This window comes from Escherichia sp. MR, from assembly GCF_005280595.1.
Lineage (GTDB): Bacteria > Pseudomonadota > Gammaproteobacteria > Enterobacterales > Enterobacteriaceae > Escherichia > Escherichia ruysiae.
Map to the genome: position 1 here is coordinate 1 of NZ_SZVK01000028.1, position 52,527 is coordinate 52,527.

At 50.8% G+C, this 52,527-nt stretch carries 60 protein-coding genes and 6 pseudogenes; 5 read left to right on the forward strand and 61 right to left on the reverse strand.

The features are described 5' to 3' along the window. From FC814_RS13200 to FC814_RS13235, 9 genes and pseudogenes are all read right to left on the reverse strand, one after another. Positions 1-272 (reverse strand): annotated as a pseudogene (locus FC814_RS13200) (hypothetical protein); the annotation flags it as partial. A gap of 50 nt (positions 273-322) precedes the next feature. Then, the gene (locus FC814_RS13205) at positions 323-790 is read right to left on the reverse strand and encodes a DUF1380 family protein (protein ID WP_015056466.1); all 468 of its coding nucleotides are present in this window, start codon (positions 788-790) and stop codon (positions 323-325) included. Next, positions 771-992, reverse strand: coding sequence for a hypothetical protein (locus FC814_RS13210; protein WP_001104879.1), 222 nt, complete (start codon positions 990-992; stop codon positions 771-773). Before FC814_RS13210 ends, FC814_RS13205 begins: the two co-directional genes overlap by 20 nt. Further along, positions 993-1,676 carry a DNA methylase gene (locus FC814_RS13215; protein WP_053285756.1) on the reverse strand — a complete coding sequence of 228 codons (684 nt, stop codon included), beginning with the start codon at positions 1,674-1,676 and terminating at the stop codon, positions 993-995. A gap of 75 nt (positions 1,677-1,751) precedes the next feature. Continuing rightward, positions 1,752-2,062, reverse strand: a pseudogene (locus tag FC814_RS22855) (hypothetical protein). Next, positions 2,059-2,961: a DUF1281 domain-containing protein gene (locus FC814_RS13220; RefSeq protein ID WP_104208671.1), complete on the reverse strand. Its 903-nt coding sequence runs from the start codon at positions 2,959-2,961 to the stop codon at positions 2,059-2,061. The pseudogene FC814_RS22855 and the gene FC814_RS13220 overlap by 4 nt, the downstream one beginning before the upstream one ends. 109 nt (positions 2,962-3,070) lie before the next feature. Continuing rightward, positions 3,071-3,382, reverse strand: a complete 312-nt coding sequence (locus FC814_RS23155; RefSeq protein WP_077888996.1) for a hypothetical protein — start codon at positions 3,380-3,382, stop codon at positions 3,071-3,073. Positions 3,383-3,385: 3 nt separating this feature from the next. Beyond that, positions 3,386-3,808: a plasmid partitioning/stability family protein gene (locus FC814_RS13230; RefSeq protein WP_000774832.1), complete on the reverse strand. Its 423-nt coding sequence runs from the start codon at positions 3,806-3,808 to the stop codon at positions 3,386-3,388. Between the two features lie 2 nt (positions 3,809-3,810). Beyond that, positions 3,811-4,791 carry a plasmid segregation protein ParM gene (locus FC814_RS13235; protein ID WP_001218107.1) on the reverse strand — a complete coding sequence of 327 codons (981 nt, stop codon included), beginning with the start codon at positions 4,789-4,791 and terminating at the stop codon, positions 3,811-3,813. Between the two features lie 337 nt (positions 4,792-5,128). On the opposite strand from FC814_RS13235, the gene FC814_RS13240 reads away from it, so the two are divergent. Further along, positions 5,129-5,464 carry a hypothetical protein gene (locus FC814_RS13240; protein ID WP_001340323.1) on the forward strand — a complete coding sequence of 112 codons (336 nt, stop codon included), beginning with the start codon at positions 5,129-5,131 and terminating at the stop codon, positions 5,462-5,464. Between the two features lie 367 nt (positions 5,465-5,831). Here FC814_RS13240 and istA read toward each other — a convergent pair. From istA to FC814_RS13255, 3 genes and pseudogenes are all read right to left on the reverse strand, one after another. Then, positions 5,832-6,269: pseudogene (istA, locus tag FC814_RS13245) on the reverse strand (IS21-like element IS100 family transposase); the annotation flags it as partial. A gap of 102 nt (positions 6,270-6,371) precedes the next feature. Further along, positions 6,372-7,007, reverse strand: coding sequence for an MAE_28990/MAE_18760 family HEPN-like nuclease (locus FC814_RS13250; RefSeq protein WP_034169387.1), 636 nt, complete (start codon positions 7,005-7,007; stop codon positions 6,372-6,374). Between the two features lie 3 nt (positions 7,008-7,010). Continuing rightward, positions 7,011-8,072: a DUF262 domain-containing protein gene (locus FC814_RS13255; protein WP_034169386.1), complete on the reverse strand. Its 1,062-nt coding sequence runs from the start codon at positions 8,070-8,072 to the stop codon at positions 7,011-7,013. Positions 8,073-8,359: 287 nt separating this feature from the next. On the opposite strand from FC814_RS13255, the gene FC814_RS13265 reads away from it, so the two are divergent. Together FC814_RS13265 and FC814_RS13270 are read left to right on the forward strand one after the other, a co-directional pair. Continuing rightward, positions 8,360-8,596, forward strand: coding sequence for a hypothetical protein (locus FC814_RS13265; protein WP_034169385.1), 237 nt, complete (start codon positions 8,360-8,362; stop codon positions 8,594-8,596). Positions 8,597-8,612: 16 nt separating this feature from the next. Continuing rightward, positions 8,613-8,768, forward strand: a pseudogene (locus FC814_RS13270) (IS91 family transposase); the annotation flags it as partial. A 338-nt stretch (positions 8,769-9,106) separates the two neighbouring features. Here FC814_RS13270 and FC814_RS23160 read toward each other — a convergent pair. From FC814_RS23160 to traM, 45 genes are all read right to left on the reverse strand, one after another. Further along, complete coding sequence (locus FC814_RS23160; protein ID WP_231235770.1) at positions 9,107-9,685, reverse strand: hypothetical protein; 579 nt, start codon at positions 9,683-9,685, stop codon at positions 9,107-9,109. 322 nt (positions 9,686-10,007) lie between these two features. Beyond that, on the reverse strand, positions 10,008-10,286 hold the full coding sequence (gene yacB / locus FC814_RS13280; RefSeq protein WP_001384452.1) for a type II toxin-antitoxin system toxin YacB: 279 nt from the start codon (positions 10,284-10,286) through the stop codon (positions 10,008-10,010). Next, on the reverse strand, positions 10,286-10,555 hold the full coding sequence (gene yacA / locus FC814_RS13285; protein ID WP_021559054.1) for a type II toxin-antitoxin system antitoxin YacA: 270 nt from the start codon (positions 10,553-10,555) through the stop codon (positions 10,286-10,288). The genes yacB and yacA overlap by 1 nt, the downstream gene beginning before the upstream one ends. Before the next feature lie 54 nt (positions 10,556-10,609). Then, positions 10,610-10,768, reverse strand: a complete 159-nt coding sequence (locus FC814_RS22860) for a hypothetical protein (RefSeq protein WP_072649723.1) — start codon at positions 10,766-10,768, stop codon at positions 10,610-10,612. Between the two features lie 700 nt (positions 10,769-11,468). Next, a complete protein-coding gene (gene repA, locus FC814_RS13295; protein ID WP_000131006.1) occupies positions 11,469-12,326 on the reverse strand; it encodes an incFII family plasmid replication initiator RepA in 858 nt (285 codons plus the stop codon). Continuing rightward, positions 12,319-12,393 (reverse strand): RepA leader peptide Tap, encoded by a 75-nt coding sequence (gene tap / locus FC814_RS23515; RefSeq protein WP_001365705.1) that lies wholly within the window; start codon positions 12,391-12,393, stop codon positions 12,319-12,321. The genes repA and tap overlap by 8 nt, the downstream gene beginning before the upstream one ends. 238 nt (positions 12,394-12,631) lie before the next feature. Beyond that, positions 12,632-12,886 (reverse strand): replication regulatory protein RepA, encoded by a 255-nt coding sequence (locus FC814_RS13310; protein WP_000083830.1) that lies wholly within the window; start codon positions 12,884-12,886, stop codon positions 12,632-12,634. Between the two features lie 659 nt (positions 12,887-13,545). Further along, on the reverse strand, positions 13,546-14,145 hold the full coding sequence (locus tag FC814_RS13320; RefSeq protein WP_000256072.1) for a PIN domain-containing protein: 600 nt from the start codon (positions 14,143-14,145) through the stop codon (positions 13,546-13,548). A 384-nt stretch (positions 14,146-14,529) separates the two neighbouring features. Then, on the reverse strand, positions 14,530-14,730 hold the full coding sequence (locus FC814_RS13325) for a hypothetical protein (RefSeq protein WP_130563236.1): 201 nt from the start codon (positions 14,728-14,730) through the stop codon (positions 14,530-14,532). A 130-nt stretch (positions 14,731-14,860) separates the two neighbouring features. Continuing rightward, on the reverse strand, positions 14,861-15,421 hold the full coding sequence (locus FC814_RS13330; RefSeq protein ID WP_000139345.1) for a fertility inhibition protein FinO: 561 nt from the start codon (positions 15,419-15,421) through the stop codon (positions 14,861-14,863). A gap of 54 nt (positions 15,422-15,475) precedes the next feature. Then, positions 15,476-16,222 carry a conjugal transfer pilus acetylase TraX gene (traX, locus tag FC814_RS13335; protein WP_000205718.1) on the reverse strand — a complete coding sequence of 249 codons (747 nt, stop codon included), beginning with the start codon at positions 16,220-16,222 and terminating at the stop codon, positions 15,476-15,478. A gap of 19 nt (positions 16,223-16,241) precedes the next feature. Next, positions 16,242-21,512: a conjugative transfer relaxase/helicase TraI gene (gene traI, locus FC814_RS13340; RefSeq protein ID WP_137326047.1), complete on the reverse strand. Its 5,271-nt coding sequence runs from the start codon at positions 21,510-21,512 to the stop codon at positions 16,242-16,244. Then, positions 21,512-23,692, reverse strand: a complete 2,181-nt coding sequence (gene traD / locus FC814_RS13345; protein ID WP_024236211.1) for a type IV conjugative transfer system coupling protein TraD — start codon at positions 23,690-23,692, stop codon at positions 21,512-21,514. The genes traI and traD overlap by 1 nt, the downstream gene beginning before the upstream one ends. A gap of 50 nt (positions 23,693-23,742) precedes the next feature. Beyond that, entirely contained in the window at positions 23,743-24,480 is a 738-nt protein-coding gene (locus FC814_RS13350) for a hypothetical protein (RefSeq protein ID WP_000199911.1), read from the reverse strand. Positions 24,481-24,682: 202 nt separating this feature from the next. After that, positions 24,683-25,414, reverse strand: a complete 732-nt coding sequence (traT, locus tag FC814_RS13355; RefSeq protein WP_000850424.1) for a conjugal transfer complement resistance protein TraT — start codon at positions 25,412-25,414, stop codon at positions 24,683-24,685. A gap of 13 nt (positions 25,415-25,427) precedes the next feature. Next, positions 25,428-25,937, reverse strand: a complete 510-nt coding sequence (gene traS, locus FC814_RS13360; RefSeq protein ID WP_000628099.1) for a conjugal transfer entry exclusion protein TraS — start codon at positions 25,935-25,937, stop codon at positions 25,428-25,430. Then, positions 25,934-28,759 (reverse strand): conjugal transfer mating-pair stabilization protein TraG, encoded by a 2,826-nt coding sequence (traG, locus tag FC814_RS13365; RefSeq protein ID WP_130563231.1) that lies wholly within the window; start codon positions 28,757-28,759, stop codon positions 25,934-25,936. Before traG ends, traS begins: the two co-directional genes overlap by 4 nt. Next, positions 28,756-30,129, reverse strand: coding sequence for a conjugal transfer pilus assembly protein TraH (gene traH, locus FC814_RS13370; protein ID WP_156841533.1), 1,374 nt, complete (start codon positions 30,127-30,129; stop codon positions 28,756-28,758). The genes traG and traH overlap by 4 nt, the downstream gene beginning before the upstream one ends. Further along, the gene (gene trbJ / locus FC814_RS13375; RefSeq protein WP_001443292.1) at positions 30,129-30,491 is read right to left on the reverse strand and encodes a P-type conjugative transfer protein TrbJ; all 363 of its coding nucleotides are present in this window, start codon (positions 30,489-30,491) and stop codon (positions 30,129-30,131) included. Before trbJ ends, traH begins: the two co-directional genes overlap by 1 nt. Continuing rightward, the gene (trbB, locus tag FC814_RS13380) at positions 30,421-30,966 is read right to left on the reverse strand and encodes a type-F conjugative transfer system pilin assembly thiol-disulfide isomerase TrbB (RefSeq protein WP_105078375.1); all 546 of its coding nucleotides are present in this window, start codon (positions 30,964-30,966) and stop codon (positions 30,421-30,423) included. Before trbB ends, trbJ begins: the two co-directional genes overlap by 71 nt. Next, positions 30,953-31,237: a type-F conjugative transfer system pilin chaperone TraQ gene (gene traQ, locus FC814_RS13385; protein ID WP_000624108.1), complete on the reverse strand. Its 285-nt coding sequence runs from the start codon at positions 31,235-31,237 to the stop codon at positions 30,953-30,955. The genes trbB and traQ overlap by 14 nt, the downstream gene beginning before the upstream one ends. Positions 31,238-31,355: 118 nt before the next feature. Beyond that, the gene (gene trbA / locus FC814_RS13390; protein ID WP_001287893.1) at positions 31,356-31,703 is read right to left on the reverse strand and encodes a conjugal transfer protein TrbA; all 348 of its coding nucleotides are present in this window, start codon (positions 31,701-31,703) and stop codon (positions 31,356-31,358) included. 15 nt (positions 31,704-31,718) lie between these two features. Further along, positions 31,719-32,462: a type-F conjugative transfer system pilin assembly protein TraF gene (gene traF / locus FC814_RS13395; RefSeq protein WP_001030376.1), complete on the reverse strand. Its 744-nt coding sequence runs from the start codon at positions 32,460-32,462 to the stop codon at positions 31,719-31,721. After that, positions 32,455-32,715: a conjugal transfer protein TrbE gene (locus FC814_RS13400; RefSeq protein ID WP_000864323.1), complete on the reverse strand. Its 261-nt coding sequence runs from the start codon at positions 32,713-32,715 to the stop codon at positions 32,455-32,457. The genes traF and FC814_RS13400 overlap by 8 nt, the downstream gene beginning before the upstream one ends. A gap of 26 nt (positions 32,716-32,741) precedes the next feature. Next, a complete protein-coding gene (traN, locus tag FC814_RS13405) occupies positions 32,742-34,550 on the reverse strand; it encodes a type-F conjugative transfer system mating-pair stabilization protein TraN (RefSeq protein ID WP_137326048.1) in 1,809 nt (602 codons plus the stop codon). Next, positions 34,547-35,185 (reverse strand): type-F conjugative transfer system pilin assembly protein TrbC, encoded by a 639-nt coding sequence (gene trbC / locus FC814_RS13410; RefSeq protein WP_001104248.1) that lies wholly within the window; start codon positions 35,183-35,185, stop codon positions 34,547-34,549. The genes traN and trbC overlap by 4 nt, the downstream gene beginning before the upstream one ends. Positions 35,186-35,212: 27 nt before the next feature. After that, the gene (locus FC814_RS13415; protein WP_000069427.1) at positions 35,213-35,665 is read right to left on the reverse strand and encodes a hypothetical protein; all 453 of its coding nucleotides are present in this window, start codon (positions 35,663-35,665) and stop codon (positions 35,213-35,215) included. Positions 35,666-35,694: 29 nt separating this feature from the next. After that, a complete protein-coding gene (locus FC814_RS13420) occupies positions 35,695-36,156 on the reverse strand; it encodes a hypothetical protein (RefSeq protein WP_000277845.1) in 462 nt (153 codons plus the stop codon). Positions 36,157-36,181: 25 nt separating this feature from the next. Continuing rightward, complete coding sequence (traU, locus tag FC814_RS13425) at positions 36,182-37,174, reverse strand: conjugal transfer pilus assembly protein TraU (protein ID WP_000830183.1); 993 nt, start codon at positions 37,172-37,174, stop codon at positions 36,182-36,184. Then, a complete protein-coding gene (traW, locus tag FC814_RS13430; RefSeq protein ID WP_001203720.1) occupies positions 37,171-37,803 on the reverse strand; it encodes a type-F conjugative transfer system protein TraW in 633 nt (210 codons plus the stop codon). Before traW ends, traU begins: the two co-directional genes overlap by 4 nt. After that, positions 37,800-38,186, reverse strand: coding sequence for a type-F conjugative transfer system protein TrbI (gene trbI, locus FC814_RS13435; protein WP_000214096.1), 387 nt, complete (start codon positions 38,184-38,186; stop codon positions 37,800-37,802). Before trbI ends, traW begins: the two co-directional genes overlap by 4 nt. Next, positions 38,183-40,810: a type IV secretion system protein TraC gene (gene traC / locus FC814_RS13440; protein ID WP_001064243.1), complete on the reverse strand. Its 2,628-nt coding sequence runs from the start codon at positions 40,808-40,810 to the stop codon at positions 38,183-38,185. Before traC ends, trbI begins: the two co-directional genes overlap by 4 nt. Positions 40,811-40,969: 159 nt before the next feature. Then, positions 40,970-41,191, reverse strand: a complete 222-nt coding sequence (traR, locus tag FC814_RS13445; RefSeq protein ID WP_001278689.1) for a conjugal transfer protein TraR — start codon at positions 41,189-41,191, stop codon at positions 40,970-40,972. Between the two features lie 134 nt (positions 41,192-41,325). Continuing rightward, entirely contained in the window at positions 41,326-41,841 is a 516-nt protein-coding gene (gene traV / locus FC814_RS13450; RefSeq protein WP_000809906.1) for a type IV conjugative transfer system lipoprotein TraV, read from the reverse strand. Then, positions 41,838-42,089 (reverse strand): conjugal transfer protein TrbG, encoded by a 252-nt coding sequence (gene trbG, locus FC814_RS13455; protein ID WP_001038341.1) that lies wholly within the window; start codon positions 42,087-42,089, stop codon positions 41,838-41,840. The genes traV and trbG overlap by 4 nt, the downstream gene beginning before the upstream one ends. 11 nt (positions 42,090-42,100) lie before the next feature. After that, positions 42,101-42,298 carry a conjugal transfer protein TrbD gene (locus FC814_RS13460; protein ID WP_001324648.1) on the reverse strand — a complete coding sequence of 66 codons (198 nt, stop codon included), beginning with the start codon at positions 42,296-42,298 and terminating at the stop codon, positions 42,101-42,103. After that, a complete protein-coding gene (gene traP / locus FC814_RS13465; protein ID WP_063078161.1) occupies positions 42,295-42,867 on the reverse strand; it encodes a conjugal transfer pilus-stabilizing protein TraP in 573 nt (190 codons plus the stop codon). Before traP ends, FC814_RS13460 begins: the two co-directional genes overlap by 4 nt. Beyond that, complete coding sequence (gene traB, locus FC814_RS13470) at positions 42,857-44,284, reverse strand: F-type conjugal transfer pilus assembly protein TraB (protein ID WP_000146685.1); 1,428 nt, start codon at positions 44,282-44,284, stop codon at positions 42,857-42,859. Before traB ends, traP begins: the two co-directional genes overlap by 11 nt. Next, complete coding sequence (gene traK, locus FC814_RS13475; RefSeq protein ID WP_001230787.1) at positions 44,284-45,012, reverse strand: type-F conjugative transfer system secretin TraK; 729 nt, start codon at positions 45,010-45,012, stop codon at positions 44,284-44,286. Before traK ends, traB begins: the two co-directional genes overlap by 1 nt. Beyond that, complete coding sequence (traE, locus tag FC814_RS13480; RefSeq protein WP_000399792.1) at positions 44,999-45,565, reverse strand: type IV conjugative transfer system protein TraE; 567 nt, start codon at positions 45,563-45,565, stop codon at positions 44,999-45,001. Before traE ends, traK begins: the two co-directional genes overlap by 14 nt. A gap of 21 nt (positions 45,566-45,586) precedes the next feature. After that, on the reverse strand, positions 45,587-45,898 hold the full coding sequence (gene traL / locus FC814_RS13485; protein WP_000012106.1) for a type IV conjugative transfer system protein TraL: 312 nt from the start codon (positions 45,896-45,898) through the stop codon (positions 45,587-45,589). 4 nt (positions 45,899-45,902) lie between these two features. Continuing rightward, complete coding sequence (gene traA / locus FC814_RS13490) at positions 45,903-46,265, reverse strand: type IV conjugative transfer system pilin TraA (RefSeq protein ID WP_000340273.1); 363 nt, start codon at positions 46,263-46,265, stop codon at positions 45,903-45,905. A 33-nt stretch (positions 46,266-46,298) separates the two neighbouring features. After that, the gene (gene traY / locus FC814_RS13495) at positions 46,299-46,526 is read right to left on the reverse strand and encodes a conjugal transfer relaxosome protein TraY (protein ID WP_001254386.1); all 228 of its coding nucleotides are present in this window, start codon (positions 46,524-46,526) and stop codon (positions 46,299-46,301) included. A gap of 93 nt (positions 46,527-46,619) precedes the next feature. Further along, a complete protein-coding gene (locus FC814_RS13500; RefSeq protein ID WP_015059009.1) occupies positions 46,620-47,306 on the reverse strand; it encodes a PAS domain-containing protein in 687 nt (228 codons plus the stop codon). A gap of 190 nt (positions 47,307-47,496) precedes the next feature. Beyond that, on the reverse strand, positions 47,497-47,880 hold the full coding sequence (gene traM / locus FC814_RS13505) for a conjugal transfer relaxosome DNA-binding protein TraM (RefSeq protein ID WP_000124981.1): 384 nt from the start codon (positions 47,878-47,880) through the stop codon (positions 47,497-47,499). Between the two features lie 321 nt (positions 47,881-48,201). Here traM and FC814_RS13510 point away from each other — a divergent pair, with 321 nt between their 5' ends. Next, complete coding sequence (locus tag FC814_RS13510; RefSeq protein ID WP_072205450.1) at positions 48,202-48,804, forward strand: transglycosylase SLT domain-containing protein; 603 nt, start codon at positions 48,202-48,204, stop codon at positions 48,802-48,804. Between the two features lie 296 nt (positions 48,805-49,100). Here FC814_RS13510 and FC814_RS13515 read toward each other — a convergent pair whose 3' ends face one another. After that, positions 49,101-49,922: a DUF932 domain-containing protein gene (locus tag FC814_RS13515; RefSeq protein WP_001234441.1), complete on the reverse strand. Its 822-nt coding sequence runs from the start codon at positions 49,920-49,922 to the stop codon at positions 49,101-49,103. Positions 49,923-50,031: 109 nt separating this feature from the next. Beyond that, entirely contained in the window at positions 50,032-50,328 is a 297-nt protein-coding gene (locus FC814_RS13520) for a hypothetical protein (protein ID WP_001272251.1), read from the reverse strand. A 296-nt stretch (positions 50,329-50,624) separates the two neighbouring features. On the opposite strand from FC814_RS13520, the pseudogene FC814_RS23175 reads away from it, so the two are divergent. Then, a pseudogene (locus FC814_RS23175) lies at positions 50,625-50,798 on the forward strand (hypothetical protein); the annotation flags it as partial. Between the two features lie 309 nt (positions 50,799-51,107). Here FC814_RS23175 and FC814_RS13535 read toward each other — a convergent pair. Together FC814_RS13535 and FC814_RS13545 are read right to left on the reverse strand one after the other, a co-directional pair. Beyond that, positions 51,108-51,608 carry an antirestriction protein ArdA gene (locus tag FC814_RS13535; RefSeq protein WP_021545156.1) on the reverse strand — a complete coding sequence of 167 codons (501 nt, stop codon included), beginning with the start codon at positions 51,606-51,608 and terminating at the stop codon, positions 51,108-51,110. A gap of 462 nt (positions 51,609-52,070) precedes the next feature. Next, positions 52,071-52,451 (reverse strand): annotated as a pseudogene (locus FC814_RS13545) (hypothetical protein); the annotation flags it as partial. Positions 52,452-52,527: the final 76 nt, after the last annotated feature.

Sequence of the window (52,527 nt, forward strand, 5' to 3'; positions counted from 1 at the left end):
GACTGCCACTGACTGCCGGACAGTACCAGTTCCGCCCCGGTTCCGGTCAGTCTCTGAATGGCGGAGGCCAGGAGCGGCGGCAGTACGCCGCCGTGACGGTTGATAAGTAACGTCGCCAGCCGGGGCGCATCCAGCCGCACGTAAATGCTGATCCAGCCCGGATAGTTCGGATTTCGCTGGTCAACATCCGTCTCTTCCGGCCAGCCCTGCGCCAGCAGCAGGTTACGGGCGTGACGACAAATCAGTGCGTTCAGCGTGCTGTTTTCGTTCATGATTAAGCGTTCTCCCTGTATCGCCGCCCGCAGGGCAGGCGGCGATAACATCAGTTGTTTTCGTGTGTGTTGTTTTTCAGCAGGGTGCGGGCCTGATTAACCACCGCCTGACGGCGGGTAACGCATTCCGGGACGGCGAGGCCGTTATCACGGGCGGCCCACTCACGTTTCCACAGTGCCTGTTCAGCGGTCTGAATCAGGGACGCCAGCAGTTCAGCAGGGACGGTCACCTGGCGGTTTTCGCTCACGTTGCTGATAATCTCCATCACCGCGGCGGAAGAAATACCGGATTCAGTCCGCTGGTCTTCCGGGATGTCCTCCATGCGCGCCAGGACGGTCCTGATTTCATGATCGGTCAGAGAAATTTCCATACCGTCAGCCAGTGCCTGAATCTCTTCCGGAGACCAGATAACCAGCATCAGTGGCGTGTCTCCCGGATACTTTGCTGCCAGCTCCCGGCACAGCGTTTCGCATGTTCCGTACATTCTCGTCTCCTTCTCAGTCTTTAAAGCACGCATCCAGTTCCAGAATTTCGGTATATGCCTCCATCAGGAGGCGGTTTGCGCGAAACAGCGTCTGACGCACCAGACGTTCCGGCAGGGTGTCGGCATTAAAGCTGTACCGCTGCTCCATCTCATTCATGGTTGTACGCAGGTCGCACATGGCATTGGCCACCTCCGCCACCTCGGCGCGCAGTTTTTCGTGTCCGGCATAGTTCATTTACGCAGCCTCCGGTTCAAACCAGTCATCATTCGCGGCCCCCTGCTGCATGGCCCGTTGCACGGCGGCCAGTCGTTGCTGTCCGGCACGGTGATACTGTTCAAGCAGCTCGATACCGATATACCGGCGTCCGGACTGAAGGGCGGCGACGCAGGTTGAGCCGCTGCCTGCAAACGGGTCCAGCACAATCGCGTTCGGATGTGTGAAGCTCTCAATCAGTGGTTGCAGGCTGGTAACAGGCTTTTCCGTCGGGTGATGGCGGTTGCCTGAATATTTCCAGCCCAGCACGTCCGGCAGCGGGTTTTGTGGCAGACGTGGACGGCCTTTTGCCAGGATATAGGCGCATTCGTGGCGATAGCCCACATATGCGGCCTTCGATGTGTAGTTTTTGGTGAAGACGAGATGCCCTACAACGCTGAATCCGGCGCGTTTCCAGGCTGCCATAAAGCGGTCAATACGGTTCCAGCCATAGAAGCTCACCATCAGCGCGTCTTTTTTCAGCACGCGGTACATCTCATTACAGGCCGGTTGCAGCCATTCGTCGGTTTTATCGCCAGCAATGGTGCGCCCGGAACGGTCACGGAAACCGACGAGATACGGCGGGTCGGTGAGGATGAAATCGACAGCATTGTCCGGAAACGTGGCCATAACTCGCACGCAGTCACCCAGGATAAAACGGGACATAGAAGCCTCCTTCTCTTACAGAGGGCACCGGGAGGGCACCCCTGTGGTGCCCGTTCCCCGCTGCCTGTGGGCTGTTCACCGCGTCCGGTAACGGGTCAGGCCGACCGTGGAATACCGCAGCCGTCGTCTGTTTGACGGCAAGGCTATGCCGCGAAAGCGGCTTGAAGGGCGTTCATCAGAAAGGGCGACGGGCTGGCGTACACTGTCACTGACGCCAGCCGGGAGCGGTAAAAGCGTCCGTCCCGTGCCCGCCGGACGCGGGACACTGACCACAGGCAGCGTTTATGCCGCGCCGCGTCAGCCGGCGCAGTAAAAAGAGGAGCACGGCGACATCCTTTGTCGGAAAAGAAACGGGCGGTTGCCCGCCCGTCTCCGTCAGAATTCATCCACCGTAATGCGCCACCTTGTCGACAATCCACGCAGGTCCGGTGACTTCCGGCAGCTCATCGTCATCTGTCGGGGAAGACCATTCCAGTTCCCCCCACAGGACATCAACAAGCTCTCCACGCTCATATCGCTGCCAGCCACAGAAATTGCAGCCCTGCTCGGTATACCAGTGCTCCAGTGTGCAACTGAAACGGCGGCTTAATTCTGCAATAACGTCGCTTTCCGGCTGACACCACGGCGTGTCGAAATCAACCTGAATGAAGTTGTCTCCCTGACTGCGGATATTCAGGTCATACCCACAAGGCCACTTCACGCCATACCGTTCGGTATACCAGTGATACGCAGAAGGAACACCATTCAGAACACCACCGTTAAAGCCATTCACTTCAACATCCAGGCGGGTGGGCAGAACCGTCAGCAGGTCAAACGGCATGGTTTTTTCCGGCAGTACATTGTCACACAGACGGTTCCACCACACCGATACATCCTCGTTACTCCAGAAGCCACACCAGTCACCTCTTTTGGCGGTGAAATGCACGGTGATGGTTTCCCTGACCTCATCCGGTAATCCTTCCCAGCGACGCTGGCCAGTACCACTCTGCAGCCAGAGTTCATGCAGCATCAGGCAGTTTTGTTCATCCAGTAGCACACCGTTCTGCAGGTGTGTCAGCCAGCGGGTGAACGCGATATTCTCCGGCGATACAACACCACATCCGGCAGCCGTCACTCCGGGGCACGGTTCAAACTGCACATCTTCAGTGGTCTGCAGAAGTCCGGCACTTCCGGCCAGAAACAGCTGAATACCTTCATTTGTGGCGCGGCGATAAAACGGTGTGACTGCACCGCTGGCCAGTCGTTTAATCTCAGCAATCTGTGCCGGTTCACCAGAAAAATGCATACGATTTGAGCACCAGTTTGGCATGGGAATTCTCCTCTCACTTCTGCTTCAGCAGAGAGCACCGGGAGGGCGCCCCTGTGGCGCCCGTTCCCCGCGGCCTGTGGGCTGTTCACCGCGTCCGGTAACGGGTCAGGCCGACCGTGGAATACCGCAGCCGTCGTCTGTTTGACGGCGAGGATATGCCGCGAAAGCGGCTTGAAGGGCGTTCATCAGAAAAGGGCGACGGGCTGGCGTACACTGCCACCGACGCCAGCCGGGAGCGGTAAAAGCGCCCGTCCCGTGCCCGGCCGGACGCGGGATACTGACCACAGGCAGCGTTCCTGCCGCGCCGCGTCAGCCGGCGCAGTAAAAAGAGGAGCCCGGCGACATCCTTTGTCGGAAAAGAAAAAAGGACGCAACAGCGTCCTTTAACAGAGTTCAGTTCTTATTCATCATCCGGAAACAAGTTCTTAATGTTGTTTCTTGTTTCCAGGAGATTCTGATCGACTGGAGCAGATATTTCTTGCGTAGCAGAATCAACCGCAGGCAGGATCGCTTTTGCATTATTACCAGCAGACTGCAGAAATGCCTCCAGCAAACGAACGACTTCACCATTTTCCTGTTGTGGTAGCGTACTACTGATAATTCGTTGAATATCCTGCATAGACGTGCTGTCTGTCAGGAATTCAGCTATCAGGAACGGCAATCGTTCATCCTGCTTCATCAATGCAGCACCACACAACATCATGGCCCGCATTGCCCGACCACGTTCTTTCTGAGGCAATTTTTCAAGAAACCTGTCGGCCACCCGATCAGCTGCATTTCGTTCCGGATAAATATAAAAAGAGCACTTACGATTATCAGCCATACTCATCCCTTCATTGCCATCATTCCCAACACCAGATCGAACTGAGGATTGTCACTGACAAAGAAACGGTTATCACCCACTCCTGTCGCTTTTTTTACTGCCCCAGCCACAAGGCTGGCACCACCGCCAACAACCATAACATGAGTAAAACCAGCAAAGCGTCCTACTGAATCCGCCACACGATGCTGCAGTTTTTTTTCCCGGTCACGTAATACTGTCAGGATCCGCTCACGCTGTTCTGCATTCGGGATATAACGGGTCAGGAATTCATTGTCATCCCGGCCCTGGATTAGACGATCTGCAAAATAAGAACTGGTTCGTGTACTCACATTCACATCCATCGCATGCTTAACTGCTTCAGTAATGATGGAGACGCCAGTCTTGGGGTCACAATAGGTTTTTGTGAAACCTGACATTTTGCTGCGCACATGTGCAATATCAAGGGTCGTTCCACCGATATCAACAATCAACAGCGACTCCAGATCATTCAGATCTTTCAGCACGTCAAAACCGGCAGGCACGGACTCAGGCAAGACACTGACTTTACGAATGGTAAAGTTTTCACGCCCCTGAACTGTTACAGTTCGCCGGACATTATTTTTCTTACGTTCGATATTAGCCAGATTTGGCTGATCGTTCTCATCCAGATACTCACCTAAAGGTAAAGTCACAACAATATCAACAGGTTGTGGAGCAATACCTGACTGCATCAACGCATGATGAATAGCAACCACATTAACGTCGCTGTACTGATAACGCGTTTCTGTGGTGCGCACTGCATCCGGACTCAATTGATCAAAGCTGTATTTTTCTCCATCAATCTCATAGTTTGCGGAAGCGGGTACAGTGGCATCAGTCAGTCCCTGCAGCGTCATAGACCATTCCGGCTTAAAACTATTCGGACTAATTAACGTTTTCACTGCACCGTCTTCAACCCAGGCCAGTTTGATGTTGGTAGAGCCGTCGTCTACAAAGATACGCATCTAGAACCTCACATAAATAAAATGGATTTTTTTAGAAAAATACGAGATCAAAAACGATTATCACCTAAAACAACGTATCGGTAAAGACCTGATATCGGCCACAAATGGAAAAATAAAGAAAAACACAGACAAAAACCGACTCCAACAGCACAAAAGAGAACAAACAAGAACAAATAAAGATAAACACTGATGAAATCCAGAAAAAACTCAAAGCTTCATATACAATGTCAGTAATTCATCCTCTGACGCCACCACTACCTCCAGCCAAAATGAGCGGGTAAGATATCCGGAGCCTTATAGTCAGGAGGCTTCTACAGGAAAGCTGATGAGGAAGAGAATGCGAACGATCACCACACGTGAACAGTTATTAGTGAACGGAAAAGTCAGGGAACGGATTGCCACACATATCGTGACAGGCGCTCACGGGTATGAAACGCTTTGCACAAGTGGTTATAACTTACAATACAATAAGGAACGGGTACTGATTGAAAACTGCGAAAAGGTGGCTGATGGAGAACTGCCTGTCACCTGCCACACCTGTTTCTCTATATGGCAGGATGTACACCGGTTCAAACCTGGTGACTTTGACACAGAATCAGGAAAGGGAAATTTCACTGATACGGAGCTCACGAAAATCACAATTGGACAAGAAAAAACGCCGAATGCGTGTTGATGTCCTTTAAGGGGTCAGTTTGGATATGGGAAAATTTTGTACGTTAAGCGCATTATTTAACCAATAGAGATGCGTAACGGATTGATTTTGCGTCAACGGCTATCGCTTTTAAATTATCGCCATTGCGGTATTGCATTCAGGTTATCCGATTGAGTTCAAATCGGGGTTTGAGGGCCAACCGTACGAAAATGTACGGTAAGAGGAAAATTATCGTCTAAAAATCGATTAGTAGACAATGCCGTCCGTTAAGTGCCAATTTTCGATTAAAAAGACACCGTTTTGATGGCGTTTTTCTATGTCCATTATGTCTTGATATATCATACAGTTACTTCACTAACGTACGTTTTCGTTCCATTGGACTTCAGACCCCGAGAACAGCAACGAACACGTGAAGCGGTGAGCGACCATTACGCATAGTGCCCCAGTCAACCTGCATCTGTCGTCCGGGTTCAGTTTCGAACCGAACGGCAGGCTCCTGCTCCTGAGGAACCGAGAGAGAACGAATGAACGCCCTGAGAATGGTCATTCCGCCACGATATCCCTGGTCTCTGATCTCGCGAGCGATTACCGTTGCCGGGATTTTGTAAGGATGAGCATCGGCGATGCGTTGACGAATATAATCCCGGTATTCATCCAGGAGTGAAGCAACAGCAGGTCGCGGTGTATATTTTGGCGGCTCAGATTTTGCCTGCAAATAACGTTTAACGGTATTGCGGGAGATCCCCAGTTCTCTGGCAATCGCCCGGCTACTCATTCCCTGCTTGTGCAGGATTTTAATTTCCATAACTGTCTCAAAAGTGACCATAAGCTCTCCTGAATCAGGAGAGCAGATTACCCCCTGGATCTGATTTCAGGCGTTGGGTGTGGATCACTATTGCACCGTTCGTGACATTTAGTCTCACATGAGTTAGTTAGAAGGATCTAGGTATCTATGGTTCATAAGAAAATCTTCTGTTTGCAACATACACTCATTCAATAAGCATTCAACTGAAGTAACTGTTTTTTTCAATCCTTCGAGCTTCACATTTTTCCCGGCATCGCTAAGGCTGCACTCACCATGAGCTATTTTATTTCTCTTGTTTTTCACTTCAAGTATTAGTGTGGAATTAATATTATACTTAAATATGATCCCATACTTTTTAAATATCTCACGAATAGCTTTTACGTCTAAGTTACCAGAGAAAACGTTTTTCTTATTTTGGTATTGACTGAAAGATGGAAGTTTTAAATTAAAATCAGCTATGTTTTTAATAGCAAAGTTACGTTTTTTTTCACTTACTGCTGGCAAATAATATTCAATGATCATGTTCTTTATGTTTGGCGTTACTTTTTTATATTCACATACAGACACCTCCTCATGAATTCGTTCAAGTATTGAGTAAATGACAGCTTCAATATTATTGTATAACGCTATATACAAGCTTGCTTTTAATATCAATATAATATCTACATTGCCATTAGCTTTAGATAGTTTATCTATGTGTTCATATAAACGGTTTACATCACTAAACCGCTCTGTAAAGTCAGCCTTCACCGCATTCATGGATTACACCGCCATTTCTAATAATTTATCCCTGACGAATTCAATTCGCTTTCTTAAAATGTCATTAGAATGTGTTCTATATTGCCCAGTAACAGCCTTATGGAACTCTTTGTTAGACAAAAGAATAGATGAATCAACTTTTTCCGTTAACTGAAGGTTTGGTTTTTCCTCTAGCGCCAAGTGAGTACCAACGGATATAGCCTCAAAAAATATTCTAGAAACTTCTTGAGAGTTTCTTTTTGAAAAACCATTTTTAAAATTATTCACGACAAAAGAGACCATACGATTAAAATCTTTCTCTTTTTTCGCTTTCTCTTGCTCATCAAATGCATTTGTTTTTGATGACATATAATCATCTAGTGCATTAGTAACGCTACGAGAAAAAGCCGAGAACTTAGGGTATGAATCGACCAAGGCAAAAAATCTAAGAATTAACTCTTCATGTTCCTGGCGTTTGGCTACTGTTTTTGCTAACGGAATGGCCCTTATGAACTCATCATTTTTAGCACATGTTTTATAAATGAAATCAGTGAAAGCTCCTCGGTAAACACCTTTCCTTGTTTCCATATTTCTAAGAATATCACTACCTTTGTTGATTCGTTCAAAAAGATCATTCTTTACTTCATCATTCGCGGACTCGGAAAGAACAAAGACAGCAATTGTTGTATTTTTAAATTTTCTTTTCCTTGATATATCAAAATCTTCAAACGTCATTCCATTTAATTTGGTGACTTTATCAAGGTTACATAACTTAAGGTTTTCATTCAAGAAAGCGTTAAGCGTTCTAATCCTCTGGGAACCATCCACAATTTCCAGCCTTCCATTGCTATTCTCAGCAACAAAAATTGGTGGGACTGGTAATCCAAGAACTATTGACTCAATCAACTTTGATTGACGTGACTCACTCCACACAAAATCTCTTTGATATTCAGGAACATAAATCTCATTATCTTCCTTATCGATACCTGTGGAATACTTATTCACCAATAATTCAATAGTGTAATCTTTACTGTCATAGGCTACAGTTTTCTTTAGCTCAATAATTTGGTTCTCTAAATCATTCATAACAACTCTTTTTCCCTCTAAAATACATAGCTCGGCTAATACCTAATTCAAGCCATAGTTCTCCAATAGAAGGCCACCTCTTTACTTTTGTCCCTCAGATTCGTTGAAGAGTCAACTGAACACAGGCTTTAAACGCGACACTTATCGGAGTGACATATTACCCTACTTTTAGCAATACCTATAACTTCTTTCTGGGGTTCTTCGCCGGAACCACGGCAGCCTGGCGGCTGCAAATCGGGGTGTGGCAGAATATGAACCTTCAGAGTAACCATCCAGAATGAGTCCCCATGTCACACAACCTGGAACACCAGAAAGTCCACACCAGAATGGTGAAAGAGGTTCTGAAAGCCGTCGCCAGAGCCAATAATCACCCTTATCAGTCCGTATTTGCAGACTTTATCACCGGTCATCCCTCCTGCACGGTCTGTTTCTGGAAAACCTTTCACAAAATGTACCCGGATTCACCATACGAATACGTCACGTTCTGCCATACCTGCCGTCGTTTTGATTTATACGAAACATAAGCGGAGATGAAGGCGGATGACCCGAAGTGGTGGTGATTTTCAGCCCCGACCGCTGAAACGCCTGTTCACAGCCAACCAGTGCTGGACGTCCTTCCTAGATGCGGGCGGTCTGCGCGATATCGAGGTTGAGGCTGTCACCAAAATGTTGGCCTGCGGCACGCGGATACTGGGGGCGGTTTGGGAAACGGAAATTATTGTACGTTAGGAGCATTTTTTAATCGATACTGATAAGAAACTGATTGATTTATCGTAATAAGCTATCGCCTTTAAGTTATTGCTTTTCTCTTATCGCATTTAGGTTATCTCATTTCCCTAAAGGTCTGCCAAAGACCGTATAGCGTTGGAGTACACCCTATCGCGATAGGTAAATCTGTTCAAAAAACAGACTTACCGTACAATAATTCACTATATCCAAACTGACCCCTATGAGATCACTCTTTATATCTCGCATCAGAATGTCCCCTATTGCTATAGGTAAGCCTGTATCAATTCAGGCTTACCGTCCTACTGTCAGATTTCTTCTGATTCTTCCTCGAACCAATCACGCTCAGTATCGGATACTACGCTAATGACTTCAAAATCCTCATTGATAAAATTCCATTTTTCACTGCGCCATGACAACCGAACTTTGGCCTCAACTTCGAATTCCGTACCGGAGTAAACATGGTCTGGTAGCTGGTCGCCCTGGTAAAGGAATGCAACTTCCAAATGCAAAATACCCTTTGTATCATCGTAAAATGCATCTGTAATCTCTAGGTCTTCAATGGTAAAACCATCTGCATTGGTAGTTGCGATCAAGTCTGATAACTCTTCCTCTACAGCTATTTCAAGAGAAGGGTAGGGACCGTCGGTACAACTGCCGTATAAGTTATAAATGACATCTTTGAAATCAGAATCACCAAAAGCAGCTATCAACAAGCGAGATTCCAACGGTGTTTTTTTTGCAACCTGAATAAGTTCATGGTAACTCGAAAAATTCGAATTTTGAGCAATAAGCTCTAACGCTTGGACTTGCGTGAGTGCAGTATTAGAGCGCACCATTTTTTTTGCTTTGGTTTTGATAATGTTAATACAAGAATATTTTGACATGGCTGTTCTCCAAATTTCAGACGCTTTTAGAACCGATAGCCTGCTAACCGGACTCTGAGCGTCACAAATGTGGCGAGCCAAGTATGATGTAGGTAAAACCTAATAAAGATGGGCTATTGCTTTGCGAGACAGGCGCCAGGTGACCATCACCACCTAGCGTTATAGTGGCAAGATCAGCTGATTAAGTCAAATTGAGAAACAACACTCAGCCTGGTTAGAAAACTGGCTTACCGTACAATAATTTCCGTTCTCCAGACTGCCCCCTATCAGTGCTCGCCCCAATGTTTCTTCGTCATGATTCACAACTGATTCCATACAGCCTCTATGGCCACTTCTGTGCAGTATGCAATACGCGCAGGATATACACTTTTCCCCACTGGCTGTCGACCTCATAAACCAGAACAAAATGCGGGTGAATAACCAGTTCCCGGGTACCTTCCACACGACCGTTGCGGCCTTTATACGGCTGCCCGGCCAGGCTGCTGGCTGAATAACCAATCCGTTCGTCCAGTTCAATGGCGGCCATCAGGTTCTGCTCCGCAATGTACTCACGAATGCGCTTCCTGTCCTGGCTGGCCAGCATGGTCCAGAATATCTCCATCATTTACCGGCGACCTTCCTGCTCATTTCATCCCGCCATGCAGCGGCAGAAGATTCGACCATGTCATGGGGAAGCACATCGCCGCGCTCGAGTTGCTGACGTCCTGCCGCAACCTGGTCACGGAACCAGGTATTATGCTGCCGTTCAACAGTCTGGCGCATAAAATCCCGGATTAACTGAGAGGCATTACGGTCCATGCTTTTTGCAGCGGCCATAAAAGCATCCTTCAGTTCAGCGTCGATTCTTAAACTCATATTAATCTGTGCCATTTATCACCTCGTCATTACTACGTATATACACAGTATATAATGATTCAGATATTGTCACCAGGATATGCCGCGCCAGCGGCATGGAAGGCGGCACGCTGTGGTTACATGTGATACCGGAGTAAAACCGCCGAAGCCCGGCGTAAGCCGGTACTGATTGATAGATTTCACCTTACCCATCCCCAGCCCTGCCAGACCATACCTGCTTTCAGCCATGAGAGAGCTTCTGTGCGCGGTCGGAGTGGTCCCGACGAGGGTTTACCCGAAGTCGGGGCGTATCTCCGCGTTAGCGGGCCGTGAGGGCCGCTTACGAGCGTGTACTGAGAACTTCCAGCGAGAAGACTGACAGCGATGAGAATGTAGTTACAACATTCATAATTAAAAGCGATGTTGTTCCCGCCCTTTGGGCGGGGGCGGCCTCGCTTTTCAGTTATGAGGGAGGGGCACTGTGGTTTCGGTTCTGCGTTGGACCGGGGTTTTTCCGGGGTCTGTTTTTGCATGTTGTAACTAAATTGGCTCCGGTCGGGGCCCGCCGCTTGCGGTGGGAGGTGCATATCTGTCTGTCCACAGGACAGACACTGAATAGGTTTTCTTTTTAAATGAATGTAATTAGGTAGTTTAAAGGAGATATAAACTGGTGTTTAAAAGATACATTGCACCCTGTAAGGCTGTCGGCTGGCGCTTTATAGCATGAACGGTTGTAACCTTATGGGGAAGTCCCTTGCAGTTAAATGTGGATAAGCAAAATTCCCCGTCGCTGAGGCGCATTTTGTATTAAAAACAGGGGGAACCGGATGCTCCAGAAGGTGGATGGTGAGGTTGTTTTTTGTATGTGGTGCTGATTTTTTGTGCACTGACGGGCTTCAGGCGTGCGAATGCCTCCGGCGCGGGCCGGATTATTCTGAGGAGGTCACTTTCAGGGAGAAGCTGTGGCCAGCCGGCTGTAATTACGGTTACGTGACAGAATCATGCGCTCTTTCACACGACGCTCCACTTCGCGTTTTACCGCCTCACGATTGGCAGTGAATCGCCCTTCCGCGATTTCGCGCGTCAGCTGCCGTTTCACCAGGGTGACAATATCCTGACGTTCCCTGTCCGCATCACGACGCGCACGGGCACGTTTTATTCCACGGGACTTAAGCTCTGTCTGGTAACTGCGGAAACGCTCACGCACAAAACGCCAGGCTTTCGCTATCAGCTCATCCATACCCAGGGTATCCAGCCCCTGCTTTTTGCGCTGTCTGTTTTCCCATTCAACACGACTGCGGCGCGCAGCTGCCACTGCATCCTCAGACACATCAAGGGCAGCAAACAGAGCCGGTGTGAACGTGATGTCGGTCGGAATGTAGCACCCGATAAGCGGGTCATATTCCGTCTGGTAGGTAATCAGTCCCAGCTCTGACAGGAACGTCAGGGCCCGGGTGGCACGGGTGATGGAGAGTTTTCCTGCACCGGACTCTGTCGCCAGTCCACACTCAATGGCCAGTGTGGTGATGGAACACTGGACGCGGTTGGCCAGCGGGTCATAGTGGAAACACAGCCCCTGCAGCAGCGCATCAATAGCCCGTCGACGCAGCACCGGTGGCATGCGCCGACGCAGACCACGGGAACGGGCATGCGCCACATGAATGGCGAAATCAAAACGGGAGGTGAAGCCCACCGCCTTTTCCATCAGTTTTTCGCAGAACTTCAGCGTTCCGGCACCTTTACGGGGTGTAAACACCGGATTCGGGTTCTTTACCTGGCGGTAATACGTTTGTTGAAGATCAGTCACACCATCCTGCACTTACAATGCGCAGAAGGAGTGAGCACAGAAAGAAGTCTTGAACTTTTCCGGGCATATAACTATACTCCCCGCATAGCTGAATTGTTGGCTATACGGTTTTTAGATGGCCCCGGTAATCTTTCTGTACTCGCCAAAGTTAGAGAAGATTATCGGGGTTTTCGCTTTTCTGGCTCCTGTACATCCACATCAGAACCAGTTCCTTGCCACCTTACGGCGTGGCCAGCCACAAAATTCCTTAAACGATCAGTAATCTAGCACTAATCTTCTGAACACTCAAGAATGTAAGCCCATCATCACATGCATCGTTTTTGCGCTTCACTTTTTATCAGTGCGGTCAGAACTTCAGCCTGAGTCAGGCCATCTTCATGACACATTTGCATGAGCATGGCCTTATACTTTGGTTCAAGAAATACTTTTACTTCCTTGAACGAAGCTCTTTTACGGGCCACTGATAATCTTTGTTTCTCTGCATCAGAAAGCGGATTCCCCTTTCTGTATGCTCGTTTTGCGCCAGATGAGGAAGTCACTGCATTTTCTGTCTGCGACATCTCGCCTCCTCAATACTTAAACAGGGATCGTTTCGCAGAGGATACTACAGTTTTTTGAAATCAGCGACTTGAGAATTGTGACGAAGATCTGTGTTGGCGCACAAATCAACGGGGATTACTGTCGTTTAATGTGATTTAAACTGTGAAATAGTATGGTTTTCAGTTATAGAAACGCCGGGAGCGGGGAAAACTTGCTTTTTCCCGTTTCCGGGGTTGGACAACTGAGCAACGCGAAGGCGTCAGTGTCCGGAGTTCTGCCACATATCAGTAACTCCCGTACCACCACTCATCCTCGCTTTTTTCCAGAATAATGGTGATACTCCTGACGTCATCCGGCAGTATTTCCCTGCAGAATCTGGCCGGAAGCGTAAACGTGCCCGAAGACAGCCTTACCCCTTCTTCATATGAGTCCGTCAGTTTCAGTCTGATTTTCCGGATTTCTGAATCAAGTTCAGCAATAATAAATTCCTGCTTCCCCCGAACGGCAACCGTCACATAACACCCGGCAGAGCCTGAATCTGTTCGCCTTATCGATAACCGGGTCTTACTTTTATATCTGTGCGGAGCTCTCTGTCTTGTCATGGAAATAAATGCCATTATTGATTTTCGACCTTTCTGTTTTTATGAAATTAATATCATTTAATTTTCCGCCATCAATATTACCAGATAATTTTATTCCCCTGAATTTTCATTACCCCGCGACGGACCAGTTCATCCCGGATACCTCTGGTCAGGACATCACGCCATTCACCGCGCATCTGTGATTTTAAATAATTATTAAATGTCTCTTCTGTTACCGGCATATTACGAACCTCCCGCGCTGCCTGTTGAATTTTGTTTGCCCACCGGATAACGATATCCATGTCGGGTGCAGCCATCTTTACTGATGACGCCTTATCCGGGGAGACGCGACGGCAGCGAATCCCGCGCGCCTGCAGTGTCCGGACAATACCGTCATATCCCTTGTCAGCGGAAACAATATGGTATTCCTTCTCCGGCCCGTAATGGCATACACACTGCCCCAGCTCCAGCACCAGATGAAAATCAACATTGTTCCTGGAGACTTCGCTGACATGCCGGAGTGTGACTTTTACTGCTTCAGGGAAAGCGTTTACTGGCAGTGCCACATTATTCTGTTTCGCGCCGGCAAATATAATTAACTCTGTATATATATTTAAGGCAATTTCTGTCAGATTACTGCAGTTCTCGTAATCAATAAACGCAATCACCTGTTGTTTCTCTGATTTTCCGGTCACTATTTTCTTTTCCCGATTAACAGACTTCACAACCAGATAAAAGAGTCATAAATAACACTTAACATCGCCTGATATTAACAGCCGGGCAACGTGATGTTATTATTTTGCTCTCCTTACTGAATGCATTTGTCCCTGACAGGACAACGTTGACCGTCACATGGCGGTCTTTTTTTATTCACCTGACGCTTTCCTGTCGCAAAAACATCCCCACGGGTATTAACCATGTAATTACTGTGTGTTATCTTTCTTTCCCGCAACCTCCCGGCATTAACCGGTGGTAGCTTCACAGGGTTGATGTACAGAGCATTCATTCAATGCCAGTGATACGTCATGAATGATTTTTGGCCTCCCTTGCTCAGGGGAGGTCTTTTTTTTGCCGTTTTTTCATTATCCCCGCCGCTGGCAGCGTTCAGCTCTCTGTCGGGCAAACTGCTGCCAGTCTGTCCGGGGCGCAACACCGGCAGCCCGTCGCCATGCTTCTGCCGCTTCCATCCAGCGTCCACTGACCTCCAGAATAACGGCCCGGCTTCCGGCACGCTGCCAGCGCCAGACCTGACCGTTCCGTGAACTGTTTCTGAATCCATTCATTTTTGTTTCCCCCCTTTAACCCGTCAGCATTATGGTGTTAAATAATTCAGTGGACCGATTTCCTTTCGGGCATGGAAGTTATTTCCTTTAAGCCTTATTTCCCTGCCTCCTCTCTCTGACGGAGGCTTTTTTATTTCTCATCGAGCACGGCCTGAAGTTCTGCCTTTATCCGGTTCTGGCGGCGGATTTTATCCAGACGCTCTGCCGCATACACTTCCTCCTCCTGAGAAATATGCTCCGTTACATACCCTTCCGTGTCATACCGACAGGCACCGGCTTTCATGGCACACAGATAGCTTTCTGAACGGGTGATGGCCTTCAGCGCCCTGCGCAGTTTTTTATGCGAGAGCGGGATATTCCGCTGCGCCACGTCTTCCAGTAACACGTCCCGGATACCGCAGGCCAGAAGCCGGGGCGTGTCACCGTCAAACAATCCCGGCCACCAGGGTTTCAGGGTATTCACGGCCTCATCCAGCGTGGGCAGGTTCAGATAAATGGACAGCGCCTGTCTGGCCTGCGCTTTTTTTGCCGCCAGCTCTGCTTCCCGGGCTGCTTTCTCGGCCAGCTTCTGCTTTTTCACCTTCCACTTTGGTGGCGTGGTGACATTGATGATGGTTTTCCGGCTGCGGACAGGCGTCTCCCCTTCCGTTTTCCGCTTCAGTGTCAGTACCGGTCGCTTCTGCTCTGTCATGCTGTGTTCTGCCTCTGACGAATCATCCTCTTGCGGCCAAAGATACCACACCCGTCACAGCGCCAGAACGCCCAGCACAGCCAGATGACAGGCGTAGAATACCGGGAAAAAATCCCCGGGCCAGAAACGGGGTAATGATTTTCCTGCACACGACACCAGACCAACGGTCAGCACCGTCATCACAAGACCGGCCACCGCCGCTGCATCACTGGTGGCAAGGTTAAGCGCCGGAATAACAGCCAGCAGGCAGGCGACCAGCGCCAGACGTTCCGCTCTGTCTTCCGCCCGGTACAGCCGGTGGCTGACTGCCAGCATCAGCAGCCCGGCAATGCCGTAACTGGTGCCGGACAAAGGCCCCCACAGGGCCATCAGAAGAATGGCCGCTGCTGTACGCCACCCACTGCGCGTTTCACACCACGTCAGCACCTGTGCCGCCACTGCAAAGGCAAACAGGATATTCCCCTCATACCAGGGAAAGCCGGCCAGATAATATGCGAACTGGGCAATAATTCCCCATCCCCACAGCCGGTTAATGGCCGGTTGCCGGATATGCGCATGACGGGACAGATTCAGCCCCCACACCAGGGCAAACAGCGGAAAGGCTCCTCGCCCGGCCAGAAACATCCATTCCTGCTTCAGCTGGAATATCAGATTGATGTGGTCCAGTACCATCAGCACCAGTGCCACCGTTTTGATGATATCCCGCTGTCCGGGTGACCAGACCAGAAATGACTGCAACCAGGTATCGGTCCGTGCAGCCAGTGAATCGTTACGTGTCGTGTTCGTGTTATCCGTTGTCATCAGTGTTTGTCTTCCTGTATCAGTCTCCGCCCAGGGTTTTCTCTTTCTGCAGGTCACGAACCATATCCCGCTCCATCTGCTGCAGACGCTCCTGCAGCAGATTTTCCCGGGCAACCTCCCGGACCGCTTCCCGTTCCCGTTGTGATTCACGCAGCACACTCTCCGGCAGTGCGGTTTCCCGTTCAGAACTGGCAGTCCGGTCACGTTCCTGCCCGGCAATATCCCTGACAGCCAGCTCTGTTTTGCCGTCCGGCAGGTCAGGTTTGTTCTCTGCCATTTTACGGACAATTTCATCTGCGCGACGTTCCGTTTCACGGCGGATGGCCTCTTCAGCCTGCCGCTGTGCCAGCACCTCTGCCGTGACCGGTTCGCCATTTCCGGCCCCCGGCTGGACGCTGCTGTCCGGGATATCCCCCCACACGCGACCACCGGTGATGGCACCGGGATTCCACGGACGACCTTCACCGGCAATTCTTACCACCACACCGCTGTCGGGATTATCACGGGCAATCCGGACACCATCCTGCATATTATCAGCCAGCAGGCTCTCTCCGTTACGGCTGCCCTGCAGGGCCACGAACTGCGCATCCCCGCGGCCTTTCACCCGTCCTTCACCGCTGAATCCCCGCAGCCCGTTTCCGTCATCCGTGGTCAGTGGGTTCAGCCAGATACCGGCGGACCTGCCGTTACGGTCAAACGCCGGCAGTGCCACATACGGCTGCGGATATTTACGTCCCGGTGCAATAAACCGTGCAGGGCTGTCTCCCCCGGCCAGCCCCGCCTGACGGAGAACGGCACGGCCTGCCGCCACGTCCCGCAGTTCCCGTGCCGTACTGAACAGCCGCTGCGCATTCATGACCTCCCGGTCCGGTTTCGGCTCAAACACATCGTGGGCTGTTCCTTTCTGTACGGCATTGTTAATGGCATCCGTCCAGCCCTGACGGTTATCGGTGTACACCTGCACATGCTGCTTCATACGCGACAGGGCCACGTAGGCTGACTCAAAGCCTGCCATCAGTTTCCGGTTACCTTCCGTGCCTTCAAGCGCAATGGCAAAGGTTTCACTTGTCCCCTGCGCACCGTGGGCGGTGATGGCATAGGCCAGGTCAATATGTTGCTCTGCCCGCTCCTGACCGGGGCGAATCACCCGGGTCTGCTGTCCGTCCGACAGCGTGACACTGTCACCGGAAACCGCTGTCACCGTCCAGACGCTGTTGGCCACATAACCGCGCTCCCGGTCACTCTTCGTGAAGCGCATCCGGTCACCGGTTCCCACCCGGATTTTGTCTGGTGTGTACAGTGTGACACCTTCAGCCACCGCCTCCCGGGGCGAAATCAGCCGCGTGTTACCTTCCGCATCCTCCAGGGTTATCAGCCCGTCATCCTTGCTGATACCGGCAATCCGGTGATACACACTATCCACCAGGGCAAGGGCATCCGGGTTATTCTCCCAGGTGGAGAGACGACGCAGTTCTCCGTCACGTATATTCGCTGTGTTCAGGACAGGCACCATGACCTGCTCTTTGCCCAGCTCACCGGCCTTTTCCCGTGCATCATGAATCATGCTGTTCAGTACGCGCCGGTCCTCATTCAGGTGCGTGACAATCAGCGTCTGCTCCCGTGCTTCCGGTGTCCTGCCGGTATAGTCGCGGACAATGGCCTCATACAGTGTCATGGGGATATCCGGGAAAGCCTCGCCTTTCAGCATCGCCTTCTGCTGCGCTTCTGCCAGTTTCGCTTCCTGGCTGTGACTGAACTCCGTCACGGAGTGCTCCGGTGCCCATGCGCCCTCCTGACGGGGAACCTGAGACGGTTTCACACTCTCAAGCCCGGACAGTGCCCTTTCCACATCCCGGTTAATCAGGCTGTATACCGCCTCCCGCAGTTCCGGCGTCTGACGCACAATCTCCTTCATGATGACCACATCGGCAGCACTGCGCGTCTGCTGCAGACGGAAAGGCTGACCGGGCGCGATGGCCTGCAGCTGGTCCGTGTCACCACTGGCCACGGCACGACCGCCACCGGCCGCAATCAGGGCGTATGCCCGTGCCATATCGGTATTGCCCACCATTGAGCTCTCATCGAGCAGGAACAGCGTGTTGCTGAAATCCGGCGTTTCTCCGCTGCGCTGCTGCAGCTGCGTGTCATGCAGAAAGGACGCCAGCGTCTGTGCATCCACGCCGGCGCTGCGCATCTCACCGACCGCACGGTGCGTGGGCCCCAGCCCCACAACTCGGGGACGCTCACTCGCCGGCAGCATGTTCACGGCTGACATCACCGCCCGGAACTGTGTGGTCTTACCCACACCGGCATAACCCTGTACCACCGTGAAACGGTCGGACGTTTCCAGTATCATACGGGTGGCGGCACGCTGTCCCGACGTTAACGTCTCCATGAGTTCGCCGGGTACTCTCTCCATCAACGGCGTGACCGCCTCCTTACCTTCGAGAATATGGCGAAGAATGCTTTTTTCAGCCTCATACGACGCACGGGAAACCAGCAGGTCTGTGCCATAACCTTTTGCCACATCCACATGCAGTAAATCGCCCCGTTTTATCTGCGCATCGATTTCCCGCCCCAGGTCAGCAAAACTGGTTCCTTCTGCAGCAAACGACTTTGCCTCTGTCAGCAGGTCCACATGGCTGAAGGCCAGGTTTTTACTTTCCACCACCGGAAGGGCAAGATGAATGGCCTGCTGTGCCGGCGTGTGAAGTGCGGACTTCTGATGACTGATAGCCGTTTCCAGCGATGTCTCACCGGCCCGCGTCTTTATCTGCTCAGAAACCACCGTAAAGGAGGGATGGCGGGCAAGTTTTTCCGCAGTACGGGTTTCATCCAGTGAGGAATACAGCCGGACATCACGACCGCTGCGGGCCAGACCGTTCAGGGTGGCATTGTCCATTGCCATCTGTGTGACGGAGGCAAAAACCGTCGCACTGTCGCTGACGGAATGCCCGGGTGTTTCCACCCAGCCGCTCTCCAGCTTCAGTGCCGTGAACGGTGAATCCCCCACAGGCAGGGTGGCCGGTTCAGCCCGTCCCGGCACAACAACCGTCATCGCGTCCTCACTGACGGATGCCACCTGCAGGCGGTCACCGCCGGAGACGCGGAGTCCGGGGATTTTTCCCGTCACCCTCAGACGCTCGCCGTCTGCCACCGGCATTTTTTCCTGCCGGAACAGCGACCAGCTGCTGTCCAGAGAAGAAATACGCACCACCTGCGTTTCACCCTGCGCATCCCGCAGGGTCAGGCTGTGACTCTGCGCCGTCACCCGGTCGATAACATAGCGGTCATGACTGCGTGTCTCCGGGTTCCACTGCTCCATCACCATTCCCGGGCGGTACATATCCCGCAGATAACGACTCCGGCTGTCCAGCCAGACCGGTGACAGGGCGGTCATGGTTACCTCCGGGTGTCCGAGCACGCCCTGTGTTTTCAGCTCACTGCGAATGGCCTGTGTCAGTATGGCCTGTTCCCGTACCCCGCTGACCTGTGCCACGCTCTCTTCTCCGGCTTTCACGCTGGCCGCAAAGTCCCCGGCCAGCCGGGCATAGCGGACATTACGGTCTGGTTCACTGATGATGGTTGCCGGTCGTTGCTCTCCGCCCTGCCAGCGATATATGTTCACCCCGGCATCCTTCATGGCCATCAGCGCACTGCCTGTACCGGTTCGCTGCCCGCTGTCGGTTATCAGGATCTGTACGTTATGACGTGCGGCACCGTCCAGCAGGGTTAACGTCTCTTTCAGGGAGAGTTTTTCACCCTGGTCGACAATAACTGTACTGCCTGGTGTGAAGGCCATGCCTTCCAGCAACTGACGACGCCCGGTTATCAGTTCACCGGACAGCCGTTCATCCTGCTTCAGGTTCATCTGTGAGCGACGGTCAGCAGCGATAATCTGCACCTCCCGCCCCTGCTCCCGGGCCATCATTGCCAGTTCAGCCACCCGCTCACGCTGCCCGGCTGCGCCACCCTGCCCGGACACAATAGCCAGCGGCGGACGATCCTGTGCCAGAACACTGACCGCATCGCTGTAACCGGCAGTCCGGGAAACACTTTTCTCCGGATGTACGGTTACCCGGTTCTGTTTCATGATATCGCGACTGAGTGCCCGGACTGACAGTTCATCGAGCACATGAATCCCGGACGTGAACAGCCCCTTCTCACGGTCAAGGGGGATGAGTTGCTCACGGCTGATGGCCTCATCGATACCGGCGCGTGCCCGTTCAATCACACCATTTTCCGGCGGCAGTATACCGACCGTTCTGGCCAGCACGTCCGTGTACGTAAACTGCACTTTTCGTTCACTTAATCCGGCAATCGCCTGTGTCACCGCCTGCTGCACATCCGGCCCCTCCTGTGAAACAGCCCCGGGCGACTGCGTGCGGGTCTCTGCCCGTTGCTCCGCCGCGTCACGATACGCCCGGATATCGAACCCGGTTTCCTTCAGCGTCTGCATCCACTCGGTCATTTTGATTTCAGGATCGACGTGCTGTTTGGATTTTCGCGTATCCAGTGCTGCCACATCCCGGGATTTCAGTGAGGCCCCTTCCCCGACGGCCTCCCTGATAGCCTGCGAACGACTGGAAAAGGCCTCCACCGGTACGCCCGGCATCTCCCACATCCCGTGCTTACCGACCACTTCGGTTTCATAGCCCAGCGCCTCAACGCGCTGACGTAACTCACTCTGATATATTTTCCCGAACGCAATCCGGTTCGCGAGCACGTTCTCGGAAAATCCGGTTTTCCCCACTTTGTCACTGCTCAGTGTCTTCCACTCGCCGTTATGCTGCGTGACATTAGCCACCACCACATGCGTGTGTAACTGTGGGTCCTGATCGCGACTGGTGTCATGGTTAAACAGTGCCATCACCAGATTACCGGTCAGCACCGTTTCTGACTGTCCGTCCGTCATCACCCGTGTGGAAGCCAGCGCCTCCACCTGGCGGACAGCAAAATCCACGGCCTGGTTATGTGCATCAATAAGACGTTTATCCCCCCCGAGCATGGCCATCATGGAGACACTTTTGGGGGCGGAGAAGGTCAGGTCGTAGCCGGGACGATGCTTATTACTGCCATCCTGCATGCGGCTTAAATCCGCCCCGTCCGGTAGCCTGCCCTCCAGAAGACGGGTAAAAACATCCTTATCGACGCTGCCCTGCAGCCCAAGCTGTTCAGCCCCCTGACCAGCCCAGCGTTCTCCCATGCTGCCCAGCACATAGTAATTATCCTTGTCGGTGTAATAGTTTCCGGCACTGCCTGCCGATTTAACAACGCTGAAACTCAACATCAGAAATCATCTCCCGGCTCAACATCCTCCCCGCGCTCCCGGTGCACATTAATGTTCACCTCTTCACGACGCTGCATATGCTGCTGGATGTCCGGATGATTTTCCTGTTGCCATGCCTCATAAGCGGCCATATCCACCACTTCACCGGATTCACTGATCCCGGGTGGCAGTTGCTGTTCCATCTCTTCTTCCGGTTTCATTTTCAGCTCCTGCTCGATCCCCCCTGCCGGAACACTCACACCTGCATCTGACTTCTTATCATTGATGACAGAAGACACTGGCTGTTGTGGCTGTTGTGGCTGTTGTGGCTGTTGTGGCTGTTGTGGCTGTTCAGCCTGAGTCACGCCTTCTCCGGAGGCAACCTCCGGTTCGAAGAGGCTGGCCATCTGACGACCTTCTGCTTCCCTTGCGGCAAGTACGGCACTCAGACGGTTCTCCATTTCCGGGTTGATGTCACGCGGAATAAACTCCGGGGCAACCTTCGGACGTGCCTGATATTTCAGAGAGAGTTTGACTGCCGGATACGGTCCGGGCAGAGTGACATAACAGGTCAGATCCGGCAGAGACTGAATGTCGGAATAACTGACCAGCGTCTGACGCTCCATATCCTTACCGGTCGATACCCCGTCACGTACCGGGTCAGCACCGTAGGAATACTGCTCGCTGGCTTTCAGGTGCTCTTTCTCACCAATTTCACCGGCAGCGAACTCTGCAATCTTATGGCTGGGAGAACGGAAAAAGGCACGAGTGTTCATGACGTCAAACAGCGTGGCAGCCGCTTTCTCACCGTAGATATCTTCCAGCTGGGCATAGGACTGGATACCAAACACATAACAGCCACCGAACTTACGGGCTTCCGGCAGGATCTCCACCAGGTCCGGCAGTTTGTGTAACGTGGGTAACTCGTCACAGAAAAACCACACACGACGATTACGGTTTTCTCCCATTGCCAGCAGACCACGAATGGCAATGGACAGCCACATGGAGATCACCGGCTTCAGGGAGGCATGGGTGTCGGCATTCGACGAGATAAACAGCCAGCCGTTTTTCTGATCTTCCCGGACACCACGCATCCAGTCACGGATGGTAAAAGACTCACCGTTATGCTCAATCCCCTGCAGGTAACGGATGGCTTTCACGTAGTTGGTCAGCACAGCACGGATGGAAATCGCCGTTTTCTCAATTTTCTCTTCCACCAGGTTGGCTGCCGGTGAATTACGCAGGAAGGTACGCAGTTTTTCGATTTTGATGGAAAGCAGTGTGTCCACCAGTTTGCTGTAGCTGCGGTTGGGGTCATTACGCATCAGGTACGCCGCTTCCGCAAAAATGGTACGTCCTGAACCCTGCCAGAACGGGTCCTCTTTTGTACCCATAGGGATCAGCGTGTTCGCGGTATTATCAAAATCCGGCTGTGTCAGGCACTCCTTCCACAAATCCCATGCGGCACAGCGGGCATCCAGCGGATTCAGGATTTTATCGATGGAGGGATCATAGTAACTTTTAACAAATTCCCCTGAACGGTCATAAATCACCACCATATCACCGCGCTGACGGGCGTAGTTGGCCAGACGACGGATAACCTCCGACTTACCGGCCCCGACTGTGCCGTGCAGACAGAAGTTCTGGATTTCGGAATCCCGGATAATCGGCAGGTCGCCAATCCGGATATCGGAGTCCTTGCCGTCTTTTTTCAGCATCCGGGCAACATCTTTCGGATTGTCTGTCAGCTGACGACCACCTGTGACTTCATTTTCGCTCTGTTGTTTACCCTGACGCCCCAGAATCCAGGAAACAACAAAGAAGGTAATCAGGCAAATAACCAGGGCCACGACAGACGCCAGAACGAATGCGGACCATAGCTGCTCACCGCACCAGATCATGTATTTATCATGCAGTACCTGAGCCGCGTTCATCCGGAAGGTTTTGCCGTAATACTGGATCTCATATACTGGCTGGGACTTGATTAAATCCCGCATGCCTTCCAGCGTGGTACACCACCAGTAAATACAGCCGTTCACAAACGTCTGCCAGCTTATTTTTACCCATAAAATCAGACCAACGAGTATCCAGAAAAAAATAAACAGGCAGTAAAGCATGATATTGGCGATCTGGCTGAACATGCGGATACGCATGGACGCAATCTGACCGCCCTGGGTCATATCCTTTGCGTTAAAACTCATGATGAAACTCCGGGAAAATCTGGAACAGGGCAGAAAAGGATGATGTGGGGTTAATTCACAGAAACAGACCAGGTGTACCCTGTATGCCGGTGGTGATACCCGCCTGCAGCCCTGCCGGAAGAGACCTTCTCTGTAACAATGTCAGTCAGGCGCAATACTTCAGACCAGTCACTCCCATGCGGAAACTGGATCTGAACAAAAAGGCGTACCCGCTCACGGTGATCCAGAACTGTGTCCGGTTCATAAAAACGGCCACTGTCAGGAGAAACACGGGACGTTTTATTGATGAGATCATACTTATCGGCAGGAGACTGCGATGAAATCGCCCAGGTGATATTCTCCGCCTGGTGGCCATCAATACGACTGCTCCCCGGCGTCCATGCAATTTCCTGCGCACTCGCCACGATGATCTCCCTGGAAACTTCAGCCAGCTTTCTGGGTGTAAAGAATACCGGTGCCAGCACACACAGGGACAACAAATTACAGCTGACCGCTTCCGGTTTAAGCGAATTGCTCCCGGATTTTTCAGGAAAAGATATTTTTGTCAGTATTTCAGTTAATTCCTTATGCCTGAGAGAATTAATAAAGTACATGATAAGCATCATGAGAAACAATATAACAATAAGCCCTCCGATAACCACTAAAAGGTCAGTATCAATATTATTGCTGTACAGATAGTCTTTAGTGGTCACTGTATTATCCTGTATCACCGGGGGGTATTCAGTTACAGGCTTCTCAGTAAATTGATTATTCTCACCAACATATTCAGCGATATTGTCTGATGTCATAATGACTTTCTCCGGAAGATCCCGGCTTCGCCGGCAACACTTCACGGTCGCACAAAGAATTTGCACAACCGCTCAGTGTTTTCATATTTATTTCGGAAACGTCGGGAAGTGACAAAATTTATTTTGTTACGTCCCGGGGTTGGACAACGAGCAACGCGAGGCGTCAGCAAGGAGGCCGGTCAGACCAGCCTCCTGACGAGGTTCAGAGAATATTTGCGATTGATTTGGCCAGCTGGTCTTCGAGAACAGGCTTCGCCTCTTCAAATTTCAGGTTAACCTTGTTCGCATTTGAGACCACACGGGTCTGGTATTTATGCTGGTTACCTGTTTCAGTACTGGTCTGAATTTTCGCACCTGATGTGCCCTGACGCAGGGCGGCAACATTATCCGTTGTCACCGTTGCCTTAGTACGCTCTGCAATCTGCACATCCGTGATCATGGTATAGTTCACATCTTCCACCATCGCATCTGCAGCCATACCCACCAGACCGGCAGCAAGGCCCACACCGAGTGTGGCACCGGCAGAACTGGAATTATATCCGGTGATACCGGCACCTAACGCTGCACCAACTGCTGCGCCTTCATAACCACGGTTCAGCCATCCCTGAGATTCCCGCAGATCCATCTTATCGGCCTTCAGCACATTCGCCTGAATCCAGTAGTAGGCTTTATCCGGAGAAGTCACCACCTGATATCCTTTTGCTTTCACAGCATCAGCAATTTTGCCCTGCAGCCCACTCATGTCTTTATCAGACGTGTTTTTGATCTGCAGAAATACCGTGCGTTCGCTGGCGGGTTCAAGCCAGATGGTCTCACTCATCTGAGTCTTCACCTCAAGGTTACGCTTCTTGATTGCTGTGCTCATCGCACCACACCCTGAAAGGGCCAGAGTGGAACTGACCAGTGCAACCATCATCAATTTTTTTGTTTTCATCCAAAATATCCTTTTAACTAACAGACTCTTTTTTGAACAGTCCTATTACTGAGGCTATAGCTGAGAGATTATAACGATTTATATCTATGGTATACACCAAGAAAAATAATATGAATGTAATCATTAGTGCAAAAACATATAAGATAGAATGCATAAACGAAACCATAGAAAAAACAATCAAAAACAACAAAATATATGTCTTACTCTTAGAATACATAAAATTTATTATTTTTGAATCCTTTCTGAAACTATCAGGAATCGCAAGGTATAACATCATTCCATTTGTAATAGCCACAAAAAGCAGGAACCCCATCATTCCACTAGCACATATATCAAAGCCAACATCCCTGACATCACTTTTAACCGATACTAAACGCAGAAAAGTTGGCCATAATAAAACCCATAAAAACACATAAGTTCCCGGCTTTATGACTTGTAATAATGATGGGATATTAACACCCTCTACAGAGAGTACCTCCTTTAGTTTTTGCATCTCCATTTTTATATCATAGTGAGTGATCATAATGGCCCCTTCAATCGTTCTTTCTTATCATCCACCATCTGTTTTAACGCATCTTCAGACGGTGTTGGCATTAATTTCTGTCGTTTATTTTCTTCATTATATCTGTTGTTTTGTTGAATTTCTTCCTGTTTGTGATTATTTTTTAACTCTGAATATTGTCTGTCTACAATATTTTCTTCGCCATGAATACTATTCTGAGTATCTCCGATATTCCCTTTATATTCTGTGACCATATTATCAACCTGATGTTTTACATCATTACGGATATTACTGTTCTGCGTTCTTTGCTCAATAATGGCCTGATGCCCCTGATGGTCAGCAATAATATCCTGGTTGCCACCACCCGAAGGTACGCCCTCCATTCCTTTACCAATATCCCCACGGGATTCACGCCAGGCATTATCAACACCAGGCTGCACCTGTTCCTGAACAAAAGACCATGCCATCGCCCGACGGCGTTCTGCAATCTCCGGTGAACTGGTGTTTGTCAGAATAGCTTCGGCATCCTGCGGTGCGTGTTTCATCACATACTGTGCAAACTGTTGCGACAAATCTTCGCTCATCTGCCCACTCATGCTTTCAGTACGGGATGCCATTTCAGCATATTCATGGCTGCGGGTCATATTCGTCGTGTACTGGTCGTAACTCTGTTTCGCTGAGTTCAGGGCTGCAGACAACTGGTCCACGCGGGAATCGGCATTATTGTCAGTATGGCTGCCGGATTCACTGACTTTGCGACTGGTAAAGTAATCGCTGGCCTCTTTAAAGTCCTTACTGGCTTTAGCATCGATATCATGGCGAGCATCATGGGTAGCCCTGCTGCCACTACTTGCTGAATGTGAGTCATCATCCGTTGCATCCAGGCTCCCCTTAAATCCACCTCTGATGCCTACCCCACCACCAACACCAAGAATTTTAGGTTTAACCCCCCATTCAGCATGAGCATCAGCATACATTCCACCAGATAGCCTGGTACTTGTTGATGCCAGTTCCTGAGTCGCCTGCTCATTACTGATATTATGCGCCTTCGCATAGCTTTCCACTGCACTGCGCATACGGCTGGCCATCATGGAGTCCTGAGCACTCATCGTGCTGTCAGCACCACCGGTGACAGAATCACTGCTCCCCCGGTTAGAACCAAACTGACTGAGCGTGTTCCAGGCACTGGCAATACTGCTGCTGAACCCATGCAGGGCACTTTCTGCTCTGTTCGATGCTTCCCGGGCCATTTCCTGTTGTGCCGCCGCAATCTGACGCGTTGCATTGATGCCGACCGGTAACCGGGACATCGCTCCGCTTGCATCCATCACCATATTACCGTCACGGGTCTGTGTGGCGGTTGCGCCACTGCCGGTCTGGTACATCATCTGACCAAACGACGTGGTGCTGTTGGTGCTCCAGCTGAAGCCGTTCACGTTCTCCGTCTGCATGTTGCCGTAGGAGTAATTACCGTCAACCACACTGCCTGCTGCACTGGCGGTCGGGCTGATAGCAGAGGAAGCGAAATGGCTGTACACACTGGAAAATCCTGCCCCGAGCCCCCTGACCATCATCCAGGATAATGGCGGGATCATCATGGAAAGATACCCGGCAGTGGAAGCCAGATCGGAGTATTTCAGCTGTATCTGTGAAATTTCCGAGAGCACCACCGGTGCACCATTCTGCTTCGCATAAAATGTCATGGCGCTGTTCAGAATGGCGTACAACATTGGCCATGACTGCAACCACATCAGGGCAAACACATAGCCTTTCAGGACGGACAGCGTCAGTTTGTTGAAGACAGCCGCCAGTACCAGGAGCGGGAAAATACCGATGGCGATCCCCGTCAGGATGGTCTGCGTCATGGGCAGTGTCCGCATCGCCACATGACCGATGGAGACATGTGCCAGACGTTGCTTCTCCATCGATGATGTGGTGGCCAGATTCACCAGGCTGGCCGAATCACCATTACGTGCGGCATAACTGGTGATCCCCTCCTTCAGCGCATTGATGGTGACATTCTGGCGGATGATCTGGCTGGCTGATTTACTTGAGCCATAGAAGTAACTATAACTGTCGCCAATCAGCGTACTGAACAACAGGTTCGGATCAGGGCGTCCACCAAATAGCTGCTGGGCATAATAATGCCATGTTTTTCCGCCACTCTGTGTGTCCAGATTCAGCTTGTCTTTCAGCGAAACCGACGCGTCCTTACAGGTCACGAAATTATTATTGCTGTCATAAACGCCCCGCAGCGGACTGGGGCGGGAAAAAATCAGCGTGTAAGGATCAGCGGAGGCCATCAGTTCCTCCAGCGTGTATTTGTGGTTCAGGTAAATATCCCCCATCACGCAGTTCTGCACATAATCCTGGAAAAGATTGGCGATCTCCGGATTACGGGACAAAAAGTCGGTGCTTTTTGATACCAGTTCTGCGCCAAACAGCATCCCCGTTTTGCTGTAGGTGACACTGTCCGGTTGCGTGAAGATCATCTCGTAACTGGCCACCATTGCATGCCCGATACGGGTCGTCAGTGAAAGTGGCATCGCCAGTCCGACCGGCACATTATCCACCCGGTGAACTTTGACCAGGTCACTGTTATCAATAATCTGCACCGATGTGCGGACATTAACCAGCAGGCTGATAAGCACAAACACGGCCACCCAGCCCAGCAAATCCATCACGTTGTGCCGCTGTACCCACATTACGGCCACCGCGAGAACAGACAATGTGAGCGCAATTTTTTCAATGGAATCCCACGTCCGGGTCCCCATAAAGGCGGCAATGGCATTCAGGTTATTCCGCAACCACTCACCACCGGCAATCACATAAACTTCATTCACAGTGTGCTCCCTCCGAAGTGATAGTTGTTCTGGTAACGACTGAGCATGCGGGCGGAAAGCTGCTGACGCATGTAGCTCATCTGACGATCGACAACCAGCAGCGCATCCTGCTGTACCTGCACCTGTGACTGAAACGCCGCAATCTGCCGGGTGGCATCATTCATGTTGTCGTTAATATGTTCGATAACTGCTTCGTCATAATTTCCTGTGGCCACCATCGCCCGGGCCTGCTGTATCAGCTCCTGAATGTACTGCAGCAGGATGTCGTAACCGATATAGTCCGTCAGCTGGTAAATCATACTGTTGGAAACACCGAGCATCTGCGGGTCAACCAGGTATTTGAAGACGGGGATGGTGGTACTGGAAATAAAGCCTTTTTCCTTGTCATCCAGAGGCGTGTCACTGACCGCCTTGTTCTGAATGCTGGCCAGAAGTTTAGTAATCTGAGACTTCAGTGCATTATCCCGGCTGATGGTCACCGGTGTGTCTGCCACCACTTTCAGGCATTTATCAGAATCGTTGCAGTGATAAATTTTTGCTGTGCCGCCTTCCATCATGGCCCGGATAATTGAGCGGTCAGTGGTTCTGGCTGACAAGGGTGTGATTTCGCCGTTGGGACCAAACACCAGTGAGCCGGTCAGCGTCATCACAAACTCTTTCAGCTCTTTGTTGCCGTCAAACATTCTGTTTTTGGAAAGCGCATTCCACATGATGTTGATGTTTTTGGTCACCCGCTCCTTATCCTTGTCGCTGGCTTTATCCCTGACACTGTCAGATTTCCCGCCAACGGTACATCCCTGCCGGGAAGCCGCCCAGTCAGCAAAAATATTGCTCTCACCGGCAATGTCCTGACAGACTTTTTGCTGGGACACCTGCGTCCGGGGGAAAAGCCCGCCAATAATCCCCTGCGCCGCCTGGCAGGAACTGAGGTTCATACTGTTAATGTCGCTTGCCATTTTCTGCAGGAAGTCTTTTGCGGTTTTGATTTCCGGCACCGTTGTCTGCAGGGCAAGGTCAAAAAAGTAACCGGCAGCATTGCTCATAATCTGCTTAACAAAACGCTGCAGCTGCTCGCCATTAATAAAACTGAACGAACCGAGGTAGGCATCGATGCCGCCACATCCGGCATTGATATCCGGCAGCGTCATGGAAATCAGCTGAACATTTTTGACCTGAGTACGGGCATACAGGGAGCCGCCGTAAGCATAGCCGGCAGCCTGCCCCTGCCAGACGCCCGACTGTGTGGTATTGGAGGCGAAGCCCAGCTTGTTAAAGAACTGATTCATGTCGCTGTTCACATCCGCTGACGCTGCGGGTGTGACCGTCAGTAAAGCAGCACAAAGAACCAGAAGAGGTTTAATGCGTGGCATCATTCTTGCCCTCCCTTAATTTGTTCTCCCGGCGCATACGACATTTCAGCAGGAATATCCCGATATTTCCGTCCAGTCCTGCGGCTGTAATATATTTCAGACACCGAAATCCATCCCACAATTGCCCCCACAAAAAACACAACAGAAACAGAAAAGGTAAGGCACAGCGAAACGACAATTTCTACAGGGCTGGCGGGATAAAAAAGCCCCTGATGGATAAAGGGGATATTCAGGCTGACGATTATTCCCGTCGCGATGCCGGATATTCCGGCAATGAGTAACACCACCTGCTTATTTCGCACCTTTTTTCCCTCCGTACATCTGCAGAACGGTATCCATCCGCGCCATAAAACCGGCAGCATCCGTTGCCCCCTGTAAAAGCGGTAATGCCTCAAGCGTGTTGACGTTGACCAGGAAGGTGGTCGGTGTGGCCACCGGGATATTCGGGAAGAAGGTCTGCATCACGTCCGGTGGCACCGGCAATGCCTCCGGAAAGGCGGTATCCCCCTGACCATCCAGGGTGTAGGGAAAAACGGAAAAGCCGTACTGCTGTGCCAGCTGTTTCAGTACCGGGTCAAACTGGTGACAGTAAGGGCAATGCCCCTGCATAAACAGCACCACCTTCCAGTCGGCCAGGTTAACCTGCCTGCCGTTGCTGAGGCGGAACCAGCGGGGGGCTGGCTTTTCTGTCCTGGCTGACGTGCCTGCTGCCGGTTGTGCAGGCTGCGCGGCCATACCCTGCGGATTCCAGAGTCGTTCAATTTCATCCCGGGTGGAGGCCTGCACACCTGTGGCCATAATCAACAAAATGACCGGCAGTAATTTAGTGAGAGACATGTCCGCCCTCCTGCTGCTCTGCCATCATGGCCTGTTGCCTGGCTTCCAGTGCCTCACGCTCTTCCCGGCTGACACGGGCAATCCATGCATCCAGCACCTGGTATGCGCCGAACAGCACAAGGATGGCCGCAATCAGCTCCGCCAGAAAAAAAGCCATCCAGGGTTTGCTGTAAACAAGACGGGCGACGATATGAAACCAGACACCCAGGGAAAATACCCACATTCCCGTAATATCAAGCCGGGGTAAAGAGAATCTGCGTTTACTTATCATGTTAAACTCCGGTTATTATTTACATGAGAGTATTTATGTCTGTAATATTCGCGTTTGTGTGATATTAATCAGATCAACCTCATTATTTTGTATGGTTTTTATTACCGTTTTATATGACTTAGCCTGTCATAAGCCCCCTTATAAAAAACCACATCACTCCGGACCATACTGATGACAACATAATACAGATAAATATTCTTCTGAATCCGTCGAAGCTCGTAACGTTCGGTAATGAGCCAATAACCATTGGAACAACCATTGCTGCGCCCTGATTCATAATTGCACCACACAGAAACCAGAGACTGGCAGTCAGCACATATAAACACGCGATATTAATAACAAGGAAAACCAGCGAACTCAGGAGAAACATTTTCCTGTCATTACGCTCAGAAAAGAAATAACCGGCAATAATGACAAATATTAACAGAACAACACCTGTAAACAGTTTCAAATAATCTTCACTCATAAATCAAATCCGCGATTAAAAATTGGGTTTAAAATCTTCAGAAACGTTCAGGAACTGTTTTGCCAGGTCGTCCTGCGAAATAAAACCGTATGATAACGGACGAACACTGCCCTGTTTCGGGTCAACCAGCATCATGGCCGGGAAATATTTCACGCCGAGGCGCTGCGCCTGCCCCTGGTCAGTCCGGGAATCCGGCAACAGCGGATTAATCACACCATCCACGGAAACGGGAATAACACTCAGACCATAGGTATCCCTGAAGCCATTAATGACCTGCGCCAGCTGCCCGTCGATGGGGTCCTGCCCCCGGTAAAAGAACATGATGCCGTAGTGTTCAGCCAGTTTCGCAATGGCCTGTCGCTGCTGCACCTGGTCTGCCGCCAGCTGGTTCCGGACCGTGCCGTTGTAATGGCTGTACTGCAGGTTATAGTCCAGTTCGGGATGCGCCAGCATGGCTTTTTTGGCGCTCATGGTGAAAAGCCCGGCCTGCTGAGTCCAGTAATTCTGCAGCCGGAAATATTTCACAAAATTATCCACGCCGGGATACAGAATAGCTTCGTACAGCGCCCGCTTTGTTGCCGTCTGCAGTGCGGCCAGTTTCTGCATAATGTCCGGCTCCTGACGGGGGGCTGCAGGTACTGGTTTATTTTCTTTTTCCTTCGGATTTATTTTCTCGTTATACCACTGCCAGCCTGCATCTTTTCCTGACGCCGGAAAAATAAAGCAGCAGAGTAACAGTGGCAGTAATGCTTTATTCATCTTCATTCCTTTCATCACTTTTTCTTTCATCATCAGGTTTCTGCAGGTCAGTCAGGGCAGAAAAACAAAAATACAGAATAAACAGGAGCACACCGGAGTAAAAAATAACGAAAGCAGCAGCAAGTATCTCACCTGCAGTGGTTTCTTTTACCGTATCCCACGACCAGATAATTACCGGGGAAATGACAATCGCTGTAATCAAAAGCCGGATAAGAAAATCAATAAAACGGTTCGACGTGAATATGACTTTCATCATTTTCCCCGGTTATTTTCCATACCTTACTGTCCTGCCTGTTTCAGCTGGTCAGCAATCTGCTCTTTCACTTTCTGCGTCAGAACACCACTGTCCGGGATTTTCTGGTTATTCATCAGGTCTTCGTAGAAGTTAGTGAAATCCAGTCTGTTGAACTGAATTTTCTGCAGCTCATCAACCGTAATCCCCCGACAGTCAGGATGCTTCGCACTGCCAAAACTGATACGCAGCTGACCGTTGCGCCCCTGCTGCTGGACTATCTGCGCCAGCTTCGAATCAAACTGACAGTAACTGCGTTTTTTCTCCAGGCAGACACCCAGCACTTTCTTCGAACAGAACTCTCCGACACTGACGGTCAGTTTGTTTGATTTTGCTTTAGCCAGGGCTTTTTCATCACTGCTGCATTTGGCCAGCCCGATATCCTGTCCCCAGCCGCTGTCCTTACAGCAGTTGCTGTATCCGGCTGCAGCCTTCTTACAAAATTTCGCCTGACCGGTGAAAGCACGGACATCCACCCCGTTCAGCGCCGCAACATCCTTACCTGCTGCGGCCAGTGCCGCCAGCTGAGAAACGGCTTCGGCAAAATCATTACTCTGCCCGCTCTGAGCCTTATCGCATTCGCCATCGAGACAGAAGACGTCTCCCCCACAGACCATCACTTTCCCGGATGTTTTTGACTCACAGGAGTACGTGGCATATTCATGCAGACAGGCACCTTCTTCGGAGTAAAAGGCGCACTGGTGTGACACCAGGGTACAGGCAGGATTGTCGGTGTAGGTCTGACAGGTTCCCTTGTCTGCTGACTGTGTGACATACGTGTCCCGGTATGCCCAGCAGCTCTGGTACATGCTGTATGACTGACCGTCTTTCACCAGCGTCCTGTTCCCGCCAGCCTCCGTACATTCTGTTTTTGTCAGTTTCCCCAGCTCCTTGCTGAACGGGCAGCTTTCAGACCAGACAACATACGGGGTGTACGAGGCTTTTTTTACCCTGACAACCAGACGCAGCTTCATTGCCGTATGACGTTTGAATTTTGTATTCCCGACCCGGACGGGGTGAGATGACGTAAAAGCAACACCGGCAGTCAGTGTTTTCTGTACTGGTGTAAATGAGGCATCTGCTGAGTATTTGGCATTCCAGCTCAGTGGGGTTCCCAGTACTGTAATTGTCATAGGTACACTCTTCTGCAGGTAAGTACGACTCCAGCTGTAATGCGCATCGACAATTTCACCGGTAACGGGAGAGGTAATGGAGACAACATACTGACCATTCACTTCACGTGCAGGTAGCTGACTCATTTCATACTCCAGCGTCCGGGTTTCCCATGTGGTACTCCCCTGCAGCTCCATACGGGCAGTTCGTGTGCAGTACTGCTCCACCTGTAAATCCCGCTCACAGGTGTAATTCGTGTATTCACTCCGGCTAATCTCCTGCGCACTGCACTGCTGCCCGGTGTTTCCCACAATGCTGTCAGCCCGGTTCACCACATCCCTGCCGGTCTGGATAAACGGTGCATCCGGTGAAAGAATGTCTTTCGGCTTGTTCATGAATGACTCTGTAATGGTTTTTCCGGTTTCACCGGTCGCCCATTCCGTGGTGCCGTCATTTTTCAGGCCGCTATCCCCGCCGGCAGTCACGCCACCGTAATATTTTGTCTCGTCCGGATTCGCGTTATAGCCGGGGATACTCTCCTGTGGCTTAAAGCCCTGAATACTGCTGCTTCCCTGTCCTTTGATCTGGTGAGCAAAATCAGAGCCGGCCCGGTAATCACTGTTGCTGTCAGCCAGTGCCATGCCGGCAACCAGAGCCAGTATCAGAGGTAAAATACGTTTCATTTCCCGGAATCTCCTTTCCCTGCCAGTAAATCATGAGCCACCTGCCGGCAGTCACCCGTGGCGGCCACTTTCTCCAGCGCCTGGCCGACCCGCAGGTTTCCCCGGATGATGTCGTATCCCTGACTGCAGAACACCACCAGTGCCGGTACACTGCGAATGCCGTACTGTGAAAACAGCGTCGGGTCGATCTGAACACCATCAGTCGCGCCGTCTTTCACCAGGGACAGCACGGCTTCAGCGGTGGTCTTCAGGTCATTGTTCACCATGCCCCGCAGTGTGGCGGGTATACCGTAGTGCCGGGTTTCGCCCAGCATCCGTTTCAGCCCCTCTTCGGGAATGGAAAACGACACAAAATACAGGGCCCCCTGCCGGGGTTTCCCGTCCTGCGAAGCCTGCTGTTTACGAACCAGCTCATCCAGGAAATGGTTATCTGAACGCTGAAGGGGGTTCTCCAGCACCTGTTTCTCCGCCCAGGCCTTCAGCTGATGGTCAGGTTTTTCACGCAGTTGTCTGCTTAAATTTTCCTGCTGCTTCAGGAACTGGCGGTTTTCAGGAGTGTTCACATTGTCTGAGGCATGAACAGTGATATGCATTCCTGCAGTCAGGGCAAAAAGCGCAAATGTTTTCCAGTTCATGATATATCCTGATGGCATTGTTACAATTTAATTACCCGTAGGGTTTTCTCTCAATTTTTCTGCCAGTTTTAAAAAAGCATCAAACTCTTTCTGACCTGCGCATATTTTACTGGCTGTAATCGACACGGTTATTCCTGATGTGTTATTGGCAGAGTCTTTAATATCATTATTATGGACGGAGACATTATCGGGACTGAAAATATAAACCTTTTCTCTGGGATAATCCCTGTCCACATCCTCCCGCCACTGAATCTGTTCTTTATCAAAACGGTGATACATTATTGAGGAAAACCGGCACAACCAGTCGTCAATACATGACAGCTTATCCAGTAATTGTTGCGAATGACGGACCTCACAGGCAAGCTGCCGACACTCCATAATGCACCGTGACACACCACCATTTGCATTCACAAGCGCTTTCATCTCCAGCAGAACACCCATATCAAGTATTCTGGAGCCATATTTTATATTATTACTCATTACACCCTCCTCTGTTTTTGTTTACACATTTACCTGGCATAAATATTATCTGTATTACGATGCCTTGATGGCGTATAAACATTGCAACTCCTTTCTCTGTCAGAATTGAAGGACAATGCAATAACACCATCAAACAACAGTTCGATAAACTCAGACTCACATGAGTCTGCAACCACAACCAGGCGTTTATGATATTTTCTGGCCTGTTTAATTAACCTGATAACTTTTGATGTCATTTTCTTTTCACACAGCCTGACTCCATCAAGGATTAACGTCTTTTCAGGTGTATTCAGAAAATCAAAATTATCAATATTTTCATCACAAAGCCGGTTGTACCCCGCAGAGTTAAGAGTTTTAAAGTTGTAATACCGGGAATCACTATCACTGATTCTTATTTCAGTCAGGAGAGTTGACTTGCCGGTATCTTCTTCCCCCTTAATCAGAATGCGGTCTTTAAAGTTCAGCATTAATTCTGTTGCCTGTTTATACATAAAAAATCCTTCAGAATTAGTAGTTTTACAGGAAGACACAGTTACGTTTACGCCACATCAGGTAGCCGAAGTTTTTCTTTGTATTGGGCGGATTTTTCCCGGTTTCCCAGCGGGTCACACTGCGCCCGAACGGATGGCACTGTCCGCTGTCCGGGTACATATTCACCATCTGGTAACGCCAGCGTTCTTTGGGCAGGATTGGGGACGGATATTCATTACAGACGGCGTTATTTTTCCCGATGGTTTCCATAATCATGCCCTGACGGTGCAGCTTGAACGCCATGCGTTCACTGACCAGCAGGGAGGACTGCAACGGACTGGACTCATTACTCACCCAGCCATTGAACGGGTACATACTGCCCTGCGAACCGGCACACCAGAACAGAACATCGAGAGGCATATTAAAGGCGCTGGCAATCGCATCTGCTGCGCAGGCTCCCTGTGCTATCGGATTGGCAAAGATGACAGCTTCCGGATTGAGAATGGTGGTCAGGCTGCTGTCCGTCCAGGTGGGGTCGATTTCAGAAAGATAAGCGATATCCAGGTCACCACCTTCCAGACAGCCCAGCGATGTGATGATGTTCAGCCAGTACGTCAGCGGGTATTTGTACCAGTGAACGTGATAGAACGCCCCATTTACCTGCTTCTCATCCTTTTTCGCCGTTCCCTGTGCCGTTTTACCAAAAGCCGGCAGGCTGAAGCCCAGGTTCACCATGCATCCCGGTGACCGGGTGACGTCCGTCAACGCCATCGGCTCCCAGTAACCAATGGCCAGCCCGATACGCCTGAACAGCGGCGGCGGTGCCGGACAAATCTGAATGGGCATCGACGGGTTCGCCGTGTCGGGGACCTTACCCTGACTGACTTTGATACTGCCCAGCGAGAGCGGGAAAATACAGCTCCAGCAGATATCTGTGATCGGGTTTACAAAACGCCCCTCACAGGCAGAATCCGCAGACGCCGCAGGGACATGACCGGCGAAAAGGAATAACATCAGCAGCCACAGCCTTCGCTTCATTTTCTGCCCTCCTCTGCCGGAATAAATTCCACCTTCAGGAAGCGATCGCCGGGAACGGCGCTCACCCGTGCCGGGACCTGATCAATGCCGAGGCGCTGGCAGAGCACACCGTTCTGGTCAAAGTAAACACGGCTGTCCAGAGACTTCTGCATCTCCGGGATACTGCCCTGCACGAGGATAATTTTGCTCTCCAGTGTGGGCGGCGTCTGGCGTTTCATCCAGGCCACCTGCGCCGGATCATCGCCATTGATGAAATACAGCGTCTGGTTAAAAGGAACATACTGCAGCGGATTCATCACTTCACCCTGACGGGCAAACACCCGCCCTTCGTTATCCCGGATATCCGCAGCCAGTCTGACGGACGGGTCAAACAACCGGCTGCCGTATTTCTCCGTGCGTCCGATACCGGGCACGGCAGGGGGCCGCAGACTGTTGCGGATCACCCGCTCCTTAAAGGCATCCATTTTCCGGCCCATCTCACCGGACTGCTCCAGTGCCGTCAGGCGCTGCATGATCACCGTCAGCATGTCCGGCTCCTTTACCGGCCACAGATCGCCCCAGGTACCAAGATCGGCGGCGGCCACACTCTGCCCCCATATCAGCAGGGCAATCAGCCCCCGGCATCTCATGGCTCCGCCCTCATTCGCCGGGCAATATCCTGCTGGATTTCCCGGGTGATATCCGGAGCCCCCTGTACCACGGCAGGCGACACCAGAATGACCGCGTGGTGTTTCTGCTGCCATGCCTGCAGGCTGGCTTCCAGTGCCGTGTTAAAACGCGCTGAAAGGGCTTTTGACTGTGCTTCTGACAGTTGTTTCTGACTGGCGCTGTCAAAAAACGCATCCACGGTCTGTTTCATGTTGAAGGCGGCAGTCACCGGTGCGTTCAGTCTGACAATGCCGTAACTGATGGCTGCGTTCAGTAACACCATTGCCAGGCATCCCGGCACCGTCCACCACCAGTGGCTGCGTCGACGGGCTGTAACGTCAGTCGTTTTTTGCGTTGTGGTCATGCAACACTCCTGTATTTCTCATGTTCTTCCAGCCAGGCTTCCAGCGAAGCCATCTCCGGCCCTGACTTCTTCCACGCCAGCTGCCACACCGCCTCATGAATACTCAGCCCCTCTTTACGCTTCTGCTGCACAAACTCAAAATCCGGGCCGTCAGAGCTGTACATGGCGCGGCTTAACGGGTCCACAAACAGACGGTGCCAGGAGGAATGGTTTTCCACCTGCAGCAGGAAGGAACTGAACCACTGGTCTTTGGCCGCACCAAACTTACCAATCATGTCGCGCTGCAGTGGCAGGAACTGGTCCGGATACAGTTGGTTGTATTTCGCGAACTCCTTCGCACTCTGTTTGAGGATAATTTTGTAGGAGGAGTTACCCCATGCCGCGCGGGCAGCACTGGAGGCCTTATCAGAGTCAAAGTCGACGATGTTCTGTGTGATGGTGATATAGGCACCGGTATGACGGCGGGCCGTACGGTAGCCTTTCTCAATAAATTCACCGACCTTGTGATTTTTGAAGTCCAGCAGACGCCAGCCTTCATCAATAACGTTCAGTTTCTTGAGGTTACGCGGCGTGCGGTACATCCTGTTCTCGATGTAGATAATCAGGGAGAACATCACCGCAACCAGCAGTGACGGACGGTCTTCCAGTCCGCCCAGCTCCAGCACCACCATTTTCGCATCATCCCGCAGGGACGGCTCATCGGAGTTGAAATACTGGCCATAAGTGCCGTTAGCAGTGTACTGGTCAAGCAGCACAATCATTTCGTCCAGACGGCTGCGGATGGTCGGTGACTCGGCATACTGCTCGCTGTCACTGGCGTTTTTCAGGAAATCCACCACGTCATCAATACGTGCCCTGTTCTCTTTGGCCAGCCATGATGCCCTGACTGCCTGCAGCAGCAGACCTTCATGCACTTCATCCAGGTTACCGTTGGGGCTGGCCATCACCGACAGCTGGTCACGGACACGCTCCGCTGACTGGTCAATATCGGTGATGTTCGCAAACGGGTTAAAGCGCAGGGTTTCACCGTCCAGATACACCCCGCCCATGTTCTCACACAGGGACTTGTATCCATCCCCCATGTCGAACACCACGGCAAAGCCTCCGGAGTCCAGCACGCTGCGGATAAGTGGCTGTATCAGCCCGGTTTTACCGGCCCCGGAGGTGCCACAGACCGCCATGTTATAGTTGGTGTTATTCATCCCCCGGAAGAAAATATCGATAAACGCCAGCTGGTTACGGTAGGTGGGTGCCAGCAGACCTGCCGGTGTCAGGGGGTTATCCGCCACTAACGGCATCAGGTTGGCCACATTAAAGCTCTCTGCGCGCTGTACCACTCCGGCCTCTTTCAGCTGTTTAAACAACCCTTTCCCGGCCATAAAGGGCAGACAGGTCAGGAAATTGCGCATGTGGTTAAAGCGCGGTGAAATCAGCTCAAAACCGTTTTTACGGAAGCTGTTCAGGATGTCCTGCTCCACTTCCAGTGCCGTTTCATTATTATCCTTGCAGAAGGCTGTGATGTTGAGGAAGTAGGACACCACGGAGGACTGACCGGAGCCCAGCCGCTGACGCAGTTCCCCCCACTCCTTCGCCTCTTTCTCCACGGACGGAAACCATTTGGCATAGGAGGTCTTCGACTTTTTCTCCAGGTCCATGTACTTCAGGTTGGCTTCGCTGTGGGTTTTCACCTGGTCTTCCACCACCAGAGTCAGCGTCAGGATGAACGGACAGGAGATGGACAGTTCCGGGTTCAGCAGGTTGCTGTAGTTGTCGGCCATGTTCCACAGGAAGGCGATTTCCGGGTTACGGGCCAGATGGAAATTCAGGATGCGGGCCGTGCTGTTCCTGCCGTTCTCACGCAGGCCCAGCGTCAGGTAATCAGCCCGGACTTTCAGATCAAAACTGTCCTCCACACACTGATAATTCAGATCAGAATACGGGTCCAGCTGACGTCTTTTCGGGTACAGGGAATCCGGGTTATGGTTAATCATCTCCCCGACAATATCGATAAAGGCCTGTGCATCCACCGTCTGTGTGGTGATACTGGCCCCCTGTAACGACGCCCGGATGATTTTCACCAGGTTTTCCATTTCCAGAATGTCGGCCCGGCTTTTTTTCTTCGAGGGAGAACAGTACGAGATAAACACCCGGTAATGGCGCAGGGTCAGGGGCAGATTCATTCCCTCCGGCAGCGGAAACTGTGTCGCTGCCGCTTTCATATAATAGGCCCGGGTAATGGCGTTAAACCGTTCGGCCTGTTCGCCAGACCAGGAGAACTCACGCAGCCCGTATTCAATCCTGTCACCAACCAGCTGACTGGACATCAGATGGATACACAACGGAATACCGCGCGGCAGTTTGGTGCGCAGCATATGATCGAGGGCCTCCACAATGGACTCATTCGCCCCATTGATGGGGATGGCTTCCAGCATAAAGCCCATCGTGGTGTCATTCATGAACAGACCGGATTCCTGGTTGTAATCACGGTACGGCAGCAGACGGCTGAACTGCGGGAAGCTCATTTCGCCCAGAACTTCATTGGCCTTTGCGGATTCGTCAGGCAGTTTCAGTGCTGTGACGAGGGAGTTAACCGCCTGAGTGACGGCCTCAAGTGGGTTATTCACATGAATTCCTTAGTTGAAAAATAAAGCGAGAAATGCGGTAGCCATGAAGGGAATACCTGTAATTAACGCGCCATTTCCCGGCGCATATACAAAGATTTCTGTTTTCTGAATATCCACTCATGTTCATCCGGAATTAAATCACTATGTTCTGCGACTGACTTATGCATAATGTTTTCTCTGTCTTTCCTGATACGCCTGACATTCAACGCACAACGTCACACCGGGAAATATTTTCCGCCGGGCTTCCGGAATAGGATTTCCGCATGCTTCACAGAGATAAACAGGAATACCATGAGCATTTATTTTCTGGCGTATCCGGTTTATTCCTGTCATGGTCAGTTGTTCTGTCACTGAATATGCTTCATCGGCTTCATCACTCACGGAATATTCCTCCCGACATGTTCTGACACGCTACCGCCCATCCCTTTTCACGCACAGGGCACTCGTTTTACAGGCAGATTTTGAATACAGAAAGCCCGCCGGCATTGCCGGCTGATATACAACTTCAGGGCCAGTTAATTAATACGTGGTTTTCCCCACGCAGACGGTTTAATAACAAAAAACACGCTGGATGGCTGATGATAAACATCCTGGTTATCAATATAAGGCGCTATCCATAATGCTGCCGTCTGCTCACCCGTTCTTAGCGGACGAGGTGGTGTTACCGGCGTAACTGAACTGACCGGAACAACCGTTTTCACTTCCCGGGCAGCGGTAAACAGCGGGCGAGGTGCCAGCAGTTTCTGCTCCGGATGTGCTGTCACCGCAGGTCTGCTGCCGGACGGAGTGGTCGCGGTGACGGTCTGCACCGGCATTGTCCGGAAGTTCCCTTCAGCCAGGCGCGGCAGTGATGCCGCAACCGGCTTTGCTTCTGAGGACTGCTCCAGTTTTTTGGCCTTCTCATTGGCCTGCTCCATCGTCATACAGGTATCGGATGTGGTGGCGTTACACTCAAATTCCGTACTGGTTCCGGCACAGCCGGAAAGTAATAAGGTCCCCAGCAGAGGAATAAATAAAGAAATCTGTTTCATTGTCCCTCACCTTTCTCATCGCAGTTCACAAAATCATTCTTCAAATCCCTGACCGTACAGGTTTTTACAATGTCAGGATTTTCAAAAACCGTATTCCGTGATGATTTATAAACATATGCCACAATGCGTTTCCCACCCGCATCAGGCTCTGGTGCACTGACTTCACATAACGGAGGTGTTATTCCGGACTCATACAGCACCGGATAATTTATTTTTTTGACGCTGCCATCAGAAACCAGCTTATTCATCGAAGGGTTCCTTATATTTCTGAATTCTTCATCACACCGACAGCAGTCATATTAAAATTGTCCGGCAATGACTCAGAACCGAATTTCTCCGGTGCAGGAAGTACGATTCTTGTGGCGCAGTTACTGAGAACAGCATGCATAAAATCATCTGACACGGTTTTACCCGGCACAGAGAGGGCTGTAATAACATTAATATTACGCATGTTCATTTTTCTCCGTTGTTTCTGATTGTTCTGTCATCGGGGAAATAAACATGGCATTCCCTGATTTTTCCCGGCAGGGAAGTGTCTTCTGCAAGAACTTCCTTCAGACGCTCATCTGCTGTTGCCACACGGACACATTTCATTTTTCCGGGTCGCACCGGATATTTCCCGGTGATCGCTGCCAGCGAGACATACATCAGTGCCAGCGTTGCCCAGAATGCGGTGACCAGTTGCATCAGTGACCGGTCAGTCTCCCTGACATAATCTGCAGCATCAGCAGCACGGTAACGGCAGATTTTCTCTTCTGCTCCTGGAAGATCATGCAGAGAAGGCAAACATTCTCTTACAGGAAACTGCCCGGCAGGGGCTGTTTGTCTTACGAAGTCAATTTCCTGAACCAGTAATTTTCCTGGTGTGGTGTTGTCCTTCCATAAAACAAACAGAGCCATCAGGGCCATTGTGGCCAGTGGCAGAATGACGGCGTATTTCAGACACCAGAACAGTCCTCGCAGAACCCGGGCGACAACATACCGGGCGGCATGGCCCGCCTGACGGGACGACGTATTATTTGCCATCATTGCCCCCTCCCTGACTGCCGGACATAAACTGCTGCGGATTCAGGTTGCCCAGCTGCTTCAGCATCTGGTCAGTATTAAAGCCGTTAAGATGACTTTCAGCCGATGGCGGAACAGGAACCGGACTTTCCGGATTGTCTTCTTCCGCTCTGCTCTGCGTGCGTTCCAGCGCCATCTCTTCCACGGTTTTCAGCTGGAAGCCGTCCTGGAACACCACGGTCACTTCGTTGCCCGCACCAATCGGTATCACCGGGTGATACTGTTCGGCACGTTTGATGTAGTAGTCACTGAGCGTCTGTGCGGCTTTCGATGCGCCGCCACCGATACCCATTTTAAGGACATCGCCGGCCCCGTAAGCAGCAGTGGCACCCAGCCCGACAGCCGGCTGGGAGGCGCGCTCCATTCCCTGACCGATACCGTCAACAAATCCCGCGCCCCATGCCCAGCCGAGGATTTTGCCGTTACGCATCACCACTTCGCCCTTGATACCGTTTTTACCCCGGAAGCTGACATGCCCCTTAATCGGCATATCAATAGTTTTGCCGTCCTTCAGGCAGCTGATATTGCGGGTACGTACAATGGCACGCTCACTGGACACATCCCCCCAGGCTTCCAGACCCACAAAACATCCCGTTGCGTCATACGTCTTGCTGTTCGGCATTTCCACCAGGCCGGTGATACGCAGCTGCATCGGCACCGTGGATTCATTACCGGTGACAGAGGCATTGGCATCCGCCCCTTCAATCAGCATGGCTTTCGCAAAACTTCCTGACGGAATGTACGGCAGTGATGGTCCCTGTTTTCCCTCATTACGGGTAAACACCTTACGCTGTATCCGGTTAGGCACCGGCACAGACTGGTACGTCACCTGTGGTGGTGGCGTGACACCATTCCCGGGATAAAACGCCGTCGGCGGTGGAACAGCAACGCTGCCCTGCGGCGGGAAGGATACGGGGGTGTTTCCTGGCTGTGGTTCGCCTTCCGGGCCGGGCGGTGAGGCAGGCATCTGCGGTACAGGCTCACCGGTCGCCGTGACGGGATTAGCACCCAGGGCTTTTACCTGCTCTGCCAGGGCGGCATTGTCCTGTCCCAGCTTTTCAATACGACGCTGGTCATCACCGCGCTGTTTGTTCAGAACATCCAGCTCACGACGGATTTCCTCATACTGCTTCTGCATCTGCGCTGCCGTCACCTGCATCTCTGTGGTGGCATGCTGACGCACCTTGTCATCAAAGGTCGTATCCACCACACCGGTCATATCCGGCACAGGCTCCTGTTCAGCCACGGTTTCACCGTTACCGGACATGTCCACATCAGACAGATACAGTGCCCCACCAATCGCGGAGGCTGTACCGACAACCACAATCCCCAGCCACAGGTACTGCTTGCGTTTCACAATGGTATTGATACTGGCCATCAGTTGCCCTCCCCGTCACGGATGACATACACATCCATGCGCGCACCTGCCAGTAACTGGCTGGCAGGCTGGCTGAACATCACGGCACGGGTTCCCGGCTGCCAGAAGTCACTTTCCCGGATATTCAGGGCAGACAGCGTTTTATTTTCCACGGCAAAGCGGACCATCTTCAGGTGATTCCCCGTCCATACGGCATCTGCCACTGAAGACAGCCCCGCCGGGGCCTGCAGGGTTTCCTTTGTCACCGGGACCTGATACCAGCCTGCGGGTAATTTTCCGCCACGGACGGCCTGGCTGATGGTCACAAGCAGGGATTCGTAAGGCGTGGACGTTTCCCACGCACCGGCTTCTTCTCCGGTTCCGCGCAGGTCACTGACCAGCTGAATGGTACGCCCCGCGCCTTCACGGGGAACGGCCTGAATGGAAAGATTCAGACCACGTTCTGTTTCCAGAATGAACGTAAAGGGCTTTTTGTTGACGGTGGCCACCACCACACCGCCGGAGGCGGTCTGCTCATTATTGGTCAGGGCACCATCCAGACTGTTCACGGCGATAATCCGGTCACCGGGAACGGTAAACAGATTCGGGCTGGTATTGCTGATGGCAATACTGGCCTGACCACCGTTCACCATTGGCACCACGGTGGGGGCCAGCGTACCGTTTGCGGCCATCACGCTGCAGGAAAAAAACAGGCTGCCGAATATTATTGCCGTATTATTTTTTCTCATCGTCTGTTTCCCCGAAATTATCCAGCCAGGTTACCCCGTTTTCCCGCTTCAGAATAAGGATGTAATGTTTGATATCAGTGAAAGGTTTTGAATCACCAATCCAGGTTTTAAGCACACCACGAATTTCCACACGGCCATACTGAGGCCAGACACGAACACTGGTCTGGAAAAAGGCTGAGTTCACGTTATCGTTTTTAATACGCTTCGCTTCTTCAGCCAGAATAACTTTCATCTGGTTCTGTGCGCCCGGGCGGATATATTGCAGAAGCGCCTGATGTGAGGCATCGACGGTTTCTGATGAAACATTCAGACGGAGGGCAATAAATGACAGCGCCATCTGCTGTAAATAAGAGGCGTCGGCACTGTTCTGTGACACGGCAAAGGGGGCATTAAATGCCATTGGCGTCACGGCAGTGCGTTGCTCATTCTGAAGACGGTAGTTATTCACCCCCTGAATGACGTTAACAGAGAGGCTGAGAACAATAAGCACTGACATAAATATAAAGGCGATGGCCATTACACGACTGGTACTTAAACGGGCACCGTGTTCCATATAACAATCCTGGTATCAGTTCTATTTAATCCACTGCCGGAAACACGAATCGGGAACATTATGAAAAATACCGCGCAGCAGGGCTGTTGGCATATACCAGTAAATCAGATCACGTAACCAGGAACTGCCCCGCCCTTTTTTCAGTTTTTTAATCCCGAAATAAACCAGAACCGCTGCACCAATACCGAACAGATATTTCGATGTTGTGATACCCCAGCCAATACAGATTGCTGCGGGGATCAGTTCATCCAGTGGCAGGCCAAACCAGCGGCTCTGGTTGGTCAGTGTTTCCGGGAAACGATATTTCTTAAGTTTATTCTCGTCTCCCGACATCGTTTTATTTCAGGCCAACGACGGCCATACCCACAGCAATAAATACAGAGATGATGGCAAAACCGGCCAGGAACTTGACGTTTTTGGTCATCATGTACATGACCGCACCGACCAGAACTTCAGCCAGAACGACCCATTTAACAACACTGGAGTCCTTACCGAAGGTCGCCTTAACCGTGGTGTTACCGCTTGCCATCAGGTCCTGGCCCTGTGCTGCCATTGCCAGTTGCGGGAAGAACATCATCAGAACAGCAGCCGGGATCACAGCGCGAGCCAGGCGAAGCATATTCAGACGAGTGAATTTAGAAAAAAACGACTTCTTTTTGACGGGCGCAGAAGCACCCTGAACACTTAAAACGGCGTCCATATGATTCCTCTGTTTAATATTGATAGATAAAAACTAAAGTTCTTTAAATGTTGACTCGCTCTCTTCGGTCACCTCCCTGAATATTTCTTCGTTATAGAAATCAGGAAATCGTTTCAGATGATCTCTGAGACGGATCTGGACTTCTATCGTTTTACTTCTTCCACTACGATCTTTGGCCTTAATAAGTCGGTTATTTGTATCTTCATCGAGATACACCGAGACTGTTCTGCTTATACCGCCTCTCGCGTTACGCCTCCTCACTCAATTCACCTCTGTTTCCCGACTAATAAAATTATGATTGCACAGAAACCGACGAAAAAAAACACGCCAAAATTGGCGTGCCTTATTTAACATTTACTTAACGCTATAAAATTCACGAATTATATTTAATAGCAAATCTATTTTCCCTTTATAGATACATGACACTCTGAATAAATCAAAGTGTTCAAAAAATTCTTTTATTTTCCGTTTAACTGGTTTAATTCGATCCTCAGATGCTCTGTCTGTAATACCCAATTCTCTGGCAATTGTTGCATGACCAACACCCAGCATATAAAAAGAGAAAACAAGCAATGTCCCGGGGGAAAGATCATTCCATATCGTTAATTTATCAGAAGTATTTGTATTACTTCCACTCTGACTTAACGCAAAAAATGGATAATCAGGAAACGGATTAATTTGCCATAAAACAACAGATTCGTCATTATAAAAAGAAACATTCTCCATCCTTATCTGATAGATTTCGCCATGAAAATTAAAACGACGACAAAATGCAGAGCCATGTCCAAGAGCCTGGCATTCCAATTCAAGTGATGAAAGAAAAATTTCAACCTGCAGACGTATATAACTCTCTCCGGATAAGGGTTTATCTTCTCTGGAAAAGAGTTCAATAAAAGCCCCATTGGCATAAAGGATTTTCCGGTTTTTGTTACGGACACAAACCGGAACGGGAGAATTTCTGTAGATATTCTGAACGTTAAGGATGTACTTATTTACAGATTGACTGTTAAGTGGCCTTTCTCTACGATCCAGCGCACACATAGGAACCTCCGTTAAGGATTCTATGGACAGTCGATGCAGGGAGTTCAGACCTCCCTGCATCGGCGATTTTCAGTTTCAATTTTTAACGTGGCATTAACCACGTAATTAATATACTAATTATCTGACGTATTGTCATCTTTTTGAATCATAAAAATTCTTATATTTGAACCAACTCAAACTTCATTTTCATTTATTCATCATCATTTTTTGGAAAAAACCGGTCCATCTCAACAGACACTTTCTCTCTGATATCGTCAACCATACTGGCATATTCAAACTTCGGGTTTCCGGAGACATGAGGACTGAGAGACTCAATACCTAAAATCTTTGCCACCGTTGACTGTGTTTTTACAACACATTCAAGAAGAAGTTTATTAAACTCTGTCTGGTTAAACGCAGACTCTTTACGCTCCATCTGTGCATCATATACGCGAAGCCCCAATTCAAGAAGCATTGAAGCAGTTCCTGAAAGGCTTATATCTTTATCTCTTGCTCCCTCCTGACGACGCTTTTCAACAATCATGTTAATTTTTTCATGAACCTCATTACTGATATACAGATTTACTCTGGCCATAAGACAGTACCTTTTATATTCTGAAACAAGTGTTTTATTTCATTTACTCATAGTTTGGTCTGAAAAAAGAAGAGCACCCCTAGCAGCGCCCCTAGGGGCATACTATAAAAAAACGCACGGCGCTGCTAGGGGCGGCCCTAATATATCCAAATGTTTTTCATAAAATTTGTCAGTACTGACCCTAACAAGGGTCGCCATAGGGTCGCCATAGGGTCGTCAACGACCCTATTTAATAATGTAAAATAAATTAAAATACATTATTAAAAACATAAGCTAATGATTCAAAAAGCAAATCAGCAAAAACTTGTTTTTGCGTAGTGTGTGGTGCTTTTGGTGGTGAGAACCACCAACCTGTTGAGCCTTTTTGTGGAGTGGGTTAAATTATTTACGGATAAAGTCACCAGAGGTGGAAAAATGAAAAAATGGATGTTAGCAATCTGCCTGATGTTTATAAATGGGATCTGCGAAGCCGCCGATTGCTTTGATCTTGCAGGTCGGGATTACAAAATAGACCCGGATTTACTGAGAGCGATATCATGGAAAGAATCCCGTTACCGGGTTAATGCCATTGGTATTAATCCGGTAACGGGATATGGCAGCGGACTGATGCAGGTAGATTCCCAGCATTTTAACGAACTGGCCCGCTATGGAATTAAGCCGGAACATCTGACAACAGATCCCTGCATGAACATTTATACCGGTGCTTATTATCTGGCAATAGCCTTTAAAAAATGGGGAGTCTCCTGGGAGGCCGTTGGTGCATACAATGCCGGATTCAGGAAGACCGAACGCCAGAACCAGAGACGTCTTGCCTACGCATCAGAGGTTTACCGGATTTATACCTGGATAAAGAGCAGTAAAGGCATCCGGGTTCCGACCACGAAGAAATCACTTTCCCAAATTAACAGTGTGCAGAACAATTAATATTGTATACATTGTCAAATACCGGTTATGCCGCGACAGCGGCATGGAAGGCCACACACAAAAATATCATATGAGTGATAATGCTGACTGGCCGAAGCCCCGCAAAGCGGGACCCCATCTTATATATATCCGGTAACTGCGCAGCCTCCTGCCAGACCATTTTTCGCGGGCACAATATTTACAGACTACCGAAAAGCCAGTTGATGAAATTGAGGCCTATCAGACGACACAGCAATGCCGCAGGATGATAATATAAGTAAAGCCCCGAAAAATTTTTCGGGGCTTTACTTATATTATCATGACTTCCACTCCCTGAACTTTTCGGCAATCATCCATAATGCTTTGTTGATTCGGATATCACCGTCAATGCCTGTAATGGCTCTTGTTCTGGTATTTTTACCGGAGGCACTTCGCCCCGATAATCCACCTTTTATCATATTCTCCTGAACCCGCTGCCAGGTTGTCCAGAGATCGTTCTGTTTATCCTCCCAACGGCGGGGAGTAATTATTTGTTCTGGCGTCACTGGCGTTTTATTTTCATCTTCGTACCTGGCCATCAATGCAGCTCTGCCAAATAAATGTTGTTCGTCACTGTTAAGATGTATCTCTTTCATTGCCTCCATATTTTCAGTGACTTTATCAAAGACACCGAGCACTTCATACGCTCCCTCAATAACCTGCCCGACAATATCACCTTTATGTGGAACGCGGATTTCGCCAAAATTATTCCCACACACCAGGCCATTTGTGCAGACAAAACGAAAAATTCCTGGGATCATCTGATAACTGGATGAACCATCATGTGAATTAAGCAGGATAATTTCAGGAACTTCTTTCCCGTTAATATGCCCTTCCCTGCGAAGACGTAACATATGTTTACTGTATTCGCGGCGTCCTAAATCACGAACCCGACTCTGACAGGCAAAGAACGGCTGGAAACCTTCATCACGTAACTTATTGATGATATTGATGGTTGGGATATATGTATAACGCTCACTCCGGGATTCATGTTTATCACCAGAAAAGACAGATGGAACAAACTGCATTAATTCGTCATCCGTTAACGGGCGCTCACGGCGAATAGAATTATATCGACCAAAACGGGAAGCTAATCGCATAACAGTAACTCCTTTATGAAGGCATAAAATTAATAAAAGTTTTTTCGCTTAATATCATCCCCCTCGGTTATCGTTAACAAAAAGACAACAATTCCGAGGGGAAGGACCATCAAATCAGGTCAGTTCGGGACTGACCAACCTGCCGGGTGAAAAGCAGTAACAGCGCGATCAACTCATCAGCGTTTTTTCTGACAAGAGGAGTATGATTCTCCAGGCTATCCAGTAAGTCATGCAGCTCATTATTGACCTGGTGGAGCACCTTAAAGAGTGCACCAGAATCCCGGCAGCTCTGATATGCAAGATTTGCCTGAACAGCACGATTCTGCATGATCCCGATTTGTGCGATTGCGTCTTTCTGCTGATCGCCTGTTGGCTGATAAGTGGTGTTAAAAGAAAATGCGCTCATAATTCCTCCTGTATCTGATGTTTTCAGCCCCCATCATCTGTTGAGTTTCGGGAGCCGCGGTTTTGACGTTTTGCGGGGACCTGCCTTTTGTTCCCTCCGGTATTCACCATCACCTGTTTGAGAACCTTCGCCGCAAGGGGCATCACTGCCACGGCCTGACGCACCTGTCCTGGGCAGAACGCAAAATTTTTTACCGGGTTTTGGGTGAAAAATTTTGTGGGCTGTTCATTTACCCTGGACAGGTGCGGCAGGTTGTGGCTGTCTATGCCCCCGGCGACAGGGGCTTAAACAGGTGAATGGCACCGGACAGAACAACGGGCAGGGACCCGCCGCAACGACGTGAAGCGCGGTTTGCGAAACGGCGTTGCGCCTTACATCCCGGCGGCCTTTTGCCGGGATGCCAGGAGCGCAGGCCACGGCACGACAGAGGCGGCGCGACCGGAACGGTCGCTGCAAGCCCGGGGTTTTCACGCATCGGACCGTAGCGACAGCCCGAAACCGCGCCAGCGGGTTCGGCGGAGACTGGCGGGTGCGCCAGCAGCTGCCTGTCGGAGTCGGGCCTGACGACCGGATGCCGCCAGGCAGCCGGGAGCCGAAGGTGTCCCCGCCTCCGGAAATCAGAACAACAGAAACGACATAACAGAAAAATGCCTCACACCATGACGGGCAGGAAGGGCAGCGCCGCAGGCGCGGCCCTCCTGCATTTCAGGCAGGCGTAAGCCTGCCAGGGTTTTCCGGCGGCCTGGCAGGCCATACCCCCGCCGGAGCGGGGGAGTAAATCACCGACGGAACACATGACCGTCAATAAAGGTGAAGGAGTCCAGGAATAAATCCCGCGCATACGCCTCATAGTCAAAATAGAGCGCCACCGTCTCCGGCACGTCAGCCAGCAGGCCGGTATCACTGGCGAACTCAACCGCAAAAGCCTCCTCACTGTCAGCCTCGCCCCACCAGGCATCGCGGAAGGTGTCAAAATCCGTCTCACCGGTATCCTCCACCCAGAGACGATAAGCCTCTTCGCAGCCTTCATCCCGTGCCCGGCGGAAGCCTTCAACCCAGGCCCAGTTGATATGGCATTCAGAGGCCATATTCCCCGGGAATCCCTCATAATCCTGAAACATCAGTTCAGGATCGGCTTCATCCTGGTGAAGAGCACGGCAGGCGGCGAAAAAGTCGCGCTCATCATCAAACGTGGTCAGGTCAAACCAGCGTCCGGCGATGCTTCCACAGTTGTATTTGTGCCAGGTTCCAACGTATACAGCAGGTGCAACAACAGACATTCCCGAATCCTCCATAGTCACATGTTCTGCGGCACCGGGCGGTGCCGTGCCTCCATAAAAGCCGGGCGATAAGGCGGGGATGCACAGGGCGCAAGGGAAGCCGCAGCCTGACGCACACGGCTGGCGGGAGTTGGAGGGTGAGACCGCGAAATCTGAGCGGGTGAACGACCGGAAAATCACGGCAGACGGGAAGGAGGGACCGGGTGACCGCAGCGGCGAAGCGTACCCTTGCATCCCTGCCAGCCCGGCTAAGATGGAGGCACGGCACAGCCCGCACACGACGCTGAGGCCACAGAGCTGAAAACCCACAAGGCCATGCCCCGCATGGCCGGGTAAAAGCGGAGCCGCCGGCGACTTCCTTATTCCGGCGAGTGCAGAGGACACGCCGCATGACCTCCAGACCACCCCTGATATGAAACGATCATGATCGGCGTGTCCCTGCGTAAAATATACATGTCTGGTTCACCGGAGAATATCTGTGATATCCACAAGTTTTCTGTCGCACAGCCAGTCCTGCGCTTCACGCACCACGCTACTGTCGGGTTTCACCGCTTTCAGCGATGATGCCAGTCGCTTGATCAACATAACCAGTTCCCGTGTCTGTATGTCCGGCATTGTCTCCGGCGGAGCAGAGGGACTCTCATTTCCGACGCCCATCCCATGCGCTTCCAGTGTGGCACGGACAAACCAGGCGGCATCGACCAGTTGCTGGCGAATCCAGGTCAGATCGGCATTTCTGTCACGGGCTGCCATTCGCTCACCCGACAGCGCCTTGCTGATATGGCTGCGCACCAGATTATCCAGGAGTTCCTGCGCTTCTTCCGGTGAAAAGCCACCTGGTACTGATGAATCCCCTAATGATTTTGGTAAAAATCATTAAGTTAAGGTGGATACACATCTTGTCATATGATCAAATGGT

Excerpts from the sequence above, each read along its gene's own strand:
- FC814_RS13400 (WP_000864323.1), bottom strand. The coding sequence starts at position 32,715 with ATGAAAGTCATATTCACGTCGAACCGTTTTATTGATTTTCTTATCCGG.
- traF (WP_001030376.1), bottom strand. The coding sequence starts at position 32,462 with ATGAATAAAGCATTACTGCCACTGTTACTCTGCTGCTTTATTTTTCCG.
- FC814_RS13500 (WP_015059009.1), bottom strand. The coding sequence starts at position 47,306 with ATGTGTGCGCTGGATCGTAGAGAAAGGCCACTTAACAGTCAATCTGTA.
- trbA (WP_001287893.1), bottom strand. The coding sequence starts at position 31,703 with ATGAGTGAAGATTATTTGAAACTGTTTACAGGTGTTGTTCTGTTAATA.
- yacA (WP_021559054.1), bottom strand. The coding sequence starts at position 10,555 with ATGGCACAGATTAATATGAGTTTAAGAATCGACGCTGAACTGAAGGAT.
- FC814_RS13250 (WP_034169387.1), bottom strand. The coding sequence starts at position 7,007 with ATGAATGCGGTGAAGGCTGACTTTACAGAGCGGTTTAGTGATGTAAAC.
- traH (WP_156841533.1), bottom strand. The coding sequence starts at position 30,129 with ATGCCACGCATTAAACCTCTTCTGGTTCTTTGTGCTGCTTTACTGACG.
- FC814_RS13420 (WP_000277845.1), bottom strand. The coding sequence starts at position 36,156 with ATGTATAAACAGGCAACAGAATTAATGCTGAACTTTAAAGACCGCATT.
- traD (WP_024236211.1), bottom strand. The coding sequence starts at position 23,692 with ATGAGTTTTAACGCAAAGGATATGACCCAGGGCGGTCAGATTGCGTCC.
- traI (WP_137326047.1), bottom strand. The coding sequence starts at position 21,512 with ATGTTGAGTTTCAGCGTTGTTAAATCGGCAGGCAGTGCCGGAAACTAT.
- FC814_RS13205 (WP_015056466.1), bottom strand. The coding sequence starts at position 790 with ATGCGTGCTTTAAAGACTGAGAAGGAGACGAGAATGTACGGAACATGC.
- FC814_RS13210 (WP_001104879.1), bottom strand. The coding sequence starts at position 992 with ATGAACTATGCCGGACACGAAAAACTGCGCGCCGAGGTGGCGGAGGTG.
- traB (WP_000146685.1), bottom strand. The coding sequence starts at position 44,284 with ATGGCCAGTATCAATACCATTGTGAAACGCAAGCAGTACCTGTGGCTG.
- FC814_RS13415 (WP_000069427.1), bottom strand. The coding sequence starts at position 35,665 with ATGAGTAATAATATAAAATATGGCTCCAGAATACTTGATATGGGTGTT.
- trbB (WP_105078375.1), bottom strand. The coding sequence starts at position 30,966 with ATGTCTCTCACTAAATTACTGCCGGTCATTTTGTTGATTATGGCCACA.
- traX (WP_000205718.1), bottom strand. The coding sequence starts at position 16,222 with ATGACAACGGATAACACGAACACGACACGTAACGATTCACTGGCTGCA.
- traA (WP_000340273.1), bottom strand. The coding sequence starts at position 46,265 with ATGGACGCCGTTTTAAGTGTTCAGGGTGCTTCTGCGCCCGTCAAAAAG.
- traQ (WP_000624108.1), bottom strand. The coding sequence starts at position 31,237 with ATGATAAGTAAACGCAGATTCTCTTTACCCCGGCTTGATATTACGGGA.
- FC814_RS13230 (WP_000774832.1), bottom strand. The coding sequence starts at position 3,808 with ATGGCTGATAATCGTAAGTGCTCTTTTTATATTTATCCGGAACGAAAT.
- traK (WP_001230787.1), bottom strand. The coding sequence starts at position 45,012 with ATGAGAAAAAATAATACGGCAATAATATTCGGCAGCCTGTTTTTTTCC.
- FC814_RS22860 (WP_072649723.1), bottom strand. The coding sequence starts at position 10,768 with ATGGCTGAAAGCAGGTATGGTCTGGCAGGGCTGGGGATGGGTAAGGTG.
- FC814_RS13460 (WP_001324648.1), bottom strand. The coding sequence starts at position 42,298 with ATGAACATGCGTAATATTAATGTTATTACAGCCCTCTCTGTGCCGGGT.
- traV (WP_000809906.1), bottom strand. The coding sequence starts at position 41,841 with ATGAAACAGATTTCTTTATTTATTCCTCTGCTGGGGACCTTATTACTT.
- traE (WP_000399792.1), bottom strand. The coding sequence starts at position 45,565 with ATGGAACACGGTGCCCGTTTAAGTACCAGTCGTGTAATGGCCATCGCC.
- FC814_RS13520 (WP_001272251.1), bottom strand. The coding sequence starts at position 50,328 with ATGAGCGCATTTTCTTTTAACACCACTTATCAGCCAACAGGCGATCAG.
- FC814_RS13515 (WP_001234441.1), bottom strand. The coding sequence starts at position 49,922 with ATGCGATTAGCTTCCCGTTTTGGTCGATATAATTCTATTCGCCGTGAG.
- yacB (WP_001384452.1), bottom strand. The coding sequence starts at position 10,286 with ATGGAGATATTCTGGACCATGCTGGCCAGCCAGGACAGGAAGCGCATT.
- FC814_RS23160 (WP_231235770.1), bottom strand. The coding sequence starts at position 9,685 with ATGTCAAAATATTCTTGTATTAACATTATCAAAACCAAAGCAAAAAAA.
- traL (WP_000012106.1), bottom strand. The coding sequence starts at position 45,898 with ATGTCGGGAGACGAGAATAAACTTAAGAAATATCGTTTCCCGGAAACA.
- trbC (WP_001104248.1), bottom strand. The coding sequence starts at position 35,185 with ATGAACTGGAAAACATTTGCGCTTTTTGCCCTGACTGCAGGAATGCAT.
- traW (WP_001203720.1), bottom strand. The coding sequence starts at position 37,803 with ATGAGATGCCGGGGGCTGATTGCCCTGCTGATATGGGGGCAGAGTGTG.
- traN (WP_137326048.1), bottom strand. The coding sequence starts at position 34,550 with ATGAAACGTATTTTACCTCTGATACTGGCTCTGGTTGCCGGCATGGCA.
- FC814_RS13330 (WP_000139345.1), bottom strand. The coding sequence starts at position 15,421 with ATGACAGAGCAGAAGCGACCGGTACTGACACTGAAGCGGAAAACGGAA.
- FC814_RS13310 (WP_000083830.1), bottom strand. The coding sequence starts at position 12,886 with ATGTCGCAGACAGAAAATGCAGTGACTTCCTCATCTGGCGCAAAACGA.
- traU (WP_000830183.1), bottom strand. The coding sequence starts at position 37,174 with ATGAAGCGAAGGCTGTGGCTGCTGATGTTATTCCTTTTCGCCGGTCAT.
- trbG (WP_001038341.1), bottom strand. The coding sequence starts at position 42,089 with ATGAATAAGCTGGTTTCTGATGGCAGCGTCAAAAAAATAAATTATCCG.
- FC814_RS13325 (WP_130563236.1), bottom strand. The coding sequence starts at position 14,730 with ATGAATGGATTCAGAAACAGTTCACGGAACGGTCAGGTCTGGCGCTGG.
- FC814_RS13265 (WP_034169385.1), top strand. The coding sequence starts at position 8,360 with ATGTCACACAACCTGGAACACCAGAAAGTCCACACCAGAATGGTGAAA.
- FC814_RS13220 (WP_104208671.1), bottom strand. The coding sequence starts at position 2,961 with ATGCATTTTTCTGGTGAACCGGCACAGATTGCTGAGATTAAACGACTG.
- FC814_RS13240 (WP_001340323.1), top strand. The coding sequence starts at position 5,129 with ATGCGAACGATCACCACACGTGAACAGTTATTAGTGAACGGAAAAGTC.
- FC814_RS13535 (WP_021545156.1), bottom strand. The coding sequence starts at position 51,608 with ATGTCTGTTGTTGCACCTGCTGTATACGTTGGAACCTGGCACAAATAC.
- trbJ (WP_001443292.1), bottom strand. The coding sequence starts at position 30,491 with ATGCTGCCGGTTTTATGGCGCGGATGGATACCGTTCTGCAGATGTACG.
- trbI (WP_000214096.1), bottom strand. The coding sequence starts at position 38,186 with ATGACCACAACGCAAAAAACGACTGACGTTACAGCCCGTCGACGCAGC.
- FC814_RS13235 (WP_001218107.1), bottom strand. The coding sequence starts at position 4,791 with ATGCGTATCTTTGTAGACGACGGCTCTACCAACATCAAACTGGCCTGG.
- traP (WP_063078161.1), bottom strand. The coding sequence starts at position 42,867 with ATGGCAAATAATACGTCGTCCCGTCAGGCGGGCCATGCCGCCCGGTAT.
- traM (WP_000124981.1), bottom strand. The coding sequence starts at position 47,880 with ATGGCCAGAGTAAATCTGTATATCAGTAATGAGGTTCATGAAAAAATT.
- traS (WP_000628099.1), bottom strand. The coding sequence starts at position 25,937 with ATGATCACTCACTATGATATAAAAATGGAGATGCAAAAACTAAAGGAG.
- traT (WP_000850424.1), bottom strand. The coding sequence starts at position 25,414 with ATGAAAACAAAAAAATTGATGATGGTTGCACTGGTCAGTTCCACTCTG.
- FC814_RS13255 (WP_034169386.1), bottom strand. The coding sequence starts at position 8,072 with ATGAATGATTTAGAGAACCAAATTATTGAGCTAAAGAAAACTGTAGCC.
- FC814_RS13215 (WP_053285756.1), bottom strand. The coding sequence starts at position 1,676 with ATGTCCCGTTTTATCCTGGGTGACTGCGTGCGAGTTATGGCCACGTTT.
- FC814_RS13350 (WP_000199911.1), bottom strand. The coding sequence starts at position 24,480 with ATGACATCAGACAATATCGCTGAATATGTTGGTGAGAATAATCAATTT.